The organism is Actinophytocola xinjiangensis, assembly GCF_001921215.1.
GTDB classification, from domain to species: domain Bacteria; phylum Actinomycetota; class Actinomycetes; order Mycobacteriales; family Pseudonocardiaceae; genus Actinophytocola; species Actinophytocola xinjiangensis.
This window is the reverse complement of the sequence record NZ_MSIF01000015.1, coordinates 113,067-169,156: the sequence shown is the minus strand read 5'-3', so window position 1 is coordinate 169,156 and position 56,090 is coordinate 113,067. Positions and strand designations below refer to the sequence as shown.

Sequence of the window (56,090 nt, the reverse complement as noted above, 5' to 3'; positions counted from 1 at the left end):
CGTGAAGTACTCGCCTCGGAACGGCACGATCCGCGCCGTGGGCGTCAGCCCGGCCAGCCGGGCGACCCGGTCGCTGTGCAGGCCCGCGCAGTTCACCAGCGCGTCCGCCCGGACGACGTCAGTGCCGGTGCCGGTGCCGGTGGCGAGTTCGACCCCGCCGCCGGCGGTGGAGCGGATCGCACGCACCGGGGTGCCCAGACGCAGGTCCGCGCCGGCGGCCGTCAGGTCGCGGACCAGCGCCGCGCAGATCGCCGGGAAGTCGATGATCGCGGTCGACTCGACGCGCAGGGCGGCGACGCAGGCGACCTCGGGCTCGTACTCGTGGGCCTGCGCCGGCTGGATCAGCTTCGCCGGCACGCCGTTGGCCTCCGCGCGCGCCGCCAAGGCGTGCAGGCCAGGCAGCTCCGCCTCGCTGGTCGCGACGACCAGCTTGCCGCACACCGAGAACGGGACGTCGTTCGCCCGCGCGTAGTCCACAATGGACTTGTTGCCGGCCACGGACATCCTGGCCTTGAACGACCCCGGCTCGTAGTACAGGCCGGCGTGCACGACGTTCGAGTTGTGCCCGGTCTGGTGGGCGGCCCACCGGTTCTCCTTCTCCAACACGGTCACCCGCTCGCCCCGGGTCGTCAGCTCGCGCGCCACCGCGAGCCCGAGAATGCCGCCGCCCACCACCGCCACATGTCGCACGATCAGTGAGGCTACTGCCGGCGCAGGCCCAGCGTGCTGCTCGTCGGCAGCATTCCCGTCCCGACCACCGCCATCGTGATCGGCATCGCCAGTTGGGCCAGGCGGCCGACGGCCGGCGCGCCGACCGCGCGGTACGGGCCGGCGGCCAACTCGTCGGTGAGGCGTTCGACCTCGTCCCGCCCGGCGCGGCCGGCGTCGGTCGCCGTGCCGTCCCGGTCCAGCCAGCCCCGTTCGGCCAGGCGCTCCTCGGCCGCCGACCACGCCGACGCCGACCAGCCCCGGCTGGCGAACACCGCCACCGGCGCGGCCCCGACGGCGGCGAAGGACACCAGCGACTCGACCGGGTCGAGGCCCGAGGTCAGCAGCGCGGCGACGTGGCCGTCGCCCCGGTGTTCGCGCAGCACGGTCGCGGCGTGCCACAGCACCAGGTGCGGCTCGTCGGGCCAGGGAAGGTCGGCGTTGGCGGCGGCGAGCGGCCGGCCGGCGGTGGTGGCGGCCTCGGCGAGCCGGCGGGCGATCGTCGCGGCCTCCGCCAGGTCCGGGGAGTCGACGCGGTCGCCGAGGATGGCGCGCAGTGCCTGGTCGACGCCGTGCCGGCGGGCGTCGAGCACCTTCTCCGGCGCGGCGACCCGCCAGGCGGCCGGGACGTTCGCCCGGACCATGTCGGGCGCGAAACTGTAGAACGTCGAGGTCACCAGCTCGGGGCCGGCGGGGCCGAGGGGGGCGGCGCGCCAGGCGAAGTAGCTCGGCCACCTCGGCTCGGTCGCATACCCGAGGCCGGCGGCGCGCTCGAACACCTCCGGCGCGTAGTAGAGCGTGGCGTGGATCGGTTCGAGCAGTTGCCACAGCTGGCGTACGAGACCCAGTTCCATCGGTACCTCCCGCAACTCATCTTGTCACCGACAAGTTAGCGGGTCCGCGATGATTTAGCCAGTGACAAGATATGCTGGTCAGGTGACGAGGACCACGTACCACCACGGCGACCTGCACCGGGTACTGATCGACGCCGCACTGGAGCTGATCGCCGAACGCGGGCCGAACGCGGTCAGCCTGCGCGACCTGGCACGAGCCGCCGGGGTGTCGCACGCCGCGCCGGCACACCACTTCGGCGACAAGGCCGGCCTGTTCACCGCGATCGCGACCCAGGGTCAGCTGCTGCTCGCCGACCGGCTCGCCGCCGACCTCGCCGACGGCCGCGACCTGCGACGACTCGGCGCGAGCTACGTCCGGTTCGCCGCCGACCACCCGTCGCACTTCGAGGTCATGTACCGCCCGGACCTGTACCACCAGGACGACCCCGACCTGGCCGCCGCTCGAACCCGCGCCGGCGACCTGCTGCGCTCGGCCATCCCCGGCGACGGCCGGGTGGCCGACCGCCGGATGCTCGCCGCGTGGTCCATCGCGCACGGGTTCGCCACCCTGCGCCGCACCGGCAACCTCGACCGTCTGCTCGCCGGCAGTGACCCGGACACCGAGTTCGCCGAGATGGCGGGCCTGCTGGACCTCACACCCTGACGGAGGTCGCGTACACGATCGGTTGACATGTGCGCTGAGTGGTCGATTTGTGTGCGAAGAGTCACCAATATGGGGTGCGGATCCGGTGGGTCGCACCCAAGGGGCGCCGCCCGACCGGGTCCTTCGTGTCGATCATGAGAGATCAGGGAGCGCGGATGGCTGTGTACGAGACGGAGATCCACACCGGTGGCGGCGGCTGGCAGGCCGACGAGCCGCTGTCGGTGACCATCAGCAACCGGGCAGACGTCGTCGCGCAGGACGCCCCGCCGCCGACCGGAACCGCGGTGACATGGAGCAGCCCCGCGGCCGGCAACGGCAGCGTGACCTTCTTCGACGACGGGTCCCGCTTCGAGGGCACCGCCCAGTTCCCCAATGAGGGGCCGGTCGGCTACCGAGGCCAACTCCAGGGCTGACCCGACGCCACCTGGGCCGGGCTGGTTGAGCTGGAACCGGTGTGGACCAGTGCTCGCCGGGCTGCAGCCGGTGGGCCGGGGCTGCCAGGCCGGAGCCGACCGGACCCGAGTCCGGTGGTCGGGGCTGGCCGAACCGAGGTTGAACCGGGGTCTGCTGACCGAGCACCTCCGGTTCACCGATGCGGTGGGCTCGCCGTTTGTCCTCGGTGGGGCAGAGACCGCCCGAACCCGTGCTGGCCGGGTTCGGGCGGACCGAGGTCGGCTGGTCTGGGTTCGGGCGGGCTGGGGTTGGCTGGGCTGGGACCGGTTGGGCCGGGGTTGGCCGGGTCTGGGTGCGGTTGGGCCGGGTTGGCTGGTCTGGGGTTCGGGTCAGGCCGGAGTTGGCTGGGCCTGGGTGCGGTTGGACTGGGGGGTTGGTTGGGCAGGCCTGGGTTCGGTTGAGCTGGGGTTGGCTGGGCCGAGTTCGGTTGGGCTGAATTCGTTGGGCCGGAGGATGTGGGGGCGAGGCGGCCGGGCCGGAGTGCTCGCGTCAGGGGCGCCACTGGCTCCCTGGCGCGGGGTCGGGTTCGGGGTTCTCTACCGTTGGCGCGTGGTTAGCCTGCGACAGCGGTTCGGGCCGGCGCTCTACATGGGTGGAGGGCTGGCGCTCGTTGGTGCCGCCGGGTTCGGGTTCGTGTCGTTGGCCGGGCACACGTTGCCGGCGGTCGAGTTCGCCGCGATCACGAACTTCTACCTGATGGTCAACATCATCGGGCCGGGGTTGTTCTCCGCGTTGGAGCAGGAGACCAGCCGGTCCGTCTCGGCGGGGCTGGCCGGGGGGAGGGCGCTCGGGCCGATCGTCGGGCACGCCTGGAAGTTGGCGGCGGGGCTCCTGGCGGCGGTACTCGTCGTCCTGCTCGCGGTGTCCGGGCCGTTGACCGACGCGGCGTTGGCAGGGACCTGGGGACTGGTCTTCGCGGTGTTGCTGAGCGTGGCCACCTCGGCTGCCGTGTACCTCGTGCGGGGTGTTCTTGGCGGGACCCAGCGGTTCAACGGCTACGCGGCCACGCTGGGTGCCGAGGGTCTCGCGCGGATCCTGCCCTGTGTGGTGATCGCCCTGTCGGGAGTTCCGAACGCGGTCGGCTACGCACTGTTCTTCGCGGCCGGCTCCGGGGTGGGTGCACTCGCCGGCCTGCTGTGGCTGCGCCGCCCGTCCGCCACCAGCGGGCCGTCCGCCACGAAACCGACGGGCACGGCAGCGGCGACAACGGAAACAACGCCGGACGTACCGGAGGCGTTGCCGGGGGCCGGGCGGGAGATGGCCCGGGGCTTCGCCTTCCTCGTCGGTGGCACCGTCCTGATGCTGGTCGTGATGAACGTGGCGCCGATCGTCATCACGCCCCGGTTGGGTGGTGACGCGGCGACCGCCGCCGCGTTCGGGTCGGCGTTCGTGCTCGCGCGGATTCCGTTGTTCCTCTTCGCCCCGGTGCAGGCGATGTTGCTGCCGGCCCTGACCAGGGCGGCGACCCGGGGCGAGTACGGCGAGGTCCGCGCCACCCTGCGCAAGATCCTGGTGGCCGTCGCGGCCATCGGGATCCCGGGGGTGGCGGCCTCCTTCCTGGTCGGCCCCTGGGCGGTGCAGGTGGTGTTCGGCGCGGACGTCCGGCTCTCCGGGACCGTGGTGGGGCTGTTGGGGCTGAGCACCATCGGGTTGATGGTGGGGCAGGTGTTGCAGCCGGGGCTGATCGCGCTGGGGCGGCACCGGTCGGTCACCGGCGCCTGGTTGCTCAGCGCGGTCGTGCTCGTCGGGTTGCTCGCCCTGCCGGGGGACCCGATCCGGGCCGGTGTGACCGCCCAGCTCGCCGGGGCGGCGTTGGTCGTGGTCATCATGCTGGTGACCCTGTCGCGCGCGCTGGGTAACCGGCCGGCCCCGACCGGGACGTCGGCTGGCGTCGCTGCCGTCTAGTCTTGGGAGCCGTGTCAAGCAACGCGTCCGCTGTACGCGCGCTCATCGTGGTTCCCGCCTGGAACGAACAGCTGACGGTGGGTGAGACCGTCCGGGAGATCCGCGACGCCACCCCGGACCTCCAGGTCCTGGTCGTCAGCGACGGCTCCACCGACCACACCGCGCTGGTGGCCCGTGACGCCGGCGCGCTCGTGCTCGAGCTCCCGTTCAACCTCGGCGTCGGCGGCGCCATGCGCGCCGGCTTCCGCTACGCGGTGCGCCACGGCTACGACGCCGTCGTGCAGGTCGACGCGGACGGGCAGCACGACCCGTCGGAGGTGCCGGCGCTGCTCGCCAAGCTCGGCGAGGCGGACGTCGTCATCGGGGCGCGGTTCTCCGACCGGTCCGACGAGTACCGGGTTCGGGGCCCTCGGCGGTGGGCCATGGTGGTGCTCTCCAAGGTGCTGTCGATGCTGGCCAAGACCAAGCTCACCGACGCCACCTCCGGGTTCAAGGCGACCGGCGGCCGGGCCCTGCCCGTGTTCGCCGAGCATTACCCGGTCGAGTATTTGGGTGACACGATCGAGTCGTTGGTGATCGCGTTGCGTGCGGGGTGCACGGTGACGCAGGTGCCGGCGCGGATGCGGCCCCGGCGGGGTGGCAACCCGTCGCACCGGCCGATCAAGTCGGCGATCTACCTCTTCCGCGCCGGCTTCGCCCTGCTGCTGGCGCTGATCCGCCGGTGGGACCTGCCGCCGGCGACCCTGCCGGCGCCGGTCGAGGCACCGATCAAGGAAGGCAGCTCCCGTGAATAGCACCACCTACATCGTCGGGCTGGTCGCCACGATCCTCATCCTCGCGGGCATCGTGGAGCTGCTGCGCCGCCGCCAGCTTGGCGAGAAGTACGCCGTGCTGTGGCTGGTGGTCGGGGTCGTCCTGCTGATCTTCTCGATCTTCCCGAACCTGCTGCCCTCGCTGGCCGACGGGCTGGGCGTGCAGCTGCCGTCGAACCTGATGTTCTTCGTGGCGATCGTGTTCCTCGTCGGGGTCGTGCTGCACCTGTCGTGGGAGGTCTCCCGGCTGGAGAACGAGACCCGCAAGCTCGCCGAGGACCTCGCGATCCTGCAGCTGGAGGTCGCGCAGCAGAAACGGGAGAACGTGCGCGAATGACCACGCTGGACATCATGATCCCGTTCTACGGCGACGTCGCGCTGCTGCGTGAGGCCGTGGGCAGTGTCCTGGAGCAGGACGACCCGCGCTGGCGGCTGACGGTCGTCGACGACACCGACGACCCGGCCGTGCCGGAGTACTTCGCGGGCCTGGACGACGACCGCATCCGCTACCGGCACAACCCCACGAACCTCGGCATCACCGGCAATTTCAACCGCTGCCTGGAACTTGTCGAACACAAACTGTGCACGCTCATGGGTTGTGACGACCGGATGCTGCCCAACTACGTCGGCAGCGTGCTCGCCGTCTGGGCCGACCACCCCGACGCCGGCCTGATCCAGCCCGGCGTGCGGATCATCGGCAGCGACGGCCGGCCGAGAAAGACCCTGGTCGACGAGGCCAAGCGGCGCGTCTACGCGCCCAAGGTCGAGGGCCGCCTTGAGCTGTCCGGCGAGGACCTCGCGGTGAGCCTGCTGCGCGGTGACTGGTTGTACTTCCCGTCGCTGGTCTGGCGCACCGAACTGCTCGCCGGTCTGCGTTTCCAGGACGACCTGCGGGTCATCCAGGACCTGGCGCTGCTGGTGGACCTGGTGGTGGCCGGCGCGACGCTGGTCGTCGACGAGACCCTGGCCTTCGAGTACCGCCGCCACGAGGCCAGCGAGTCCTCGGCCTCCGCGTTCGACGGCTCCCGGTTCACCGAGGCCGGCACGTTCTTCACCGAGACCGCCGACCGGATGGCCGCGCACGGCTGGCCCCGGGCCGCCCGGGTGGCCCGCCGGCACCTGTCCTCGCGGCTGTTCGCGCTGACGATGCTGCCCCAGGCCCTGCGTCAGCGGGCCGGCGTCGGCCAGCTCACCCGGCACGTGTTCGGGTCCGGCCGGGCCTGAGGGACCAGGCTCAGCCGGCGTCCTGCTGGGACGCTGTGCCGCACGCGGTCAGCCGGTACAGCTTGTTGCCGCCCTGCTCGTCGACCAGCTCGAAACCGGTGCCGAAGCGCGGGTCGTTGACGCCCGAGTAGTACTTCCACTTGCCGTCCGACGGCCGGAACTCCGCCTCGCCGACCAGCAGGTAGTCGACGCCGAGGTCGGTCGCCGCCTGGCAGACCAGCGGGTCGGTCGCCGCGTTCTCCATGTTGTTGGCCAGGTACTCCTGCTCGGGGCTGTGCTCGCCCCGGAAATGCGGGAACAGCACCTCCCGGTCACCGAGCGCCCACAGCATGGCGCTGCCGTTGAACGGGTTGCCGGCGATCAGCGCGTCCTCGGGGACCTCGTCGGCCACCCGTTCGAAGAACTCCCGCATGTCCGGGGTGGTCAGCACGCCCGCCGGACGTGGGTTGTAGCCGGCGGAGATCCGCTCCTGGCGGTCCGACGGGTAGAGCCCGCCGGTGGCCGCGACCAGCACCACGGCCAGCGCCACGGCGATCCCCGCCGAGCCGGCGGCGGCGACCCGGGAGCGCCAGCCGGCGCGCTCCTCGGTGGCCGAGAGGACCTTGGCGGTCAGCAGCAGGATTCCGCCGACGGCCAGCGGCACGGCGGTGATCGGGATCATCGCGGCCAGCCGGTGCGAGTCGTTGTACCAGTAGCCGGTGAACTTCTGGGTGTCCGGCCGGTTGATCGCGGCGGTCAGCACGTAGAGGAACGTGGTGGCCAGGTGGCCGGCGACGATCAGCCGCAGGTTCGGGTAGCGGCGCGCGGCGAAGAACCCGACGATCACCAGCGCCGAGAGCAGCCACAGCGCTTCCTTGTTGTGCGTGGCGTTGAGCGCGACCTCACCGACGGCGTTGGCCGGGGTCTCGAACGGCGGCCAGAACTGCTTGCGGGTCGCGGCGAAGGCCGGGGTGGTCGCCGCCCAGTACCAGCCGCCGGCGGCGACCGCGACGAACAGCACGGACTCGATCGCGCCGCGTGCGGTCCGCCCGGCGCGGTGCAGTTCCCAGGCGCGGACGAAGATCCGCGCGGCGATCGGGAAGATCGAGAGCACGGCCACCGAGAACAGCACGTTGGGGTGGGCGAACCCGGCGGCGACCAGCGCGACCACGAACATGATCCACGCCCGGCCGACGCCGATCGCGTCGTCGCGGGTCCAGCGGGTCAGGGTGAACACGACGGCCAGCGCGGCCGGCGCGAACGACATGCCGAGCAGGTTGGGCCACAGCACGCCGAAGCCGAGCAGGTCCCACGGGAACGCGGTGAACCCGACGCTGACCACGCCGGTGACGGCCAGCGCCGCCAGATTGCGGCCGAACAGCTGGCGGACCAGCAGCAGGCAGGCCAGCGGCCAGACGACGATCGCGCCGACGAAGGTCACCAGGTTGGCGGCCACCGGGATGCTGGTGCCGGTCGTCATCATCACCAGCGAGGCGACGTCGTGCCAGCCGGCCGGGTAGAACGCCGGCGGGACCTCGGGGTTGCCCAGCGTGCTGAGGGTGAGCGAGGACGCCTGGTGGGAGTCGGCGATGTAGGCCAGCGCGTTGTAGTGGAACAGCGCGTCGTAGGTCTGGGACAGCGCGTCCGGGGAGCTGACGGCCCCGCCGATGGTGATCGCGCCCAGGACCAGGCCGGGAACCCAGCCGGCGAGCGCGGCGAGCGAGAGCCGGCGCGGGTCGGGGTCGGCGGTGAACAGCGCGCGGCGGCGCAGCGGGAACGCGACGGCTCCGGCGACGGCGACGGTGGCGGCGCTGGCGACCAGCGCGATCCACACCGACCAGTCGATGCCGAGTTTCTCGGCGACGACCGCGGTCGAGGCGATGATCGCGATGCTGGTGATGGGGGCCAGGCCGAAGGCGGCGATGCCGCGCAGGCCGATGGCGTAGCTGACCGCGAGCCCGGGAAGGAGCAGCCAGGCGATGGTGACCAACGCGATCGGGACGGCGTCCAACCAGTTCATCGAAGGAATGACCTCTTAATTCCATCGGCCGTGGGAAACACGGCGCGGACCTCGGCGGGATTCTATGAGGTCAGCTGGTCACCGGCGCGGTGGTACCACCTAGGCTGCCGCCAGCGCCACGTCCGCGCAGGCAGCGGTGGGTGACCCGGTGAAACGACTTCACTTGATCGTGCGATGAGGACCGAGGGCGCTACTGCGCGTTCAACTACGAATCTCGGTGGGGGCTCGGCGATGGCGGTTACCCGGCGACGGGCTGTGCTCACGCTGGTCGGGGCGGTGGCGGGCGCGCTGCTGGTGGCGTTGCCGGGCCAGGTGGCGTCGGCGGCGCCGGTGCTGGCGCCGGACTTCGTGCTGCGTGACGTGCCCACCGGTCTGCGTGCGCCCAACGGCGCCGACCCCGGTGACATGCTCACCGACTTCGCCTACCTGCCGGACGAGAGTCTGCTGGTGACCGGCAAGTACGGCCGGGTCATGTGGGTGCCCCGGTCGGGCGCGCCGCGCGAGGTCGCCGTGGTGGCCACCAACGGTGCCGGTGACCTGGGGCTCAACGGCCTGGCGGTCGCGCCGGACTACGCGACGTCGCACACGGTGTACACGGCCCGTGCGGTGACCGCGACCGGTGACGGCGCCGGCGCGAACGGGTTACTTCGGGTGAGTGCCTGGACGGTCACCCTGGGCGGTGACGGCGCGCCGGCGGGTCTGACGGGGGAGCGGGTCCTCCTGCAGATGTCGGCCGACAGCTACATCCACGGCATCTCCGGGCTGGTCGCCGCCGACGACGGCACGGTGTGGGTGTCGGTGGGCGACAGCGCCGACTACCGGACGACCGACCCGCTCGCGTTACGCGCGCTGGACCCCGACGACCCGCACGGCAAGCTGCTGCGGATCAACCCGGACGGTTCCGGGGTGGCGACCAACCCGTACTACGACGCGGCCCGCCCGCGCGCGGCCCGTTCGCTGGTCTACGCCAGCGGGTTCCGCAGCCCGTTCCGGTTCAGTCTGGAGCCCGGCACCGGCCGGCCGATCCTCGGTGACGTCGGCAACGGCCGGCACGAGGAGATCGACCTGGTGGCGCGGGGCAACAACTACGGTTGGCCGTGCTGGGAGGGCCTGACCCGCACGCCGGGGTTCCGTGACCTGCCGGAGTGCGCGGGGGTGGCGACCGCGAGCCCGCTGTACAGCTATCCGCACGTGGGTGGCAGCAGCGTGACCGGCGGCGTGGTCTACACCGGGACGAGCTATCCCGAGAAGTACCGGGGGCGGTACTTCTTCGGGGACTACACCGACAAGATCGTCTGGTCGCTGGGTTACGACGAGCGCGGCCAGGTCACCGCCCCGCCGGAGACCGCCGGGTTCGGCACCGGCCTCGGCGCCCCGGTCAAGTTCGCCAGCGTGCCGACCGGCGGCGACATCATCTACGCCGACATCGCGTCGGCCACGCTGCGCCGGATCGTCTACTCGCCGGGCAACGCCCCACCGGTCCCCGTCATCAAGTCCACTGTGGACGCTGACGCCCGCACGGTCGCCCTCGACGCCACCGGCTCGACCGACCCCAACGGCGACCAGCTCACCTACACCTGGGACTTCGGCGACGGCCAGACCGGCGAGGGCGCCACCGTCAGCCACACCTACCCCGCCGGCCGCGACAGCGCCGAGATCACCCTCACCGCCCGCGACCCGGGCGGCCTGACCGCCACCACCACCGCCACCGTGCACCCCGGCAACCATCCACCGGCGCTGACCCTGCGCGCCCCCGACCCGGCCAGGACCTTCGCCGTCGGGGACGTGGTGGCCGCGTCGGCCACCGCCACCGACCCCGAGGACGGCCGCGTCCCGGTGAGCTGGTCGACGATGGTCGTGCACTGCGCGGCGGTCGCCGACTGCCACCTGCACCCCGGCGAGCAGCAGCAGGGCCCGGACTACCGGCTGACGTTCGAGGGCCACCCCGGCGACAGCCGCATCGAGGTCACCGCGATCGCCACCGACGCCACCGGCGCGACCGCGACCGAGACGTTCACCGTGCGGCCCAAGCAGCGGCGGGTCACGGTGGACTCGACCGTGCCGGCGGCGTTCACCATCGGCGACGAGGAAACCTCCTCCGGCCTGTTCACCGTCGGCACCCCGCTGACGGTGATCGCGCCGGAACGCGCCCTGGACGGCGTGGCGACGTTCGAACGCTGGGCCGACGGCGACACCTCGCGGGTGCGCCAACTGACCCTGCCCGACGCCGACCAGACCATCGCCGTCGAGTACCTGACCCCGATCGACCGCCGCTACGCCACCGACGAGGCGCTGCGCACCGGGCTGGGCGCGCCGACCGACGTGGAGCAGGGCGACCCGACGGTCCGCTGGCGCCCGTACGCGCACGGCCGGCTGTACTGGTCGCCGGAGACCGGTGTGCACGCGCTCAACGGCGCGATCCTCGCCAAGTACCTCACGCTCGGCGGTCACCTGTCGCTCGGCCTGCCGACCACCGACGAGACCGCCGGCCGCGACGGCACCGGCCGGTTCAACCTGTTGAGCCGCAACCAGGGCATCTACTACCACCCGCAGACCGGCGCGCACTTCGTCGTCGGCGCGATCCACACCCGCTACCGGCAGATGGGCGCCGAGGCGTCGGTGCTGCGCTACCCGACCACCGACGAGGGCGGCGCGGCCACCGGCCGGTTCAACCACTTCCAGTCGGGGTCGATCTACTACACGCCGACCCACGGCGCGCACGAGATCTTCGGCGCGATCCTGTCCCGCTGGAACGCGCTCGGCGGCGCGCCGGGCCTGGGCTTCCCGATCTCCAACGAATTACGAACCGCCGACGGCCAGGGAACCTACGAGAACTTCCAGTACGGTGCGATCTACTGGTCGGCGGGCACCGGGGCGTGGGAGGTCGTCGGCGCGATCCGTAGCCGGTGGAACGCGCTGGGCCGGGAGCAGTCGTATCTGGGCTACCCGACCAGCGGCGAGTTCGCCGTCGCGGGCGGCCGGCGGTCGAACTTCCAACACGGCTACATCACCTACGACGCCGCGACGGGTCGGGCCACCGACCGGCGGTACTGACTCCGCCCGGAGGTCTCGTTGAGGTCCCTGCTGTCCCCGGCGCTGTCCACGGCGACCGTGCTCGCCCTCGCGGCGAGCCTGGTCGTCCCGGCGTCCTTACCGGCGGCGGCCGCCGCTCCCGCCCCTGCTGCTGCCGCCGCCTCCGCTGACGAGTCGACGTACACGCCGCTGACGCCCGTGCGGGTCCTGGACACCCGCGAGGGCGCGGGCCTGGTCGGCCCCGGCCGCACGGTCGCCGTCGACCTGGCGTCGAAGGTCCCCACCGGCACGACGGCGGTGGTGCTGAACGTGACCGGCGTGTCCCCGACGGCCGAGACGTACGTGACGGCCTACCCGTCGGGTGAGGCCCGCCCGCTGGCGTCGAGCCTGAACCTGGCCAGGGGCGAGATCCGGGCGAACCTGGTGACGGTGCGGGTCACCGACGCCCGCGCGGTCACCCTCTACAACCACCTGGGCAGCACCCACCTGGTCGCCGACCTCGCCGGCTACTACTCGACCGGCGATGGCTCCCGCTTCAGCCCGGTGGTCTACACGCTGCGCGACTCCCTGGAGTTGGGGCCACGGCAGACCGCGACCCTCGGCTTCGGGCACGAGGTGCCGGAGTCGGCGACCGCCGTGGTGCTGAACCTGACGGGCGTGTCGCCGACGGCGGCCACCTTCCTGACCATGTGGCCGACCGGCGCCGCGCGCCCGGTCGCGTCGAACGTGAACCTCGCGGCCGGGGCGGTCAACCCGAACCTGGTCACGGTCGCGCTCGGCGACGACCACATTGTCAGCCTCTACAACAACGCCGGGACCATCACCGTCCACGCGGATCTCGCCGGTTTCTACACCCCCGAGTATGGCGCGGTGTTCGCGCCGCGCTCGCCGGTGCGGGTGTTCGACACGCGAACCGGGGTCGGCCAGCAGGGTGGCGTCGTCGCGCCGATCCGGGCTGGGCAGTCGGCTCCTTTCGTTGCCGGCAACCACGTTCCGGACGAGGCCGTGGCGGCCGTGCTGAACCTGACCGGGGTCGCCCCGACCACCGGGACGTTCGTGTCGGCCTGGCAGGGCGGAGCGGTGCCCCAGCACTCGAACCTGAACCTCGCCGCCCGGCAGACGGCGGCGAACCTGGCGGTGGTGCGGTTGGAGCGGGCCAACCCGGACCCGAGGGCGTTCTTCTACAACCGCAACGGATCGGTGAACCTCGTCGCCGACCTGGCCGGCTACTTCTGGACCCCGACCGGCGGGTGTGTGGCCGACTGCGCGTACTCCTGGGGCCAGAACGTCGACGGCGGGCTCGGCACCGGAACCTCGGTGGGCCACTCGTTCACCCCGACCCAACTGGCCGACGTGTCCGGGGTGGTGCAGGTCGCCGACCCGTACGCGCTGCTGGCGGACGGCACGGTCCGGGCGTGGGGTCGCAACTGGTCGGGCGAGCTGGGCATCGGCGTGGTCGGCGACTTCTCGGCCGTCCCGGTGCGGGTGCTGGACCTGACCGGGGTCGTGGCGGTGACCTCCACCATGGAGACGGGTTTCGCGCTGCGGTCGGACGGGACGGTGTGGGGCTGGGGTTCGGCGAAGGGCAACCTGCTGGGGACCGACGACTACGAACCGCGGCCGGTGCCGGTCCAGGTGCCGGGGTTGGCGAACATCACCGCCATCGCGGGCGGTCACCTGACGGCCTACGCGCTGGACGCCGACGGCGTGGTGTGGGCGTGGGGCGACAACACCAACGGCGAGTACGGCAACGGAACCGACCAGCCCTCGGCCAGGCCGGTGCGGGTGTCGGGCCTGACCGGCGTGACCTCGATCGGCGCCAGCATGTTCACCGCGTTCGCGGTCATGGGCGACGGCACCGTACGGGCGTGGGGGCTCAACAACGGTGGCCAGGCCGGTGAGGGCTCCGACGAGACCGTTGTGCCGACCCCGGTCGAGGTGCCGGGGGCGACCGGCGTGACCAGGGTGGTCACCGACATCTACCACGTCTACGCGCTGCGCACGGACGGGACGGTGCTGGGCTGGGGCGACAACGACAGGGGTGTGCTCGGTATCGGCGTCGACTGCCCGTGGGGCGGGGACTGTGTGGTTCGGGTGCCGACTCCGCTGCCGGTGACCGGGGTGGTGGACATCGCCGCCAACAGCGCCGGCGGCTATGCGCTCGACGGGACCGGCACGGTGTGGGCCTGGGGCGGTAACACCTTTGGCGAACTGGGGCACGGGCGCCTCACGGAGAAGGCCGTCAGCCCGGTGGTGGTGCCGAACCTGCCGCCGGTGGACGCGCTCGGGTTCTCCCGGTCCGGCGGTCGGGTGCTGGTGGGCGCGCCGTGATCCGGGCGGGGATCGTCGCCGTCGGCGGTGACCTGGGGACCGGCGGCTACTCGACGGTCCCGGTGAGCGGGATCGGCGCGGCGAACGAGTTCGGGGGCGGCGGCGCCCTGGTGGAGGTGGCGGGTGCGTAGCAGGATCATCGTGACGGTCGGGGTGCTGGCGCTGGTGGCCGGCCTGGCCGCCGGGGCGCAGCGCCCGGTGGTGCCCGAGCCGGTGCCGGTGGCGGTGGAGTCCGGGTCGGCGTTCACGCCGCTGAGCCCGGTGCGGGTGCTGGACACCCGCGCGTCCGGCCCGGTCGGCGCCGGGCGGTCGGTGACGCTGAACCTGTCCTCGCGGGTGCCGGCGACGGCGACGGCGGTGGTGCTGAACCTGACCGGCACGGCCGCCACCCGCGAGACGTTCGTGACCGCCTACCCGACCGGCACGGCCCGCCCGGACGCGTCGAACCTGAACATCGTCGCCGGGGACACCCGCCCGGTGCTGGCGACCGTCGCGCTGGGCACCAACCGTGGCGTGGACCTGTACAACCGCAACGGGACGGTGCACGTGCTGGCCGACCTGGCCGGCTACTACGCGCCGGGGACGGGGTCGCGGTACACGCCGTTGTCGGCGACCAGGGTGCTCGACACCCGCTCCGACCCGCCGCCCGCGCTCGGTCCTGGCGCCAGCCAGGTCGTGGACCTGACCGGCAAGGTGCCGAGGTCGGCGACCGCCGTGACGATCAACCTGACCGGTGTCGGCGCGAGCGCGGCGACGTTCGTCACCGCCTGGCCGACCGGTCAGGCCCGGCCGACGGTGTCGAACCTGAACCTCAACGCCCGCTCCACCCGGCCCAACCTGGCGACCGTCGCGCTGGGCGCGGACCGCACGATCAGCCTGTACAACCTGGCCGGCACGGTCGACGTGATGGTCGACCTGACCGGTTTCTACACCCCCGAGTACGGCGCGACGTTCGTGCCGCGCGCCCCCGTGCGGGTGTTCGACACGCGTTCGGGCTCCGGCGCGCTTGGCCCGGCGGCCCGGCAGGCGATGAACCTGGACGACACCTGGATCACGCCGAACGTCACCGCCGCCCTGCTCAACGTCACCGGCGTGTCGCCGACGGCGGCGACCTACGTCGCGGTGTGGGCCGCCGACGGCCGCCCGGACGGCTCGGTGTCGACGTTGAACCTGGTGCCCGGTGAGACCGCGGCGAACCTGGCGGCGGTGGCGGTGTCGACGATGGAGCCGATCAGCGCCTACAACTTCCGTGGCCAGACGCACGTGATCGCCGATCTCGCCGGGGTGTTCGTCACCCCCGACACCCAGTGCGCGGTGGACTGCGCCTACACGTGGGGCAGCAACGAGTCCTGGGCGCTGGGCACCGGCCGGCGCGCGCCGGGCGCGGACGTCGTCCCCAACCGGGTGGTCGGCCTGGCCGGGGTCGTCGACCTGGCCGGCGGTCGCGGCCCGGTGCGCTACGCGCGCCTCACCGACGGGTCGCTGTGGTCGTGGGGTCAGGCGCCGCTGGGTCAGCTCGGCGGCGGCTGGAGCGCGGTGGGCTGGTCGGCGGTGCCGACCCCGGTCTCCGGGCTGACCGACGTGACCTCGGTGGCCGCCGGCCGTTTCCACGCGGTCGCCAGCCGCTCCGACGGCACCGCGTGGACCTGGGGGATGACCGGGCAGAGCCGGTCGGACGCGCCGGTCGGGGTGCCGGGGCTGACCGGGGTCGTGTCGGTCGCGGCCGGCGACGCCACCAGCTACGCGCTGCGCGGCGACGGCACGGTCTGGGCCTGGGGCGACAACCTCGACGGCGCCCTGGGCAACGGGTCGACCGCCGGCTCGTCGGCGACCCCGGTCCGGGTCTCCGGCCTGACCTCGATCTCCGCCGTCGCGGCGGCCGACGGCGCCGGCTACGCGCTGCGCTCCGACGGCACGGTGTGGTCGTGGGGCGCGAACTGGTCGGGCCAGCTGGGCAACGGCGCGCCGTGCGTCCCGGCGACCGGGCAGGGCTGCCGCTCGCGCGTGCCGGTCCCGGTGTCGGGTCTGACCGAGGTGGCCGACCTGGCCGGCGGCGGCGTCAACGGCTACGCGCTGCGCACCGACGGCACCGCCTGGAGCTGGGGCGGCAACAAGCGGGGCACGCTCGGCGACGGTGCCTCCTGCCCGGCGGACGCGCCGTGCGTGTCGGTCGTGCCGGTGCGGGTCTCGGGGCTCGCCGGGGCGGTCGACGTCGCCGCCGGCTGGGGCGCCGGGTACGCGCTGCTCTCCGACGGCACCGCGTGGTCCTGGGGCGAGAACGGCGACGGCCAGCTCGGGACCGGGTCGAGCGCCGAGTTGTCCACCGTGCCGGTGCGGATCACCGGTTTGCCGTCCGCGCGGGCCGTCACCTCGGGCGGCGCGCTGGTGACCAACCCGAACCCGTAAACCGAAAGGAGCACCGTGCTGCTTCGCAGATCGGTCGTCCTCGTCGCCACCGCGGCGATGGCCATGACCGGGGCCATGACCGGGATGACGGCCACCGCCGCCCCGCCGGGGGTGGTGGAGCTGGACCAGGCGCCCCCGCGCGCGCAGGGCGTGAGCAAGGTCGACGCCCTGCGCGCCGCCACCGACGTGCGGGCCAGAACCGCCGCCACCGCGGACCGGGAGCGACCGCGCCGCCAGCTGGGGACCACCGGCGAGGCGAAGGCCGCCGCGACCTCGGCCGGCTCGTCGTTCACGCCGCTGACCCCGGTGCGGGTGCTCGACACCCGGGGCGGCATCGGTGTGCCGGCCGGCCCGCTGGGCGCCCGCCAGGAGGCCCGCTTCGAGCTGGGCTCGCACGTCCCGGCCAACGCCACGGCGGTGGTGCTCAACGTCACCGGCGTGACGCCGAGCGGGGCGACGTTCCTGACCGTGTGGCCGGGCGACCAGGCCCGGCCCAACGCCTCCAACATCAACCTGCGGACCGGGGAGATCCGGGCGAACGCGGTGACCGTGCCGCTCGACGGCCCGCTGGCGGTCTACAACAACTTCGGCGAGACGCACGTCATCGCCGACCTGGCCGGCTACTACGCCCCGGACACCGGCTCGCGGTTCACCTCGCTGGCCCCGACGCGCGTGCTGGACACCCGCTCGGTGGGCGGCGCGCTGCCGCCCGGGGGCACCCGCGTGGTCAACCTGTCGAGCCGGGTGCCGGAGACCGCCACCGCGGTCACCTTCAACCTGACGGGTCTTGGCGCCACCGCCGCCACCTACGTCACCGCCTGGCCGACCGGTCAGGCCCGGCCGAACGCGTCGACGCTGAACCTGGCGCGCGACACGATCACGCCGAACCTGGTGACCGTCGCGTTGGGCACCAACCGCAGCGTGACCCTGTACAACAACTCCGGCAACACCCACCTGATCGCCGACCTGGCCGGCTACTACGCCACCGACCGTGGCCACGCCTACTACCAGATGACGACCAAGCGGGTGATCGACACCAGGCAGGGTGACCCGCTGCCCGGCGGCTGGATCGGCACGGTGGACCTGTCGCCGGAGCTGCCGGCCGGGGCCAGCACGGTGGTGTTCAACCTGACCGGCACCAACGCGCCGGCCGCCGGTACCTACCTGACCGCGTTCCCCACCGGCGCGACCGTGCCGACCGCGTCGAACCTGAACCTGGTCGCCAACCAGACCGCGGCGAACCTGGTGACCGTGGCGCTGGGCGCCGGCCGGCAGGTCGACGTGTTCAACCAGGCCGGCAACGTGCACTTCCTGATGGATCTGGCCGGTTACTTCGCGCCGCCGCCGACGGCCTGTGCCTCGGCCTGCCTGCGCAGCTGGGGTGACAACGAGTGGGGCCTGCTGGGCGTGGGCACCACCGGTGGCCGCTCCTACGAGCCGGGCCGGATCGACGGCCACACCGGCATCACCTCGGTGACCGGCGGCTACTACAACGCCTACGCGCTGCGCGCCGACGGCCGGGTGCTGTCCTGGGGTCTGGACGACTTCGCTGGCCTGGGCACCGGCCGCCCCTACGGCCTGTCGACCGTTCCGGTGCAGGTCAGCGCGCTGTCCGGGGTCACCCAGATCTCGGCGGGCTACACCACCAACCTCGCCCTGGACGGTCAGGGCCGGGTCTGGTCGTGGGGCGACAACTTCAACGGCGCCCTGGGCGACGGCACGATGACCGAGCGGCGCTCACCGGTGCAGGTCACCGGCCTGCCGACGGGGATCACGCAGGTCGCGGCCGGTAACCACACCGGCTACGCGCTGCGGGAGGACGGCACGGTCTGGGTGTGGGGCACCAACGGCGGCTCGTTCGGCGACGGGACCTACGGCACGGGCTGTGAGCAGGCGCCGGCGGGACCGGGCTGCCGGTCGCTGTCGGCCAAGCAGATCCCGAACCTGACCGACGTGGTGTCGGTCACCGCGACCTGGTCGGCGACGTTCGTGGTGAAGTCCGACGGCTCGGTGTGGGGGTGGGGCTACAACAGCGTCGGCCAGCTGGGTCTTGGCACGACCGGCGGCACGGGCTGTGACCTGCAGGACCCGGACTGCCTCGTGCTCACGCCCACGCAGCTGCCGGGCGTGACCGGCGTGAAGGAGGTGGTCGGCGGGACCGCGTCGAGCACCTACGCGCTGACCTCGGACGGCACGGTCCTGTCGTGGGGCTTCAACGGCGCGGGCCAGCTGGGCAACGGCTCGGTGGGCAGCGACTGCGACACCCCCGAGGCGGTGAACTGCGCGCGGCCGACGCCGGCCCCGGTGGCCGGGATGACCGACGTGGTCGACGTGGCCGGCGGCACCAACCACGGCCTGGCGGTGAAGTCGGACGGCACGGTGTGGGCGTGGGGCCACAACGGCTACGGCCAGCTCGGTGGCGGCGCCACCCCGCCGGACTGGCTGGCGACCCCGGCCCAGTTGCCGGAGCTGTCCGGCGCGAGCATCGTCGGCTCGTCGGGCTGGACGTCGTTCGCCGTGTCGTAGCGCGGCCGTACTAGCAGATGACCGGGTCGCGTGGCAGGTCACCGGCCCGGTCATCGCTCGTTGGCGGGATCATCGTGACCTAACGGTAATCACGCCCACGCGCGCGGGTACTCTCGCTTTCCAGAAGTGTCTATTGGGCCGCCCCTTGGAGGACTGAACTCGAATGCTCGGCAGTACCCCGATCTCGAGCGACGCGGCTCCCGCCGAGCCGGCGACCGCACCGGACGCCCGGCTCGTGGAGCACGCCCCCAACGGCCGCCTGGTGGCCCAGCGGGGGCTGTTCAACGGGCCCGACCCGGTCTGCCCGGAGGACCTGTACGCGAAGGTCGTCCACGGCGCGGCGGTCCGCGAACGGCAGCGGCTCGTGGTGCGGGCCGGCTCCGAGGTCACCCTGGACACCTACTTCGGGCGCTTCCCGGCCAGCTACTGGCAGCGCTGGACCGTGGTGGACACGGTGGACATCGAGGTCACCGCGACCGGTTCCGGCCGGCTGGCGGTGATCGCCTCGGACATCGAGGGCGAGACCCGCACGGTCGCCGCCCAGGACCTGACCGGCCTGACCGGTGAGCAGGTCACGGTGACCGCCGAACTCGACAAGTTCGTCGACGGCGGCTTCCTGTGGGTGCAGTTCACCACCACCGACTCCGAGCTGGTCGTGGACCGGCTGCGCTGGACGGTCGACCCGCCGAAGCGGCTGCGGCCAACGGCGGTGGTCATCTGCACCTACAACCGCGCCGACGACTGCACCAAGACCCTCCAGTCGCTGGGCGGCGACCAGGAGTCGCTGGACGTGCTGGACGCCATCTACGTGGTCGACCAGGGCAGCGACACGGTCGAGTCGCGCCCGCAGTTCCCCGAGATCCAGCAGGCGCTGGCCGGGCGGCTGCGCTACCTGCGCCAGCCCAACCTCGGCGGTGCCGGCGGCTTCGGCCGCGGCATGTACGAGGTGACCGGCCAGGGCGGCGCCGAGCACGCCAACCTGCTGTTCATGGACGACGACGTGCTGTGCGAGCCGGAGATCGCGATCCGGCTGACCGCGTTCGCCAACCGCACCCCGTCGCCGACGATCGTCGGTGGCCAGATGCTGAGGCTGCTGCACCCGACCCGGCTGCTGGCCGGCGCGGAGTACGCCGACTTCGCCCAGCTCATCCCGGGCAAGGTCGTCAAGAACGCGCTCGACGACGTCGACCTGCTCGCCGAGGAGGCCGACGAGGACGGCGCCGGCAAGGCCTCGGGCAAGGGCGCCGGCAAGGTCGTGCGCGGTGACCTGCGGGTCGACGCCGACTACAACGCGTGGTGGTCGTGCCTGATCCCGGCCGAGGTGGTGGCCGCGATCGGCCTGCCGATGCCGCTGTTCTTCCAGTGGGACGACGTGGAGTACGGCTACCGCGCGCGGGCCAAGGGCTTCCCGACCGTCACCCTTCCCGGAGCCGGCCTGTGGCACGCCGACTTCGACTGGAAGGACCTGGACAAGTGGAACGAGTACTTCGCGGTCCGCAACGCGATGATCGTCTCCACGCTGCACGCCGAGATCGACCCGAAGCAGACCGCGCGGGTGCTGACCTCGCGGATCTCCCGCTACCTGCTCGCCATGCAGTACGGGCTGGCGGCCACGTTGATCAAGGCGACCGAGGACTTCCTGGAGGGCCCGGACTTCCTCAACGACGGCGGGGCCAGCGCCGCGAAGTCGGTGCACGCGCTGCGCGCCGACTACCCGGACACGATCATGCACAAGGCGTCCGACGTGCCGGGTCTGAGCGTCGGCGAGATCAAGCAGATCCAGGCCGGCCCCAAGCCGAGCAGCAACCGCCTGACGCTGCTCAAGCGGGTCGCCTACCTGGCGATGGGCCGCTCGGTGCACCCGATCGGCGCGGTGTCCAAGCCGGACGCCACCTGGTGGCACGTCTCCCAGTTCGAGACGGCCGTGGTCACCGACGGCTCGCAGGGCGGGGTGCGGGTGCGCCGCCGGGACCGCGAGCTGACCATCAAGCTGGCCAAGCAGGCGGCCAGGGCCGTGCGCCGGCTGGTGGCCGAGATGCCGAGGCTGCGTGAGGAGTACCGGGCCGCCGCCCCGCGCCTGACCAGCCGCGAGAACTGGCGCCGGCTCTACGACAAGAACGACTGAGCCCGCACACGACGACGGCGCCGCCCCCTCGGGGACGGCGCCGTCGTCGTTGGTGTGGGGGCTATCTGTCGTCGCGGGAGCGGACGATCAGGTCGGCCAGCAGCGCCATCGAGCCGATGATCAGCGCGGTGACGATCGCCAGCATCGCGTTGCTGGTGACCCGGAAGTCGTAGCGGATGATGTCGGTGACGCCCTTGACCGCGCCGAGCACGAACAGCGTCAGCGCCAGCGGCATCAGGACCTTGATCGGGTTGAAGTACATCACCATCCGCAGCACCTGCAGGATGTAGCGGTAGGCGTCCTTCACGAAGTGGAACTTCGACACCCCGGCCCGCTTGGCGTAGTCGATCGCCAGGTAGTCCACCGGGTGCTGGTTGGACAGGAACGACATGGTGATGGTCGTGACGCAGGAGAACCCGGGCGGCAGCAGCCGCAGGTAGGGCAGCGACACCTCGCGCCGGAACGCCCGCAGTCCGGAGTTCAGGTCGGGGATCTTCGTGCCGGCCAGCACCTCGGCGATCTTGCGGATGATCCACTTCGCCGGGACCCGCAGGAACTTGTGGGTGCCCTGCTCGGAGGTCCGCGCGCCGACGACCTGGTCGACGTCCGGGTTGTCGCGCAGGTACTGGATGAACTCGGGGATGCGCTCGTTCGGGTAGGTCATGTCGGCGTCGGTCCACACCACGACCCGCCCGTAGGCCTCGCGGGTGCCGATGCGCCGCGCGGTGCCGGACCCGCCGTTGCGCCGGAAGGGCATCAGCCGCATCTTCGGGAACTGCGGCAGCGCCTCCTCCAGCACCGTGAGCGTGTCGTCGGTCGACTTGTCGTCGATGACCAGCAGCTCGTAGGACATGCCGCTGGCGTCCATCGCGCCGGAAATGCGCTTGATCTCGTCCAGCACGTGCTCCTGCTCGTTGTAGCAGGGGAGCACGATGGTGGCGTCCAGCGTGTTCTCGCCGCCGCCGCCGGGTGGGGTCGCACCAAAACTCGTGTACTGGCCTGCGTTCACGGCAGATACTCCAGAAGCAGTCATCGCATGCTGTCTTTGGGTTATCGGACTGTAGCGCAGCACCTGGCGACGCTCCCCACGTCCACGGCGACAGACCTGCCGTTACCATGCCGACATACTGTGCGGCCTCTGTTGACGCGGCCGGCTCCCAATTCGATCGGCGAGGACCAAGAGCATGGCTTCCCTGGAATCGACCGAGGGCGAGGAGTACACCGACCGGCTCAAGCGGTTGGAGATGCCGCTGTGGAAGCGGGTGCTCGACGTCCAGGCGCCCTATCGGTGGAACCTGCGTCGCCTGTTCGGTGACCGCGAGGTGCTGGAGGTCGGCTGCGGGATCGGGCGCTGCCTGGCGCACCTGCAGCCGCGCGGGGTCGGCGTCGACCACAACCCGCACTCGATCGTCACCGCCCGTGAACGCGGCCTGACGGCGTTCACCACCGAGGAGTTCGGCGAGAGCGACTACGCCACGCCCGGCCGCTTCGGCGGGCTGCTGGCCGCGCACCTGGTCGAGCACATGCCCCGCGCCCAGGCCGTGGACATCCTGGCCGGCTACCTGGAGTACCTGGCCGACGACGCCCGGATGGTGCTGATCTGCCCGCAGGAACGCGGCTACGCCAGCGACAGCACCCACGTGGAGTTCACCGACTTCGACGCGCTGGCCGACGTCGCCGGACAGCTGGGCTTCGCCAGGGTCCGCAACCAGTCCTTCCCGTTGCCTCGTCCGGCCGGCAGGTTCTTCACCTACAACGAGTTCGTCCTCATCGCTGACCGCACCGCCGGCCGCCCGGCGTAGACCAGCCCACGAGCAGCCAACCCCATCCACCGAGGAGTACGACAGTGGCCGAGCAGGCGAGCAGCAAACCCGGCAGTACCGACGCCGACCGCGTGCTGCAGCGGGTGATCCTGCCCAGGGACCGCGACCCGCTCGACGTCCGGCCGCTGTACCTGGACGAGCCGGAGAACGTGCACAGCCACGTCACCTCCCGCCGCGAGGTCGAGGTGCCGCCCTCGGCCAGGGTGTCCTTCGCCTCCTACTTCAACGCGTTCCCGGCCAGCTACTGGAAGCGCTGGACCCGCGTCGACCACGTCACGCTGCGCCTGACCGTCCGCGGCGCCGGCCGGGTCGAGGTGTACCGCTCCAAGCCCAACGGCGACGTCGTGCACCTGCAGGGCGCCCCGGTGCACGCCGAGAAGAAGGCCGCGACCCTGGAGTTCCGCCTGACGCTCGCGCCGTTCGAGGACGGCGGCTGGCTGTGGTTCGACGTGTTCACCGAGAACCAGTCGCTGCTGGTCACCGACGCGGTGTGGCTGGCCGACGAGCCGCTGCCGGTGCAGAAGATCGCCGTGGGCATCACCACCTTCAACCGCCTCGACGACTGTGTGGCGTCGCTGCTCGCGCTGGGTGAGGAGCAGGCGGTCCTGGACGTGGTCAGCAAGGTCTTCGTGGCCGACCAGGGCAACCGCAAGATCCGCGAGCACGAGCGGTTCGCCGAGGCGAAGAAGGTGCTCGGCGAGCGCCTGGAGGTCATCGAGCAGGGCAACCTCGGCGGCTCGGGCGGGTTCACCCGCGCGCTCTACGAGTCGATCGAGAACACCTCGCCGGGCACCGTCGACCAGATCCTGCTGCTCGACGACGACATCGCCCTGGAGCCGGACTCGATCCTGCGGTCGAACATGTTCGCCAGGGCGTCGGCCAAGCCGGTGATCGTCGGCAGCCAGATGCTCAACCTGCAGGCCAAGTCGCGGCTGCACTCGATGGGCGAGATCGTCGACCTGGCGACCATCATGTGGCGCCGCGCGCCGGGCGCTGTGGTCAACCACGACTTCGGCGAGCACTCGCTGCGCGAGACCCGCGCGCTGCACAAGCGCATCGACTCCACCTACAACGGCTGGTGGATGTGCCTGTTCCCGCGTTCGGTGGTGGAGAAGGTCGGCCTGCCGCTGCCGCTGTTCATCAAGTGCGACGACGCGGAGTACTCGCTGCGCGCGCTGGCCCACGACGTCCCCACGGTCACCCTGCCCGGCTCGGCGGTCTGGCACGAGCCGTGGACCGACAAGAACGACACCAAGGACTGGACGGTCTACTTCCACGTCCGCAACCGCCTCATCATGGGCGCGCTGCACAGCCCCTACGACATGCGCAAGACGCTGCTCGCGCAGGGCGCGCGGTCGGCGTTCAAGCGGCTGATGTCGATGGAGTACTCGACGCTGGCGATCGAGCTCAAGGCGCTGGAGGACTTCATGGCCGGCCCGGAGCGGCTGTTCGACAAGCTCGCGACGGCCCTGCCGGACGTCCAGGAGGTGCGCAAGCAGTACACCGACGCCCAGTTCCTGCCCTCGGCCAGGGAGTTCCCGCCGCCCACGTTCGACATGGTGCGGGCCGAGCAGATGCTGCGCCCGCCGGTGCACCCGGCGAAGATCGCCGCCCGCGCCGGCAAGGCGATCCTGCACAACCTGCGCGCCCCGGACCCGGCGTCGGCCGACCGTCCGCAGGTCAACATCCCGGCGAACGCGTCGCTGTGGTTCATGCTCGGCAACCTGGACAGCGCGACGGTGTCCAACGCCGACGGCAGCGGGGTGGCGTTCCGCCGGCGCGACCCGAAGGTGTTCCGTGAGCTGGCGACCAGGGCCGCGCACGACTACCGGCGGCTGTCCCAGGAGTGGCCGAGGCTGGTCGAGCAGTACAAGGCCGCGTTGCCGGAGCTGACCTCGGTGGAGTCCTGGCGCAAGGTGTTCGACTAGACACACGAAGAGGGCCACCCGGGTCGATGACCCTGGGTGGCCCTCCTACGTCAAGCGGGTGGCGCGAGATCAGACGGCGCGGACGCCGGTGGCCTGCGGGCCCTTCTGGCCCTGGCCGATCTCGAACTCCACGCGCTGGTTCTCGTCCAGGCTGCGGAAGCCGTTGCCCTGAATCTCCGAGTAGTGGACGAAGACGTCAGCGCTGCCGTCGTCCGGCGCGATGAAGCCAAAGCCCTTCTCCGAGTTGAACCACTTCACAGTTCCCTGTGCCACTACGTTCTCCTGAACAGCGATATTGCCGGCCGCCGCGGTTGCGACGACCTTGGCCGGTTCCAGACGGCGACTCAACCTGGAGCTAACCCGCGCGCCCGCAACATCCTCCTGCGAGCGTGATCTATCACGAACTCAAGAAATCACGACCAAGGCACAGTCAACCACACGAAGCACACTGAGCGCAGCAGAAGGGTTGCGAGTAAACACGTGCTGGTGGACGCTCGTAAGGGTGAGCGAGCTCGCTAGTGAACAGCCCCGATCAATCGCACTCAACCTCGACGACGCTGGGGTGTCTGTCGACCTTCCCCGGCCCTCTCACCAGGAGGATCAGGTCTACGGCGTCCCCTACCGCCCGGTCGAGTTCCGCGACGACGACCTGCCCACGGCCCTGGAGCGTTCGGCGGCATGGCTACGCCGAACGCAGGAATGGCTGGGTGAACCGGTCGACGTGATCGCCATCCACCTCGACTACGACGACGGCGGTGACGCGCCGTACTACGACGTCAAGCTGATGTGCAACGAGGAGGATCTCGCCGGTGCGCCGATCGCGCTGCGCGCCGCGAAGGACCCGTCCTGAACCGTATTGCACCGCACGTGTCCTTCCACGTGTAACCCTGCGTGTCACCCCCGGGGCGTGGCCTGGGTGACCAGTTCGGCACCGCGTGCCCACACATCCGCCCAGGTCCCGCCCCAGCTCAGCACCACGACGCCGGAGGTCTTGAGCTCCACCGGCTGCCCGGTCACCGTCCGTACGAGTTCGGACGACCCGGGGTTGTGCCCGACCAGCGCCGCCGTGGCGACGTCGTCGGAGATCTCGTCGAGCACCGACATCAGCGTGCCCGGCTCGGCGGCGTAGACCCGCTGCTCGTGGCGCACCGGCGGCGCCGGGTCCAGCGCGGGCGCGGCCAGCCGCCAGGTCTGGCGCGCGCGGGCGGCGGTCGAGCAGACGACCAGCCCGATGCCGGTGAGATTCTCCGCCAGCCAGCGGCCGAGCGCGACCGCGTCCCGCCGGCCGCGTTCGTTGAGCGGGCGCTCGTGGTCGGGCCCGGCGGTGTCCCAGTCCGACTTGGCGTGCCGCAGCACGACCAGCGTGCGTTCCATGGCCATCACCCTCCCACCGCCGGCAGGGTCAGAACCAGCGTTCGAGCACCTGGGCGACGCCGTCCTCACCGTTGGTGGCGGTGACCTCGTCGGCCACGGCCAGCACCTCGGCGTTGGCGTTGGCCATGGCCACGCCGTGCCCGGCCCAGTCCAGCATCGGCAGGTCGTTGGGCATGTCACCGAAGGCGACGACCCGGTCGCGGTCCACCCCGAGCAGCGCGCACACCTCGGCCAGCCCGCTGGCCTTGGTGACCCCGGCGGGGGCGATCTCGATGAGCCCCTGGTTGGTGGAGAAGGTGATCTCCACGGCGGCCCCGGCGAGAACGTCGTGCGCGGCGGCGGCGAGTTCGCGGCTGGTGAGGTCGTGCTGGCGGACCATGAGCTTGGTCGCGGCGTGCCCGATGACCTCGGCCAGCGGGACGTCGTTGACCTCGCCGTCGAGTTCGCCGTTCGGCACGCCCCACGGGTTGCGGAAGCCGGCCTGGGTGACGAACGGGACCAGGTCCGGCGCGACCCGCTCGGTGGCGAGCCTGGCGTCGGGCAGCGCGGCGCTCAGGGCCTTGGCGGTGTCGCGCAGCAGGATCGGGTCGATGTCCTGGGAGGAGACGACCCGGTCGGCGGCGATGTCGTAGACGACCCCGCCGTTGCTGCACACCGCGTACCCGGTGAGCCCGGCGGCCTGGGCGACGTTCGGTATCCAGCGCGGTGGGCGCCCGCTGACCAGGATGAACGGCGTGTTCGACCTGGTCACCCGGGAGACGGCGTCGAACGTGCGCCGCGTGATCCGCTCCAGCGGGTCGAGCAGCGTGCCGTCCACGTCCGAGGCAATCAGTTCGGGTCTGTCCACGGACCCATCATTCCTGTCCGTGACCGGCGATGGCGCACTACCGTTCCCCAGGTGAGCTATCCACCACAGTACGGCCACTACCCGCAACAGCCTGGGTACCCACCGTATGGGCCCTACCGGCCGGCGGGACCGACGAACGCGCTGGCCTACGCGGCGGCCGGCCTGTTCCTCGTCGCCGGGGTGCTGGCACTGGTCATCGCGATCGTCGGCTGGAACGGCACCTCGGACAACGTGGACATGCTGGTGGCGTTGGTCGGGGCGGCGTTCTCCGAGGAGTTCACCGGCAACCTGGACTTCGCCATCTCGGTGACGATGTCGGTGGCCTGCTCGTCGCTGTCGCTGGGCCTGGTGCTGCTGGCGAGGGTGGATGTCGTGCGCTGGCTGCTGGCCTTCGTCGGCGCGCTGACCAGCGTGTACTACCTGTACGCGGTGATCAAGCTGCTGGCCGACGGCGGCGGGGAGTACATCGCGATGGTGCTGGTGTCGCTGTTGCTGTGGATCGCGGCGACCGTGGTGGTGGTGCTGCCGGGCACCGGCCGGGCGATGCGCGGCTACCAGCGCCGCCTCGCCCAGTACGGTCAACCCCCAGGTTATCCACAGGGTTATCCACAGGGCGGGTATCGGCCGTACTGATCGGCTAGCGTTGACGGACGTGGGAACCGGTATGCGCGTCGGCATCGTGATCCTTCCCGAGTACCGCTGGCTGCTCGCCGAGCCGAGATGGCGGGCGGCCGAGACCTACGGCTTCGACAGCGCCTGGACCTACGACCACCTCGGCTGGCGCACCCTGGTCGACGGACCGTGGTTCGACGCGGTGCCCACGCTGACGGCGGCGGCGATGGTGACCCGCCGGATCCGCCTGGGCACGATGGTCGCCTCGCCGAACTTCCGCCAGCCGGTGCCCTTCGCCCGCAGCCTGCTGACCCTGGACGACGTGTCCAACGGCCGGATCACCCTGGGCATCGGCGCGGGCGTTGGCCAGGGCTACGACACCGAGGTGCTGGGCCACGAGCCGCTGCCCCCGCGCGCCCAGGCCGACCGGTTCACCGAGTTCGTCGAGCAGCTCGACGCCCTGCTGACCAACGAACGCACCACCGCGCGCGGCGAGTACTTCTCGGCCGTCGAGGCCCGCACGGCGCCCGGCTGCGTGCAGCACCCCCGGCTGCCGTTCGTGATCGCCGCGAACGGCCCGCGCACGATGCGCCTGGCCGCGCGTCACGGCCAGGGCTGGGTGACCTACTGCGCGGCCGACACCGTCGACCAGTGGTGGGCGGCGGTCGCCGAGCGGGTCCGCCGCTTCGACGACGTCCTGGCCGAAACGGCGCCGGGACGCACGGTCGACCGTCACCTGTCCCTGGACTCGGCCCCCACGTTCTCCCTGACCAGCGTCGAGTACTTCCGCGACGCCCTGGGCCGCGCCGCCGAACTGGGGTTCACCGACGTGACCACCCACTGGCCCCGCGAGGACGGCGTCTACGCGGGCCGCCTGTCGGTCCTGGAGCGGGTCGCGGCGGACGTTCTGCCCTACCGGTGAGTAAGTGATGTGGCGCACGGAACGGGGATGGAACACCGCGCGTCTCTGTTGACGAGGCGCAAGCCGGAGGGAAGAAAAAGGGGATCACTGGGGGACAACAGGGGTAGGGGTGCGAGAACCCCCGCGTTGGGGAGCGCGGGGGTTCTCCCATGTCCGGGGCGGGTACGCCGCCCCCATGGCCACCCAGAAACGACTCGTCAGCACGCTGCTCGACCGGTGCGGCCGGACCTACGCCGCCGAGGCCGGGATCACCCTGGCCGACAAGCCGTCCCCGCTGTACCGCCTGCTGGTGCTCAGCGTGCTGCTCTCGACCAGGATCTCCTCGGGGATCGCCGTCGACGCCGCGCGCGAGCTGTCCAGGGCCGGCTACCGCACCCCGAGGGCCATGCGCGAGTCCACCTGGCGTCAGCGCGTCGACGCGCTGCGCCGGGCGCACTACGTCCGCTACGACGAGTCGACCGCGACCGCGCTCGGCGACGGCGCCGCGCTGCTGCTGGACCGCTACCGGGGTGACCTGCGCCGGCTGCGCGGCGACGGGCTGACCGCGCGACTGCGGGAAATTCCCCGACTCGGGCCGGTCGGGGTGGACATCTTCTGCCGGGAGGCGCAGCAGGTGTGGCCGGAACTGCGGCCCCACCTCGACGGCAAGACCCTCGACGGTGCGCGCTCGGTCGGCCTGCCGACCGACTCCGACGGGCTCGCCGGGCTCGTGCCCAGCGGTGATCTCGCCAGGTTGTCGGCGGCGTTGGTGCGCGTCAGCCTTGACCGCAAGCTCGCTGACGGGGTAGTGGAAGCCGCCTAGTACCCTCGGTCGGCGTGAGTGCGCCTGCAGACGAAACAGACAACTATGCCGGCTACGACCTGGTGGTCGTCGGCTCCGGTTTCTTCGGGTTGACCATCGCCGAGCGGGTGGCCACCCAGCTCGACAAGCGGGTGCTGGTGTTGGAACGCCGGTCGCACCTGGGCGGCAACGCCTACTCGGAGCCGGACCCGGAGACCGGGATCGAGGTGCACCGCTACGGCGCGCACCTGTTCCACACGTCGAACAAGCGGGTGTGGGACTACGTCAACCAGTTCACCAGCTTCACCGGTTACCAGCACCGGGTGTTCGCCAGGGTGAAGGACCAGGTGTACGCGTTCCCGATGAACCTGGGGCTGATCAACCAGTTCTTCGGTCGCTCGTTCACCCCGGACCAGGCGCGTGCGCTGATCGCCGAGCAGTCGGCGGAGTTCGAGACGGCGAACGCGCAGAACCTGGAGGAGAAGGCGATCTCGCTGATCGGCCGCCCCCTCTACGAGGCGTTCATCCGGGGCTACACGATCAAGCAGTGGCAGACGGATCCGACCGAGCTGGGCGAGAACATCATCACCCGCCTGCCGGTCCGGTACACGTTCGACAACCGGTACTTCAACGACACCTACGAGGGCCTGCCGGTCGACGGCTACACCGCGTGGCTGACGAAGATGGCCGACCACCCGAACATCGAGGTGCGGTGCGACGTCGACTACTTCGACGTGCGTGACCGGATCCCGGCCGGCGTCCCGACCGTCTACACAGGACCGCTGGACCGGTACTTTGACTACTCGGCCGGCCGCTTCACCTGGCGCACGGTCGATTTCGAGTCCGAGGTCGTTCCGACCGGTGACTTCCAGGGCACGTCGGTGGTGAACTACAACGACGAGGAGGTGCCCTACACCCGGATCATCGAGTTCCGGCACTTCCACCCCGAGCGCAAGCACTACCCGACCGACAAGACGGTCGTGTTCCGCGAGTTCTCCCGCTTCGCGGAGGAGAAGGACGAGCCGTACTACCCGATCAACACCCCGGAGAACCGCGCCAAGCTGGAGCGCTACCGGGAGCTGGCCAAGATCGAGGCCAAGGACCGGAACCTGATCTTCGGCGGCCGTCTTGGCACCTACAAGTACCTGGACATGCACATGGCGATCGGGTCGGCGTTGTCGGTGTTCGACAACAAGGTGGCGCCGCACCTGACCGACGGCGCGCCGCTCGACGGTTCCCTGGACGCCTGATGACCGCCGCCGCGCCGAGGGTGCTGCGCGTGGTCGAATCGCCGGCACCCCCGGCGCGGGCGGACAGGTCGTTCGAGGTCACCGCGCTCGCCGGGGTGCAGCGCGCGATCGGCCGGCCGCCGGTGGTGGCCGCCGCGCGCGGGCTGTCGCTGTTCGGCGAGCACGCCGCCGGCTGGTTCGCCGCCGGCCTGCTCGGCGCGGCGATCGACCGTGACCGCCGGCGCGACTGGCTGACCGGTGCGGTCGGCGTCGTCGCCGCACACGCCGCGTCGATCGCCGTCAAGCGCGTGGTGCGCCGCCAGCGCCCGGACGACGAGTCGGTCGCGGTGCTGGTGTCCACGCCGAGCCGGCTGTCGTTCCCGTCCTCGCACGCGACGTCGACCACGGCCGCCGCCGTGGTCTACTCCGGCCTGACCGGCCGGAACCTGGTCCCCGCCCTGGTCGCGCCGATGCTGGTCTCCCGACTGGTGCTCGGCGTGCACTATCCGACCGATGTCCTCGCCGGTTCGGCGCTGGGCGCGGCCGTCGGCGGCCTGGTCCGCCGGCGGTTGGGGAACAGGAGACGCACGAGGTGAGTGACACCGCCGAGGTGAGCGTGGCGCCGCAGGGCCTGATGCGGGGCGTGGTGCGGACCGCGCGCCCGCGCCAGTGGGTGAAGAACGTGCTGGTGCTGGCGGCGCCGTTCGCGGCGTACGCGGCCGACCCGGTGTTCCACCCGGAGGTCGTGTTCGACGCGCTGGTGGCGTTCGTCGCGTTCTGCCTGGTGTCCTCGGCGGTCTACCTGGTCAACGACGCGATCGACGTCGAGGCCGACCGCGCGCACCCGACCAAGCGCAACCGTCCGATCGCCGCCGGTGTGGTGCCGGTGCGCACGGCGTACGTGATCGCCGGGGTGCTGTTCCTGGGTTCGTTCGCGGTGTCGATGGTGTCGGGCTGGCGGCTGCTGGTGGTGATCGGCGTGTACGCGGCCGTGCAGTTGGGTTACTGCTTCGGCCTCAAGCACCAGCCGGTGATCGACCTGTGCATCGTCGCGTCCGGGTTCCTGCTGCGCGCGATCGCCGGTGGCGCGGCGGCGGAGTTGCCGCTGTCACAGTGGTTCCTGCTGGTCACGGCGTTCGGGTCGCTGTTCATGGTGGCGGGCAAGCGGTACGCGGAGATCGTGTTGTACGAGCGGACCGGGGCCGAGATCAGGTCGTCGCTGGCGAAGTACTCGTCGAGCTACCTGAGGTTCGTCTGGGCCACGTCCGCCGCGATCATGATCATGGCGTATGCCCTGTGGGCGTTCGAGATCCGGACGGGAACGGGCACGGACTCGGTGTGGTCGGTGATCTCGATCGTCCCGTTCGTCGTCGCGGTACTGAGGTACGCGGTCGACGTCGACGGCGGCAACGCCGGTGAGCCGGAGGAGATCGCGTTCCGGGACAGGGTGTTGCAGGTCCTCGGCGTCGCGTGGGTGGGCTGCGTGGCCCTGTCGTCCTTCGTGTGACCGCTTCGCGCGGCCCTCTTTCCCAGCAGCTATCCCGATTTCCCGTGTTTTGCCTGGTCAGGCCACGGGGATCCCCCCGTTTTCCAGTCTATCGCGCAGCACCGACGGTTTCGAGAGTGCCGAGTGGGGCCTGTGGACAACTCGGCGAGGGGTCCCGGTGGGGACCCCTCGCCGATCGGTCAGCGGGTGCTGCTGGTCAGGAACGTGGTCCAGCCGGTCACCGGGAACGCGAGTGCGGGTCCCTCGGTGTTCTTCGAGTCCCGCACAGCGACAGCCGGTCCAGTGAACCCGACCTCAACACAGTTGGCGTTGTCGGTGCTGTGGCTGCTCTTGCGCCACGCGTTGGCCACCTCGACGCAGTCCGCGTTCGCCGAGCTGTGACTGCTCTTGTGCCACTGCCCAACGTGCGCGATCTCAACGCAGTTGGCGTTCGCGCTGCTGCGGCTGCTCTTGCGCCACCGTGCCTCGCGCAGGTCCAGCGCGTACATGGCGCCTCCCATTAGTCGTTTCCGTCAGCCAACGCAGACATCAGCTCTGCTGACTCGGCCGGTTCCAGTGCCGAGTTCAGGATATTGCCCAACGCCAGGCGGTAGGCCGCAATGTCTTCCTTCTCATCGAGGAACATGCCGACGTGGTGGTTCTCGATATAGGTGAGGCTGGGCTCCTCGAAGAAGTCTAGGACTGCGAACGGACCCTGCATCCCGGCGTGTTGCCCGACGCGCAAGGGAACGACACGAACCGTGACGTTCGGTCGTTCGCCAGAGTCCACCAGATGGCGTAGTTGACGGCGCATGATGCCACTCTCCGTCATTGGACGGCGCAAGGCGCCTTCGTCGACCACGGCTAGGAACTGGAGTTCCCGGCGGTTGAGCACTGCCTGCCGGGCGCGCCGGGAGGCGACCAGGTTGGTCAGCTCCGCCTTGCTCAGGGTCTTGTTGATACTGCGAATAATCGCCTCGGTGTATTCGTCTGTTTGCAGAAGCCCGGGGATGAAAAGTGCTTCGTAGTTCTGGATTCGGGTGGCGCGGGACTCGAAGTTGATCAGTGCCTGCCAGAGTTCCGGCAGGCCAAGGCCCTGGCTCTCCCACCAGCCGCGTTCTCCGGATTTCCTTACCTGGTCCAGGATCTGGGCCCGCTGCGACTCGGGTACCTTGTAGTGGCCGAGCAGCGCGGCGACATCGTCCACGCTCAGCCCGCGCGCCCCGGTCTCGATCCGACTGATCTTGCTGGGCGACATGCCCAGCGCCTTCGCGACCGCCGCTCCGCTGAGTCCACGATCCTCGCGCAACCCGCGAAGCTGAATGGAGACCTGCCGGGACCGAACGCTGGGGTTGGGGTTTTCCGTCATGACGGGGATATCGACCCCCCAACCGTGAAACTCAATCACTCGATCAGGCACATTGCTGTCGCCGCCTGCAACGTGCCAGCGTTAACGGCATGAAAAACGCGGCTCCTTCACCAGCGGAACTCGACCCCAACGTCCGCCGTCTTCAGATAGCGGAGTTGGCCGTCACCCGTCGTCCCCGCCTGTTCGCCCTTCACGGCATCGACGCCGTGACCGAGCGCGAGATCCTGGGCTGGGGCATGGACTTCGCCCCGTCCCGCAAGGCACTGCTCTACCTCCCCAACGACTCGGTCACCTACTACTCCGACTCCGCCGAACGAGCCGCCCACCGCTACGCCATGACCGGCGACATCGAACTGACCTGGCTCTGACGCTCCGGTCCCCACCGCCGCCCATCGTGACCCCGTCCAGCCGGACGATCTTCTGGCAGAATGCCCGGGATGTCGCTGATCAACTGGATCGTCATCGGTGTGTTGGCGTTACTGGCCGGCGTCATGGCGAACTGGGTCCCTCGTCCACAGTGGCTCAGGAATATTCATCTGTTCATCGCTCTGGGTGTCCTGGTGGCAGCGACGGCGGTCATGAACTTCGTGTTCCAGTCCGAGCCTGACGAGAACACGACTGCGATCGGGACGCGAGAACTGGACGAGGAGCCGCGTCCCGCCATCGCGACCGACACCTACGTGCTACGGGTCTCCCGCATGGTCGACACGAACGACGAGGACAAGATAGATCTCGACACCGGCTGTCCTGGTTGGGGCGACATGTGGCCCCGAGTCGGTCCTCCCCGCTGCGGGGAGCTTGGAGATGTCGTGGTGGACGAGGAGGGAATCCACACAGGCGACGACAAGCCGCGCCTGCTCCTCCTTGGTCGAGAATCAGCTGGCGGCCATACGTCCTGTCTCGCCGGGCTGACCGATGAATCAGCCCGGCGCGTGGGGAAACTCCCGCTCGCATCCCTTGGTGTCGGCAGCGAGATCTGCGTCAAAACCGACTTCGAGAACACCGGACTTGTCCGGATCAAGGACATCGCCACTGATCAGAACGGTGAACTCCGCGAACTGACCATCAGTTATCAGGTCTGGACGAAGCGCTAGATGGGCAGGCGGCGGAAGATCACGCGCGGCACGTGTCGCAGCACCGACATCACCACGCGCCACGCCGCCGGGGCCCACACCAGGTCCTTGCGCTTGTGCACCGCGTCCACGACCACCTCGGCGACGGCGTCGGCCGTGGTCGCCAGGGGGGCGGGTTTGAGGCCCTCGGTCATCTTGGTGTGCACGAAACCCGGGCGCACGACCGTGACGGTGATGCCCTCGGGGCGCAGGGCCTCACCGAGACCCAGGTAGAACCCGTCCATGCCGGCCTTGGTGGAGCCGTAGACGAAGTTGGAGCGGCGGACGCGTTCGCCGGCCACCGACGACAGGACGACGACCCGGCCATGTCCCTGGCGCCGCAGGCGTTCCGCGAGCGCCACGCCGACCGACACGGGGGCGGTGTAGTTCACCTGGGCCAGTTCGACGGCCCGCGCGTGGTCCTGCCACAGCTGTTCGGCGTCGCCGAGCAGGCCGAAGGCGACCACCGTGACGTCGATGTCGCCGTCGGCGAAGGCCTTGTCCAGGACCGCCGGGTGGGACGCCAGGTCCGTCGCCTCGAAGTCTACTGTGGACACTGTGGCGCCGGCTTCGCGCAGGCGCGCGGCGGCGTCGTCCAGGCGCGGTGACGGGCGGGCCGCCAGGACCACCCGCAGGGCGCGGCGCCGCGCGTACCGCAGCGCCACCGCGAGGCCGATCTCCGACGTGCCGCCCAGCAGCAGCAGGGACTGGGGATTTCCGACCGCGTCAATCACAGGCTCAACCTTCTCGACATGTCCGAAGCGAAAACACCGTGGGGGTCGACGGCCGCGCGCACCTTGCGCCACTCGTCGATCCGTGGATAGCCGCGCTGCACGACCTCGGCGCTCGCGCGGGACTCCTTGGCCAGGTAGTGCCGGCCGCCGGCGTCGAGGACCAGGCGGTCCAACTCCTCGCACAGCTCGTGCAGGCCGGCGCGGATCGGCAGGTCGACGCACAGCGTCCAGCCGGGCATGGGGAACGACAGCGGCGCGGGGTTCGCGGCCCCGAAACGCTTGAGCACGTTGAGCACCGACACGTGCCCGGCCTCGGTGATCAGCTCGACGGTCCGGCGGATCACGTGCTCGGCCGCGAACGGCACCACGAACTGGTACTGCAGGAACCCGTGCGGGCCGTAGCCCCGGTTCCACTCGCCGATGATGTCCAGCGGGTGCAGGAACTGGGTGATGTTCTGCACCGACCCGTGCCGCGTCGGCGACTTGCGGTACCACGCCTCGCTGAAGATCTTCGCGGTGAGCTTGTTGAGCATGCCGGGGGGGAACACGTTCGGCACGGTCAGCAGCTGCGGGGCGTCGAACTTCAACGGGGTGGCGCGGCGGCGTTTGGGCAGCTGGTCGACGCGCGCGTGGTTGGCCCTGGTGAGGATTCCCCGGCCAAGGTGCTCGCCGGTGGTCACCGCGTCGAACCAGCTCACGGACTCCACATAGGACTCGTCGTCGACCGACTGGCGGGCCATCAGCTCGTCCAGGCCGCCGATCTGGTCGGTGTCGACGAGGAAGTACGCGGTCTCCACGCGGTTGAGGTCCAGCGTCGCGCGCAGCACGATGCCGGTCAGGCCCATGCCGCCGACCGTCGCCCAGAACAGGTCGGGGTCGGGGCCCTCGGGGGTCAGGGTGGTGACCTCGCCGTCGGCGGTGAGCAGGTCCAGCGACCGCACGTGGTCGCCGAAGCTGCCCTCGACGTGGTGGGCCTTGCCGTGGATGTCGCAGCCGATGGCGCCGCCGACGGTGACCTGGCGGGTGCCGGGCAGTACCGGCAGCCACAGGCCGAAGGGCAGCAGTGTGCGCATCAGCGTGTCCAGCGAGACCCCGGCGTCGACCTCGACCACGGCGGCGTCCGCGTCGACCCGGTGGATCCGGTCCAGCGCGGTCATGTCGACCACGACCCCGCCGGCGTTCTGCGACGGGTCGCCGTAGCTGCGGCCCAGCCCCCTGGCGATGACCCCTCGGTCACCGGCCTTCCGGACGACCGTGGCGATGGCCTCGATGTCGCTCGTCGCGACCACGTGAGCGGTGGTCGCCGCGGTACGTCCCCAACCGGTGAGCCTGGCCAGCTCGTCATGTCCTGGCTTCACCGCACCGAGGGTACGGGGCGGGGCGTTGGTCTCTAGAATCGCGTCGTGGTCACGGACGTGCCGAAGATCGGGCTGGTCAACCAGCTCACCCGGTTCGTGCTGATCGGCGGGTTCTGCGCGGTGGTCGACTTCGGTGTCTACCAGGGGTTGCTGGCCCTGGACCTGTGGGTGCACCTGGCGAAGGCGTTGAGTTTCGTCGCCGGGACCACGACCGCGTTCTTCCTCAACCGGCGGTTCACCTTCGCCGCCGGGCGCACCGGCGGCGCCGGTCAGCTGGGCGGGTTCGTGGCGCTGTACACGGTGACGTTCTTCGTGAACGTGGGGACCAACGCGCTGCTGCTGGCGCTGCTGCCGCCCGGCCGTTGGCAGATCCCGCTGGCCTGGGTGGTCGCCCAGGGCACCGCCACGGTGATCAACTTCGTGATGCTGCGGACCGTGGTCTTCCGGGTCCGCTCCTGAGCCAGCGAACACCTCACCGTGCTGGAGGCCGCCAACCTGGTCACCACTGCTGGAGACCGGCGAGCCGTTGCCTCAGGCCGTGTCCTGACCGGTCCGGTGGTCGGCGACGATGCGGTCCACCGCGGCCGTCACCAGCTGTTCGCGCTCGACCTCGGTGAACACGTCCGGGAGCGTGAGTTGTTCGACGATCAGCCAGTTCAGGGTCAGGATCAGCAGCTTGACGGCCGTGGCGTCGCCGGGGAGACCGGAGGCCTCGTGGTAGGTGACGTTGGCCTCGACGTCGGCGCGGACGCGTTCGGTGAGGACCCTGCGTAGTTCGGGGCGGCGGGTGGCTTCCAGGCGCAGTTCCAGCAGTGCCAGGTAGCCGGTGCGGAAGGCGGCGACGCGGCCGACGAGTTCGCGCATCAGGACCGCGTAGGTCTCGCGGTCGCGGCTGGCGGTCCGCTGGCGGGCGATGGTGGCCTCGTCGGGCTGGAGGCGTTCGTACACCCGCGCGCCGGCCTGGGTGAACAGGTCGTCGCGGTTGGCGAAGTAGTTCGAGGCGGTGCCGGCGGGCACGGCGGCCTCGGCGTCCACGGCCCGGAAGGTCAGGCCACGGGCTCCTTCCCTGGCCAGTACCTCGATCGCCGCGTCGACGAGAGCCGCGCGTCGCTGGTCGTTCCGCCGCGCCATTTGACACCACTCCACGTGTAGTACTACGTTCAAATCACTACAAACAGAGTACTACACATGAGGAACTTGATGCGCAAGCTCGTGTACTACGTCGGCCTCTCCCTCGACGGCCGCATCGCCGGCCCCGGCGGCGAGTTCGACTTCTTCCCCCAGGGCGACGACCAGCGGGCCGCCGCCTACTCCGCCTGGATGACCGCGCTGTACCCGGAGACGATCCCCACCGCGTTCCGGGCGGCCGTCGGCGTCACCGACACCCCCAACCGCCGGTTCGACACCGTCCTCATGGGCCTGGGCAGCTACCGCCCGGGCCTGGACAGCGGCGTCCCCAGCCCCTACGCCCACCTGCGCCAGTACGTCGTGTCCAGCACCCTGTCACCGGACATCGACCCGGCCGTCACCGTCGTGCCGGGCGACCCGCTCGGCCTCGTCCGCGACCTCAAGAGCGAGGACGGCGACCTGGACATCTGGCTGTGCGGCGGCGGCCGGCTCGCCGGCGCCCTGCTGCCCGAGATCGACGAGCTGATGATCAAGACCTATCCGGTCATCGCCGGCAGCGGGGTCGCGGTGGTCGACGGCGCGTTCGACCCCACCGTGTTCGACGTGGCCGAGCGCACCGCCTTCCCCAACGGGGTCACCTTCACCCACCTCACCCGCCGCTGACCGGCCCGGCCCGGCCCCTCAGGTCGCGAAGCCGTGGCGCTTGGGCTGGCCGCTGCCGTACACCCTCGCCAGCGGCGGCAACTCGTCAAGATGTGCGGTGGCCACGTGGGCGAAGTTCACCGCGACGGTCGAACCGTCGGCCAGGGCGGGGGCGTAGACCTTCCCCTCGGCGAGCAGGTCGGTCAGTTTCGTGTCGAGGTCGCTCGCGCCCTGCTCGGACAGGGCGAACACGAGCGGCTCGCCGCCGGTGGACACGTGCAGGACCAGAGCGCGCTTGGAGTCAGCCATACCTCGACCCCACACCCGTACGGCCGCGCCGGCAAGGCGAGTTCACCGACGGCGGATCCGCTCAGAGCGCAGACCGTCGCCGGCGCACGAACAACACCGACACGATGCCGGCGCCGACCAGCACCGACCCGAGCAGCACCGGCGCCAGGACCGACGCCCCCGTCTCGGCCAGACCGGAGTCGCTTCGGCCCTGGGCCGCCGGGGACACGTCGTCCCAGTTGGCCTGGGCGGAGGCGGTCAGGTCACTCTCGCTGGCCTGGGCGACGATCAGCGACTGGGTGGGCGCCCGGTCGTAGTCCTCACCGACGAACAGGCGCCCCGTTTCCACCACCGCCGTCGCTGCCAGGGTCACCGTGGCCCGGCCGGCGGGGGCGTCAGCGGGGATGTCCAGGAACAGGTCGGTGCCGTCGCGGGCCTCGGTCACCGGCCGGCCGTCGGCGTCGGTGACCCGCGCACCCGTCGCGGTCACCGCGACCGTGGCGGCCGTGGTGGACACCGTGAGCGGGCCGAGGCGGGTGCCGGCGTCACCGGTCACGGTCCGCGGATCGACGGCCAGGGACGCGGTGGGCTCCTCGGCCAGGCCGACGTTCGCCCTGCCGGTCAGGTGGTCGTAGAGGGCCAGGACGTCGTTGGCGTTACCGGCGGGGGAGCCGGGCAGCGGGTTGTCCCGGTCCAGGTCGACGCCGTCGCTGAAGTGCCAGATCGCCGCCTGGGTGGCGGTCACGGCCTCACGTTCGTCGATCGCGTCGGTCAGCGCCGCGCCAGCGCCGGTCAGCGCGGTCGTCAGCGCGGCCGGGGAACGGACCGGGAAACCGTTGTGCAGCACCCAGTTGACCTTCGCGTGGTTCTCGGTGAACGGCGAACCGGCCCACGGCCGCTCGACCATCGGCTCCCGCTCGTCGATCTCGGTGTCGATCTCCACGCAGTACGTGCCGAGCACGGTGTCGGCGCCCAGCCGCAGGCCGATCAGCCGGGTGTCCAGGGCGGCGAACACGCCATCGCCGACGTCGACGGTGAACCCCGGCCGGTCACCGGCCGGGTCGACGGTCCCGGTCGTGGTGTCGGCGGCGGCCACTCCCGCGACCGCTCCCAGCGACAACCCGAGTGCTACCGCGCACGCGCGCGCGAACAAGGCCATGACTGTTCTCCTTGCCATGCCCTGACCAGTGCTCTGCGCGCACACCCGTCGGGTGAGAAATGTGTTGGGGCGCAATGTAATCCGGGCGCCCCAAGGTCACAAGGGGCCGGTCTGGTTGCTCACAGCGTTGAACCGTCCGGCGCCCGGAACCGTAGCGCTCAGAGGCGGAAGAAACGTTCCTTGCGGCCCTGCCGGCACAGCTTGAGCCACTGCACGAACGCCTTCGGGTCCCGCTTGGTGCCGATGAAGTACAGCCCGAACCGGATGACCTCGAGCATGCCGATCTTGCGCAGCCCCGGCTGGGACAGCAGGTAACCCCGGTTGCGGTAGGTGTAGTACCGCTTGATCTCGTTCTCCGGGTCCTGCGCGTGCAGCCGCCCGCCCAGCATCGGCTTGAACTCCTCCGAGCCGTCCGGGTGCAGGTAGGCCGCGCGCAGGCTCGTGCCGAACGGCAGGCCGGACCGCACCAGCCGCCGGTGGATCTCCACCTCGTCGCCCCGGAAGAACAACCGGTAGTCCGGCACCCCGATCACGTCGAGGGTGGACGCGCGGAACAGCGCCCCGTTGAACAGCGACGCGATCCCGGGCAGGAAGTCCTCACCCAACTCGTCGGTGCCGCGCTTCCAGGTCAGGCCCTGGCGCAGCGGGAACGCTAGCTTGGCCGGCGTCTCGATGTTGGTCACCACCGGCGAGACCTGCGCCAGGTTGCGTGAGCGGGCCTCGCCGAGCAGCGTCTCCAGCACGGTCTCGTCGGCCGGGCGGCCGTCGTCGTCGGCGCACCACACCCACTCCGCGCCCAGGGCAAGGGCGTGCAGCATGCCCAGGGCGAACCCACCGGCGCCACCCAGGTTGCGCCGCGACGGCAGATACGTCGTGGGCACCTGGGAGGACTCGACGATGTCGCGCACCGGCTCGTCCGGGCCGTTGTCCACCACGATCAGGTGGTCCGGCGGCCGGGACTGGGTGGCGATCATCTTCAGCGAGTGGGCGAGCAGTTCCCGGCGGTGGCGCGTGACGACCACCGCCACCACCGCGTCCGCCGGCAACTGCTCGGAAAGGTTCATCAGATCTCGCCGCTCTTGGTGGTCAGCACGGGCGACTCACCGAGCCGCTCCAACGTGTCCTTGTCGAGGTGAGCGTAGGGGTCCCGGCCCTTGTACGCGGTGATCACCTCGCGCAGGGAGCCTTGCATCTTCACGTGCCCCTCGTCCATCCAGATCGCCGAGTTGCACAGTTCGAACAGCAGATCGTCCTGGTGGGAGGCGAAGACCAGCATGCCGGAGCGCTTCACCAGGTCGACCATCCGCGAGCGCGCCTTGTTCAGGAACGCCGCGTCGACCGCGCCGATGCCCTCGTCGAGCAGCAGGATCTCCGGGTCGATCGAGGTGACCACGCCCAGCGCCAGGCGCACCCGCATACCGGTGGAGTAGGTGCGCAGCGGCATCTGCAGGTAGTCGCCGAGCTCGGTGAACTCGGCGATGTCCTCGACCCGCTTCTCCATCTGCTTGCGGGTCATGCCGAGGAACAGTCCCCGGATCATGATGTTCTCCAGGCCGGAGATCTCCGGGTCCATGCCCACGCCGAGGTCGAACACCGGCGCGATCTTCCCGACGATCCGCGACGAGCCCCGCGTCGGCTCGTAGATGCCGGCAAGCAGGCGCAGCAGCGTGGACTTGCCGGCGCCGTTGTGGCCGACCAGGCCCACCCGGTCACCGGTCTTGAGGTTCAGCGAGATGTCGTGCAGCGCCTCGATGATCGGCACCTTCTGCTCGGTGCCGATCTTTCCGCCGACCTTGCCGAGAACGGCCTTCTTCAGCGACCTCGTCTTCGCGTCGAAGATCGGGAAGTCGACGGAGGCGTTCCAGACGTCGATGCTCACCATGTCGTTATCGCCTCACTCAGACCCAGTAGGAGACCCGGGCACGGTAGTTGCGCATGGCCACGAGAGCCAGGCCCCACCCCACCACGGTAAACGCTAGGACGACCACCCAGTGGTGCCAGCTCTGCTCGTTACCGATCAGTGGCGCCCGCAGTAGCTGGATGTAGTGGTAGAGCGGGTTCAGCTCGGCCACCCAGATCCGCCAGCCCGCGCTGTCCTCACCGAAGCGCGCGGCCAGGATGTCGGTCGACCACACGATCGGCGTCATGAAGAACAGCAGCTGGGTGATGCTCATGATGACCTGGGGGATGTCCCGGTACCGGGTCGAGATGATGCCGAACAGGATCGCCACCCAGCCGCCGTTGACCGCCAGCAGCACGAACGCCGGGATGGCCAGCAGGGCCGCCCAGCTCAGGCCCGGCTGCGGGACGCCGTCCTTGGTGATCGTGTAGCCGACCTTGGACAGCGGGCCCCAGAAGATCGCCAGGACCACGAAGTACACGAGCAGGTTGTGCGCGAACATCAGCGTGAGCCGCCACACCGTGCGCAGCGCGTACACCGTCAGCGGTGCCGGCAGGTGCTTGATCAGACCCTCGTTGCGGATGAACGTCTCGGTGCCCTCGGTGAGGCAGCCGTTGATGAAGTTCCACACGATGAAGCCGACCGTGAGGTACGGCAGGAAGGTCCCGATCTGGGCCTGGAACAGCTGGGAGTACAGCAGCCCGAGACCGACCGCGGTGATGGCCATGGACAGCGTGATCCACAGCGGACCGATGACTGATCGTCGGTAGCGCTGTTTGATGTCCTGCCATCCGAGGTGGCCCCACAGCTGACGCTGACGGAAACCCTCGACGATGTCCGACCACGCCTTCGCCCAGCTCCGGGACGACGGTTGGCGTGGTGGGCTGGCCTGCTCCTGCTCGGCCGTGCTGGTTGCTGGCACGGTTGTCGAGAGTACCGCCGTGCGCGCGGGGCTCCACAGGGGCCGCGAGTGTCCGGAATTGTCCTCGTTGCAGGGAACTTCTGGCGAAGTCCACCCGTTCGGGCGCCCCGAGTGCTGGTAACTTCTCGCGTCATGGTCGAGGTCGCCCCGCAGCCGAGCCTGCTGCGTTCGCTGCTCGACGTCTACGCCGAGTGCCCCGCGCCACGCAGCGTCGCCGTCGTGGGAAACCAGCCGCTCGAACCGGACGAGCGGCGGGCCAAGATCGTTGACGCCGCCGACCTGGTGATCCGGGTCAACGGCTTCCGCGTCGACGAGCCGGGCGCGCCGCCGACGGTCGGGCACCGGACCCACGTCGTGGTGTTCAACCGGGCACTGCGCGCGACGAAATGGGTGTTCGAGAACTACCGTCGGCGCCTGTACCTGATGGTCGAGCCGGGCCGGCTGCACTGGGAGCCCGACGACATCCCCGGCTGGTGGCCGGCCGACCTGGGCTTCGTCCCGGTGTCCAACCGTGAGGTGACGCTGCCGCTGTCGGACGCGCTGGGTCTGCCGACCAGGCAGCAGGGCACCTGGGCGACGACCGGCACGATGGCCGCCTGGATCGCCCGCACCAGCTACCCGGAGGCGGAGCTGACCCTCACCGGGTTCTCCTTCGTCGACGACCCGAACCAGACGTCGTGGATGCACGCGGCCGGCGATTCGTGCATCGTCGGCCCGGAGCACCAGATCGCCGCCGAGGGGCGGCTGCTGCACTCGTGGACGCAGACCAGCGCGACCACACTGCTTCGCTGAACTCTTTCTGAACGATCCTTGAAGGAAATGTGAATATGGCAGACAACCGTCCGTCCGGTGCGCCCATGAGAGCGGTGCTCGGGCTGCGCAAGAAGGTCGCCGAGCGGTTGGGCCGGATGATCGACTGGCGGATCACCCACCCGCTGGAGGGCAGCCGGTTGTACCGCCTCTACGGGTCGGTCGACGAGCACGAGCGGCAGGTCCGTGACCTGCGCGAATCGCGCGACGACCTGGCCAGGCGGCTGGCCGACCTCGAACGACGGTTCGGCGACGTGGCGAAGTCGCAGCGGTGGTCGGCGGTGGAGCTGGAGCGGATCATCCCGCAGATCGCCGGGCAGGAGTCCCAGCTGGAGTCGCTGCGGGAGAAGCTGGTGGCGGTGCCGGCGGCGGAGCGACCGGAGATCGAGGAGTCGCGCTCGCTGATCGAGGAGATCCGGCGTGAGCACAGCCAGATCCGGGTGCGCCTGACGGCCGTCGCGCAGTACGAGGACCGGCTGCGCAAGCTCGAAGATCGCGGTGCGTAGCGGTGGACCGCTGTATACGACGCTCCGTTACCCTTGTTAACAGTTTACCGGTCAACTGTTAATAGTTGACCGAAATTGTCTACGACTCAACGGGTTCAACCGGCCACGCCGTGGGGGACCCTGGGCTCACACAGGCTGTAAGGGGTCCGGGGCATGGTCGACGTACAGTGGTGGTTATCGGGTTACGACAACCGGGTGCACGCGTTCGGCAACGAGGAGGCCGACCGCGACTTCGGAGAGGCACTGTGCGAGCACAGCGTGCCCAACTCGAAAATTACGTGCACGGATCTGGGGCAGCGCTGTGTGGCCTGCCTGTTGATCTTCGGTGACATGCTCGCCGACGTGCACGGCGAAGGAGTCTGGCGCGCGTCGTAGCGTACTTTCGTCGCCATGCGCGAGGTTCGGATCGGCAAGCACACCATCGGGCCGGACCACCGGCCGTTCGTCATCGCCGAGATGTCCGGCAACCACAACGGTGACCTCGAACGAGCGCTGTCCATCGTCGACGCGGTGGCGGCCAGCGGCGCGCAGGCCCTCAAACTCCAGACCTACCGCCCCGACACCATCACCATCGACGTGGACCTCCCGGCGTTCCGGATCTCCGCCGACCACGACCTGTGGGGCGACCAGAACCTGTACCAGCTCTACGAACAGGCCCACACCCCGTGGGAGTGGCACGAGCCCCTCTTCCGCCGGGCCGCCGACCAGGGCCTGGTGGTGTTCTCCAGCCCGTTCGACCCCACCGCCGTCGACCTGCTGGAATCCCTCGACGCCCCCGCGTACAAGATCGCCTCGGCCGAGATCGTCGACCTGCCCCTGGTCGAACTCTGCGCCCGAACCGGCAAACCACTGATCATCTCCACCGGCATGGCCGACATCGCCGAGATCCACGCCGCCGTGTCCACCGCCCGCGCCGCCGGCAACGACCAGCTGATCGTCCTGGGCTGCACGTCGGCCTACCCCGCGTCCCCCGCCGACAGCAACCTGCGCGGCCTGCCGCTGCTGGCCGACACGTTCGACGTCGTCGCGGGCCTGTCGGACCACACGCCGGGGATCGGCGTTCCCGTCGCGTCCGTGGCGTTCGGCGCGTGCGTGATCGAGAAGCACGTGACCCTCGCCCGGTCCGACGGCGGGGTCGACAGCGAGTTCTCCCTCGAACCGGCCGAACTGGCGGCGCTGGTCACCGAGACCGAGCGCGCGTGGCAGGCGCTGGGCGTGGCCAGGATCGGCCCACGCGCGGCGGAACAGGAAGTCCGGCGCATGCGCCGGTCGCTCTACGTGGTCGAGGACGTGGCGGAAGGCGACGAGGTCACGCGGGCGAACGTCCGGTCCATCCGCCCGGCTGGCGGGCTGGCACCGGTCGAGCTGCCGAAGGTGCTCGGCCGGACCTTCCGCGCGTCGGCGCCCAAAGGCACGCCGTTGACCTGGGACCTCGTCTGACCTGCCGCTGTCCCCGCCGTTGTCCCCGCTGCTGTTCCCGCTGCTGTCCCCGCCGCCCGGGCCTCGGCGTCCGGTTCCGGGGCCGCTCACCGTGGGGAACGGACAACAGCGGCACGGCGTTGGTCTTGCGCGGCACGGTCCAGTCGCCGTCCAGGACCTTCGCCCCCACCTCGCTGACCTGGGCGATCGTGTCCACCGGGATCAGCTCGCGACCCTGGGTGAGGGTGGCGGTGGTCAACCGCACCAGGGTGGACCGGGACCGCCGCTGCCCGGCATCGGTGATCGCGGTCCTGGGCGCCGTGGGGGCGGCAACCGGGATCGCGTGGCGTGTGTGACTCGCCGCCAGTCCTCGACCGTCGCCCAGGCGTGGGGCAGCGTGTCCGGCGTCAACGTCGTCGTCGACCAGGCCCAGGTCCCCACCCGTATCGCCGCCGAGATCCAGGCCGGCGACGTCTCCAGGACAAGGTCCCCGGGTCCCCGCCGATCGTCCCGCCCAACGGCTGCCAACCACCGTCCCGTGACCCCGTTCCCGCTGGTAGGACCACGTGTGCCCCACCCGGGCACCTGTGGACAACTCGCCCGCACGCCCTGGGCCCGTCGGAGGTTGCGACTACCCTTACGACAAGGGATCCCCTTTCCCGCGCGGCGGAGGAGTGGGGTGGGAATTCGCTTTCGCAACTGTCTGGAAATGTCGGTCAGCTGACGTGGACCCGGTCGTAGGTGGCCAGTACCCGGCCGCTGTCCAGCGCGACGTCCAGGCCGATGCTGGTGCCGTCGGCCGTGACGCCGAGCACGGTGACGCCGTCGAAGGCCGTGGTTGAGCCGCCGCCTCGCAGGTCGATGAGCTCTAGGCCGTGGCCGGGGCGGCCGGGGACCGCCGCGAAGCCGCCGATGAGGGCGGCGCGGTCCAGGGCGGTGACGCGGTTCTCGATCCGCCACAGTTCCTGGCCGCTGTACAGGTCGCGGCCGACGAGGACGGCGAACGCGCCGCGCGTCGGGTGCGACTCGGAGGTGATCACGACGTCGGCGAGCAGCGTCGCCTGCTCGTAGTACTTCGCCGGGCTGTCGGGCAGGGCGGTGGCCCAGCGTTGCTCGCCGCTGTGGGCGTCCAGGGCGATCAGGTGGTTGCGCAGCACCGCGCCGTCGAGCCGGGTCGCGCGGACCACGACGACCTCCGGGAACGTGCCGACGACCTGGCTCACGTGGTTGTCGTGCGCGTAGTCCCACAGCGGCTCGCCGTGGGTGGTGTCGAACGCGTACACGCGCCGGTCGGCCGGGGTGACGGTGTCACGCTGGTCGGTCACCAGCTCCCACGCGCCGGTCGGGCCGGTGCCGGCCGCGTCGAACACCAGCACGTCGCCGGCGGCCTGACCGTGGACGACCGACGCCGGCAGGTCGGCCTCGACGGTCCGTTCGGCCCGCCGGTCCGCCGGGTCGACCAGCGACAGCCAGCTGGCGTCCTCGGCTCGGCGCAGCAACGCCACGGTGTGCTCGGCGACAGCCACCGCCGTGCCGCTGCCCGCCGGCGGGGCGTCCTCGACGACGACGCAGGCCCGCACCTCACCGTTGTCCACCCCCACGTCGGCGACCGTCAACGGCTCACCCGCCTCCTGCTGGGCGAGGGCCAGCCGCCCACCGACCCGCACCGCGCCGTAGCCGGTGCCCTGCTGCCGCACCGCCCACCGCCGCTCGCCGGTCCGCGCGTCGACCCCACCGACCACCCCACCCGGCGACTGCTGAACGACGACCCCGCCCAGCGTGAGCCGGGCCGCCAGCGGTTCCGGCACCGCCACCCTCGGCTCCCCGAACGGCACGGCCGTCGCCGAGAGCACCGCGAGTTCCTCCGGCGAGGCGACCTCGTCGAGCGCGGTACCGGCCGGCAACTCGGTGGTCGGGCTGATCGCGCCCCCGCACGGCTCGCCGGCGCTCGCCCACGGCCGCCACACCAGCAGGCCCGCCACCAGAACGACCGCGACCCCGGCGGCGGTGTACACCCAGCGCTTCACGTGAAGCAAGCTAGCCGGCGGGGATACCTCGCGCCGCCAGTTGGTCGAATCCACGGGCACGCCACCACCCGACGGGGTCAGCGCCGACGAGCCCCCAACGACCACGAGCCAACCGGCGAGAACACCCCACACGGCCGGTCGACCAGCGTCGGCGGGCCAGCCTTCACCGCCGGCGATCACCAGATCGAGTGAATTCCCAGCGACTTCGCCCTGGGGGTCCCCCGTTTTCAACGCTACCGGTCGCCACCGACAGTTCTTCGCCTCGGCAAGTCAGGGAGGCGGTGTTGGTCGGCCCGTGGGGGGGACCTGGGAGCTGGCCGGCGGCAAGGACGGTGAGCAAGCCAGGGGGCCTGCCGGGCGAACGAGTCGGGTGGTGGGGCCGGTGAGCAAGTCAGGGCTGTGGGACTGGGCCGGGGGGAGTCAGCCGGCGGGAATGCCGTGGGCGTTGAGTTCGGCCAACCGCCCCCGCGCGTACTCCGGTTCACGGGTCCACCCGGCCGCCGCCTCCCACGCGTCGATCGCGGCTCTCGCCGTGCGGTTGCGCGCCTGGGGCAGGGCCGGGACCGGCAGGTCGGCCAGGTCGAGATCCGGATGATCGACCCGCGCCTCGTCCCAGTCGAGCAGCCCGACGCCCCGGTCGGTGATCCGCACGTTCGGCGCGCCCGGGTCGCCGTGCACCACCGTGTGCCGGCCCGCCAACCCGGCCCACGCCGCTCGCACGGCGCGTACCGCGTCGGCGGGCATCGTCGTCAGGTCGACGTCGCCGCCGTGGTCGGCGGTCAGCAGGTCGCGGGTGGCGGCGAAGCCGGGGCGTTGCGGCCAGTCGCCGGTCAGGGCGTGCAGGCGGTGCAGGACGTCGGTGACCGCCGGCCAGTCGTAGGTCGTGGGTTCCCGGCCGCCGAGCCAGCGTTGGACGACGACACCGTCGGCCGACCGGCGGCCGTCGTCGGTGGGGATCACCGTCGGCACGATGAAGTCGTGGGTGGACAGGAACTCCAGCAGGTCCAGTTCCCAGTCGAGGGCCGGGCCGGTGCGCCGGCTGACCCGGGCGACCAGGCGTTCGCCGTGCCGGCGGAGTTCGAACACCTCGTTGCGGTGGCCGCCGGTGAGCCGGCCGACGACCGCCGCCCCGGACCAGGGTGACAGGGGGATCATGCGAAGAAGCCTCGGATCTCGTCGATGACCCGGTCGACGTCGGTGTCGCGCAGGTCCGGCCACAGGGGCAGCGACAGCTCCTGGGCGTAGAACGTCTCGGCGCCGGGGCACAGGCCCCGCCGGTACCCGAGGTCGGCGAACACCGGGTGCCAGTACACCGGCACGTAGTTGACCTGGACGCCGATGCCGCGTTCGCGCAGGTGCTCGTAGAGGGCCCGGCGGCGGCCGTCGCGGACCCGCAGCGCGTACAGGTGCCAGGCCGGTTGCGCGCCGGGCAGTGTCACCGGGGTCGCCACGCCGTCCACATCGGACAGCCCGGCGTCGTACCTGGCGTGCAGGGCCCGGCGGCGGGCCACGAAGCTGTCCAAACGGGACAGTTGGCTGGAACCCAACGCGCACAACACGTCCGGCAGCCGGTAGTTCAGGCCGAACGCGTGCACCTCCTGGTGCCAGCCGCCCTCGTCAGGGAACCGCTGGAGGTCCCGGTCGCGGACCAGGCCGTGGTTGCGGAAACCGCGTGCCCGCGCCAGCAACTCCGGGTCCACACAGGACACCGCGCCGCCCTCGGCGGTGGTCAGGTTCTTGGTGGGGAAGAACGAGAACGTCGTCAGGTCCGCCAGCGCGCCCACCGGCCGGCCGCGCCACGTGCCGCCGACCGAGTGCGCCGCGTCCTCCAGCAGCAGCGCCCCCGCGTCGTGCGCCACCTGCGCCAGCTCGTCCAGCGCCGCCGGGTGCCCGGCGAAGTCGACGGCCGCCACCACCTTCGTCCGTGGCGTGATCGCCGCGCGGACCGCCGGCACCTCGACGTTGCCGGTCTCCGGTGACACGTCGGCGAACACCACCGTCGCACCGTGCAGGGCGGCCGCGGCGGCCGTCGCGACGAACGTCATCGGCGTGCAGACGACCTCGTCGCCGGGGCCCACGCCCGCGGCCGCGTACGCCACGTGCAGCGCCGCGGTCCCCGAGGTGACCGCCACGGCCGGCGTGCCGCCGGTGACCGCCGCCAGGTCCGCCTCGAACCGCTCGACCGCCGGGCCGGTGGTCAGCCAGTCGCCGCGCAGCACCTCGGCCACCGCCGCCACGTCGGCGTCCACGATGGACTGGCGGCCGTAGGGCAGGAACTCAGCCATCCTGTTCGGCCAGGGCGCGCAGCTCGTCGTCGGTCAGCCACAGGTCGTTGGTGTCCGAGCGGTAGGCGAAACCCTCCGGCACCGGCGTCCCGTCGGCCGGCGGCTGGTAGCCCCAGCCGGCGATGTGCGGCATGACGACGTACCGGTCGTCGAGCAGCAACGTCCGCCGCGAGTCGTCGGGGGAGATCATCTCCTCGTGCAGCTTCTCGCCCGGCCGGATGCCGACCTCGCGCAGCTCGCAGCCCGGCGCGATGGCCCGCGCCAGGTCGGTCAGCCGCATGCTCGGGATCCTCGGCACGTACAGCTCGCCGCCGTGCATCTGGTCGAACGAGTCGACCACGAACCGCACCGCCTGCGGCAGCGTGATCCAGAACCGGGTCATCCGCAGGTCGGTGATCGGCAGCGCCTCGCCGCGTTCGGCCAGCGACCGGAAGTAGGGGATGACCGAGCCGCGAGAGCCGAGCACGTTGCCGTAGCGCACCACCGAGAACCGGGTCGGATGGCCGGCCGCGTAGTGGTTGCCGCTGATGAACAGCCGGTCCGCGCACAGTTTCGTGGCGCCGTAGAGGTTGATCGGGCTGGACGCCTTGTCCGTGGACAGCGCGACGACCTTGCGCACACCGCAGTCGATCGCCGCCTCGATCACGTTCTGCGAACCGGTGACGTTGGTCTGCACGAACTCGAACGGGTTGTACTCGGCGGTGTCGACCTGCTTGAGGGCCGCCGCGTGCACCACGTACTCGACGTCGTACATGGCGCGTTCCAGCCGCCGCCGGTCCCGCACGTCGCCGATGAACCAGCGCAGCCGGGGGTCGTCGCCGAACAGCTGGCGCGCCTCGTACTGCTTGAGCTCGTCGCGGGAGAGCACCACCAGCCGGCGCGGGTTGAGGTGCTTGAGGGCGTGGGCGATGAACGCCTTGCCGAAGGACCCGGTTCCGCCGGTCAGCAGGATGCCGGCCCCGTCAAGCAGCGCCATCGTTACCTCCGTGGGACAGGCCGTGGGATAGGCGGCGTGGGATCACCCTGGCAGTGCGCCATCATGGCACCCGTGCGAGTCAACGCGGTCATCCAGGCACGGTTGTCCTCCACCAGGCTGCCCGGCAAGGTCCTGCGCTCGCTCGGCACGCGCAGCGTGCTGAGCTGGGTCGTTCGGGCCGCGCGGCAGGTGCCGGCGTTCGGCGAGGTCATCGTCGCCACCTCCGAGGCCGACGACGACGACCTGGTCGCCAACGAGGCCACCAGAGCCGGCGCCACGGTCGTGCGTGGCCCGCTCGACGACGTGCTCAGCCGCTTCGAGCTGGCCGCCCAGCGCCACCCGTGTGACGCGGTGGTGCGGCTGACCGCCGACTGCCCGCTGCACGACCCGGCGCTGCTCGCCCAGGTCGTTGGCCTGTGGCAGGCCGACCCCGACCTGCACTACGTGTCCAACACGCTGGTCCGCCGGCTGCCCCGGGGTCTGGACGCCGAGCTGATCCGCCGGGACGTGCTGGCCGAGCAGTACCGGGTCGCCACCGGGCCGCACCGCGAGCACGTCACCTCGGCCGTCTACACCCGGCCCGAGCTGTACCGCTGCGCCGGGGTGGTGACCGGCGAGGACCACTCCGACCTGCGGGTCACCCTGGACACCGCCGAGGACGCCGCCCTGCTGGAGGCCGTGGTCGGTGAGCTCGGCGACGGGCTGCCGAGGTGGCGGGAGGTGGTGACGTTGCTGCGCGCCCGCCCCGACCTGGTCGCGCTCAACGCCGCCGTCGAACAGAAAACCGCGCTGTGACGTCGTTGCTGCTGCGCGCCGACGGCGGGCCGTCGATCGGGGTCGGTCACCTGGCCCGCGCCCTGGCCTTCGCCGAGGTGGCCGTCGAGCGGGGGTGGGACACGGCGCTGGCCGGTGATCTCGGCGGCGCCGACTGGCTGGCCAGCCGCTTCGCCGGCCTCGGTGTGCCGGTCCGTCCGCCGGGGCCCGAGTTGGCGGCCGACGTCGTGCTGGTCGACCACTACGGCCTCGGTGAGCTGCCCGGCGTCCAGGGGCGGCTGGTGTCCCTGGAGGACGGTCACTGGGGTCGCCGCGCCGCAGACGTGGTCGTCGACCCGAGCCTGGCGCCGGAGGGGCGCCCGGCCGACGGGTCGCCGGTGGTGCTGGCCGGCGCCCGGTTCGCCCCGGTCCGCGGCGACGTCCGCGCGGCCCGCGCCGCCCGCGAACCCGCCCGCGAGCCAGGCGACGTGCCCCGGGTGGTGGTCGTGATGGGGGGCGGTGCGGCGGCCGGCACGGTCACCGCCGCGCTCACCGCGCTGCGCGACACCGGTCTGCCGCTGGCCGTGCGGGCGGTCGCGGCCGGCGAGGTCACCCTGCCCGACCCGGCCGCCGGCCAGCGGTTCACCGCCGGCCCGCCCACCCCGGAGCTGCCGGCGCTGCTCGCCGGCGCCGACCTCGCGGTCAGCGCCGCCGGGGTGACCCTCACCGAGCTGTGCTGCATCGGCGTGCCGGCCGCGGTGGTCCAGCTGGTCGACAACCAGGCCGCCGGCTACCGGGCCGCGCTCGACCAGGGTCTGGCCGCCGGCCTGGGCACCCCCGCCGACCTGCCGGACGCCGCCGCGACCCTGCGCGCCCTGCTCACCGACCCCGAGCGGCGGGCCGCGCTCGCCGGGGCGGGCAGCGCCGCCGTCGACGGCCGGGGCCCGGCCAGGGTCCTCGACGCCGCCACCCTGCGCGTGCGCGCCGCCACCCCCGCCGACGCCGACACCCTGCTGACCTGGCGCAACGATCCCGTCACGCTGGCCTGGTCGCGCGGCCACCAGCCGGTCGCGCCGCCGGTGCACCAGGCCTGGCTGGCCGCCTCGCTCACCAGCCCCGACCGGCTGCTGCTGGTCGTCGAACAGGACGGTCACCCGGTCGGCACCGTGCGGTTCGACCGCGAGGGGGACACCTGGGAGGTGAGCATCACGGTCGCGCCCGACCGGCGCGGCCGGGGCCTGGCCGCCGGGATGCTCACCGTCGCCGAGGGCGCGCTGCGGGCACACGCCGGGGCGGTGACCGTGCTGGCCACCGTGCACCGGGACAACGCCGCCTCGCTGGCCCTGTTCCGCGCCGCCGGCTACCGCGACACCGGCCACGAGCGGGGCCCGTACACCCGGCTCACCCGTTCCTGAGGTTGGAGCCAACTCACACCGGTACACCTCCGGTTACGTGCGACGATGCCGTCATGTCAGCTCGGTTCAAGGACCTGGTCATCGACGCGGCCGACCACCACAAGCTCGCCGACTGGTGGTGCGCCGCGATGGGTTACGTCCGCCGCGACGAGCACCAGCCGCCCGCCGACGGTTGGCTGCGCCCGCTGGACTGGCCGGTGCCGATCATGGACCCGGACGGCGCCGGGCCGGCGATCTGGATCGTGCCGGTGCCCGAGGGCAAGTCGACGAAGAACCGCCTGCACCTGGACGTGTGGGGAGACGTCGACGAACTGGTCGGCCTGGGCGCGACCGTGCTGCGCGCCCGCGACGCCGAGATCGACTGGGACGTGCTGGCCGACCCCGAGGGCAACGAGTTCTGCGTGTTCACGCCGGTGCTCAGCCAGACGGCGTGACCCCGCTCGACGCCGGCATCATCGGTTCGGTCGGGGTGGTCGCCGGTGCGATGAACACCGTCGTGGGCTCCGGCACCCTGCTGACCTTCCCGGTGCTGCTCGCGCTGGGCTACCCGCCGGTCGTGGCGAACATCTCCAACGGGCTGGGCCTGGTGCCCGGCTCGGTCACCGGCGCCATCGGCTACCGCCGCGAGCTGACCGGCCAGCGTGCCCGGCTGTGGCGCCTGGGCGCGGTGACCGCGGTCGGCGCGGTCGGCGGCGCGTTGCTGCTGCTGGTGCTGCCGGCCGACGCGTTCGAGGCGGTCGTGCCGGTGCTGATCCTGGTGGCGCTGGTGCTGGTGGTGCTCCAGCCGTGGCTGGCGCGCCGGCTGGCCCTGCGTGAGCGACGCCACGAACACGGCGGTCCGGTGCTGGCGGCCGGCGTGTTCGGCGTCGGGATCTACGGCGGCTACTTCGGCGCGTCGCAGGGCGTGCTGAACCTGGCGCTGATGGGGATCATGCTCGACGAGGACCTGCACCGGCTCAACGCGGCCAAGAACGTGCTGACCGCGACCGCGAACCTGGTCTCCGGCCTGGTGTTCGTGTTCGTCGCGGACATCGACTGGGCGGTGGTGGCGCTGCTGGCCGTCGGGTCGATCGTCGGTGGGCTGTTCGGGGGGTTGGCCGGGCGGCGGCTGCGGCCGGTGTGGCTGCGGGCGCTGATCGTCGTGGTGGGTCTGGTGGCCGTCGTGCAGTTGTTGACGTCGTGATTACTCCATTCGGCTGGAACCGTTCCCTCTCGTTCACCTTTCCATGGTTGGGTATCGAGATGTCTGCTACCGCAACCCGCACCGAACCGGTTCGACTGGCCGACGGGCGCGCGCTCCGGATGACGATCGCCGAGCCTCCGGCGGTCATCAGAGGCGGGCTGGTCGTGCTCCACGAGGAGCGGGACACCGACGCCGTTCGCGCGCTCATCGACGCGCTCGCCGCCGAGGGCTGGCTGGTCGTCGCGCCGCACGTGGACGTCTCCTCGGCGCTGGCCGACGTCGACATCGCGTTCGGTTTCCTGGCCCAGCACGGGATCGGCGCGGACATGATCGGTGTCGTCGGCTTCGAGCTCGGTGGCGCGGTGGCGATGGTGGTCGCCGCCAGACGGGGAATCGGCGCGGCGGTGTCGGTGTCGGCCGGCGGGGCGCTGGCGCCGAGGGCACCGGGGCTGCCGGCGATGGTCGAGGTGGCCGGCGAGTTGCGCTGCCCGTGGCTGGGGCTCTACGGCGACACGCACGCCGAGGAGGTCGAGCGGCTGCGGTGGGCGGCGGCGCGGTCGGTGACCGCGACCGACGTGGTCGTCTTCCCGGCCACCGACCACCGTTTCGACCTGCACCCGGACGCGGCTTTCGAGGCGTGGCAACGCATGCTGAACTGGTTCGACGCGCACCTGCGCTGAGTTCCCCGCCGGAATGCCCTGATCCGCCACGCGTTCCCGGCTTCGGTCGGTACTGTGACAGTCACCGCCCGACAGTCACCTTCGCAGTAGTCAGGATGAGGGGTATTCCCGATGGTCGAGCCAACGCCGCCGCCGGAACCGTTTCCCGCGGCGGCCGCGCGTACTCTCGCCCCGGTCGCCGGGCAGGTCGAGCAGGTCAAACAGCAGGCGGCGGCCGGCGACCTGCGGATCGACCTCGGCGCGGCCGAGAGCCTGCTTCGCCAGGTCCAGCAGGTGCGGCTGCGGGCCGCCGACCTGGTCACCGGTTCGTCTACTTTGGACACACCGCTTCAGTTCGGGGACAACTGGGTCGGCCGGATCATCTCCGAGCGGCTGCGCACGGTCGCCGTCGACGAGAACGGCGGCGTCACCCCCGTCCTGCGGATGTTCCACGACGTGCTCGACTCGGTGGAGGCCGTCATCCGGCTCGCCGCCGGCCTCTACCGCACCACCGACGAGCAGGTCGAGCAGGACCTGCGCCTGGCCGCGAGCCGCATCGGCGAGCACCTCGGCCTGATCGGAGGCAAGCCGTGAACCCCCTCGCCCCCGGCGGGTGCCACCCGCCGCACTGGCCCGCCCCCGACATGTGCTGGCCGCCCTACCCGCCGCCACCCGAGCCCGACCCGCAGACCCTGGACTCGGTCGTCGACTGGCTCACCTACCCCCACCCGGACCTGTACCGGATGGTCCACCAGGGCCTGGACCTGACCGGCGCCATGGAGGTCTCCGCGCAGTGGGCGCGCCTGGGCGAGGACCTCGCCGACATCGGCACCACCCTGTCCCGGATCGTCACCGACTCCTCGGCGGCCTGGGAGGGCCCGGCCGCCGACCTCGCCCGCCAGACCCTCGCCGCGCTCGCCCACTGGGCCGAGGACACCGGCACCCAGGCCACCAAGGTGTCCGCGTGCGTCACCATCGAGGTCGACAACGCCACCAACGCCCGCGACGAGATGCCGGCGCCGCGCCAGCCGGTGATCGAACTGCCGACCCCGGTGCCCACCCCGCCGATCCTCCAACCCATCGAGGCGTTCACCCAGAACGACTGGGCCACGGCCGCCGCCATCACCGCCGACCCGGCCGGCCCGCTCGCCGCCGACAAGGCACTGCACGAGCAGGCCGCCCGCACCCTGGACCGCTTCCAGACCGCCACCCGCGAGGTCTACGAGACGGTGCCCTCGTTCAGCCCGCCGCAGCTGGGCAACCCGCTGCGGACCCTGCCCGACGAACCCCCGCCGCCGCCGACTCCGCAGCCGCCCCAGCCGACCACCCCGCAGACCGGCCCGCCGCCGGTCACCGCGCCCGTGCCCGGCCCGGGCGGCGCGGGCGCCCCCGGCACGACCGGTGTCCCCGCCCGGCCCCCGGCC

58 protein-coding genes (2 of these 58 cut by a window edge) are annotated in these 56,090 nt (G+C 71.3%); 37 read left to right on the top strand and 21 right to left on the bottom strand.

Translation table 11 applies throughout. From position 1 onward, the window contains the following. Nucleotides 1–690: the 5' portion of an L-2-hydroxyglutarate oxidase gene (lhgO, locus tag BLA60_RS27245; protein ID WP_075135849.1), read on the bottom strand. It extends 501 nt beyond the left edge of the window; 690 of the gene's 1,191 nt are visible here — the first part of the coding sequence; its start codon is at nt 688–690; its stop codon lies off the left edge, out of view. An 11-nt stretch (nt 691–701) separates the two neighbouring features. Next, nucleotides 702–1,562, bottom strand: coding sequence for an SCO6745 family protein (locus tag BLA60_RS27240; protein ID WP_075135848.1), 861 nt, complete (start codon nt 1,560–1,562; stop codon nt 702–704). An 82-nt stretch (nt 1,563–1,644) separates the two neighbouring features. On the opposite strand from BLA60_RS27240, the gene BLA60_RS27235 reads away from it, so the two are divergent. The 6 genes from BLA60_RS27235 to BLA60_RS27210 all read left to right on the top strand — a co-directional run bounded on the left by BLA60_RS27235 (nt 1,645) and on the right by BLA60_RS27210 (nt 6,599). After that, a complete protein-coding gene (locus BLA60_RS27235; RefSeq protein ID WP_075135847.1) occupies nt 1,645–2,205 on the top strand; it encodes a TetR/AcrR family transcriptional regulator in 561 nt (186 codons plus the stop codon). Nucleotides 2,206–2,360: 155 nt separating this feature from the next. Continuing rightward, complete coding sequence (locus BLA60_RS27230; RefSeq protein ID WP_075135846.1) at nt 2,361–2,618, top strand: hypothetical protein; 258 nt, start codon at nt 2,361–2,363, stop codon at nt 2,616–2,618. Between the two features lie 589 nt (nt 2,619–3,207). Beyond that, on the top strand, nt 3,208–4,563 hold the full coding sequence (locus BLA60_RS27225) for a lipopolysaccharide biosynthesis protein (RefSeq protein ID WP_154814636.1): 1,356 nt from the start codon (nt 3,208–3,210) through the stop codon (nt 4,561–4,563). Nucleotides 4,564–4,574: 11 nt separating this feature from the next. Next, complete coding sequence (locus tag BLA60_RS27220) at nt 4,575–5,357, top strand: glycosyltransferase family 2 protein (RefSeq protein ID WP_075135844.1); 783 nt, start codon at nt 4,575–4,577, stop codon at nt 5,355–5,357. Beyond that, nucleotides 5,350–5,712 (top strand): DUF2304 domain-containing protein, encoded by a 363-nt coding sequence (locus BLA60_RS27215; protein ID WP_075135843.1) that lies wholly within the window; start codon nt 5,350–5,352, stop codon nt 5,710–5,712. Before BLA60_RS27220 ends, BLA60_RS27215 begins: the two co-directional genes overlap by 8 nt. Beyond that, the gene (locus tag BLA60_RS27210) at nt 5,709–6,599 is read left to right on the top strand and encodes a glycosyltransferase family 2 protein (protein WP_075135842.1); all 891 of its coding nucleotides are present in this window, start codon (nt 5,709–5,711) and stop codon (nt 6,597–6,599) included. The genes BLA60_RS27215 and BLA60_RS27210 overlap by 4 nt, the downstream gene beginning before the upstream one ends. A gap of 10 nt (nt 6,600–6,609) precedes the next feature. Here the strand turns inward: BLA60_RS27210 and BLA60_RS27205 are convergent, their stop codons facing one another. After that, nucleotides 6,610–8,598, bottom strand: a complete 1,989-nt coding sequence (locus BLA60_RS27205) for a DUF6541 family protein (RefSeq protein ID WP_075135841.1) — start codon at nt 8,596–8,598, stop codon at nt 6,610–6,612. 255 nt (nt 8,599–8,853) lie between these two features. Here BLA60_RS27205 and BLA60_RS27200 point away from each other — a divergent pair, with 255 nt between their 5' ends. The 6 genes from BLA60_RS27200 to BLA60_RS27175 all read left to right on the top strand — a co-directional run bounded on the left by BLA60_RS27200 (nt 8,854) and on the right by BLA60_RS27175 (nt 21,019). Further along, entirely contained in the window at nt 8,854–11,652 is a 2,799-nt protein-coding gene (locus tag BLA60_RS27200; protein ID WP_342744779.1) for a PQQ-dependent sugar dehydrogenase, read from the top strand. 18 nt (nt 11,653–11,670) lie between these two features. Next, nucleotides 11,671–13,962 (top strand): RCC1 domain-containing protein, encoded by a 2,292-nt coding sequence (locus tag BLA60_RS27190; RefSeq protein WP_154814635.1) that lies wholly within the window; start codon nt 11,671–11,673, stop codon nt 13,960–13,962. Then, a complete protein-coding gene (locus BLA60_RS46290) occupies nt 13,959–14,093 on the top strand; it encodes a hypothetical protein (protein ID WP_281257481.1) in 135 nt (44 codons plus the stop codon). The genes BLA60_RS27190 and BLA60_RS46290 overlap by 4 nt, the downstream gene beginning before the upstream one ends. Further along, complete coding sequence (locus BLA60_RS27185) at nt 14,086–16,368, top strand: RCC1 domain-containing protein (RefSeq protein ID WP_154814634.1); 2,283 nt, start codon at nt 14,086–14,088, stop codon at nt 16,366–16,368. Before BLA60_RS46290 ends, BLA60_RS27185 begins: the two co-directional genes overlap by 8 nt. Before the next feature lie 15 nt (nt 16,369–16,383). Next, nucleotides 16,384–18,894: an RCC1-like domain-containing protein gene (locus BLA60_RS42400; protein ID WP_084735296.1), complete on the top strand. Its 2,511-nt coding sequence runs from the start codon at nt 16,384–16,386 to the stop codon at nt 18,892–18,894. Between the two features lie 163 nt (nt 18,895–19,057). After that, nucleotides 19,058–21,019, top strand: coding sequence for a glycosyltransferase (locus BLA60_RS27175; RefSeq protein WP_075135836.1), 1,962 nt, complete (start codon nt 19,058–19,060; stop codon nt 21,017–21,019). A 61-nt stretch (nt 21,020–21,080) separates the two neighbouring features. Here the strand turns inward: BLA60_RS27175 and BLA60_RS27170 are convergent, their stop codons facing one another. Further along, complete coding sequence (locus BLA60_RS27170) at nt 21,081–22,028, bottom strand: glycosyltransferase family 2 protein (RefSeq protein ID WP_211288855.1); 948 nt, start codon at nt 22,026–22,028, stop codon at nt 21,081–21,083. Between the two features lie 175 nt (nt 22,029–22,203). On the opposite strand from BLA60_RS27170, the gene BLA60_RS27165 reads away from it, so the two are divergent. Further along, nucleotides 22,204–22,821: a class I SAM-dependent methyltransferase gene (locus BLA60_RS27165; protein ID WP_075135834.1), complete on the top strand. Its 618-nt coding sequence runs from the start codon at nt 22,204–22,206 to the stop codon at nt 22,819–22,821. Nucleotides 22,822–22,865: 44 nt separating this feature from the next. Then, nucleotides 22,866–24,770: a glycosyltransferase gene (locus tag BLA60_RS27160; protein WP_075135833.1), complete on the top strand. Its 1,905-nt coding sequence runs from the start codon at nt 22,866–22,868 to the stop codon at nt 24,768–24,770. A gap of 69 nt (nt 24,771–24,839) precedes the next feature. Here BLA60_RS27160 and cspE read toward each other — a convergent pair whose 3' ends face one another. Beyond that, a complete protein-coding gene (cspE, locus tag BLA60_RS27155) occupies nt 24,840–25,043 on the bottom strand; it encodes a transcription antiterminator/RNA stability regulator CspE (RefSeq protein ID WP_075126052.1) in 204 nt (67 codons plus the stop codon). 289 nt (nt 25,044–25,332) lie between these two features. On the opposite strand from cspE, the gene BLA60_RS27150 reads away from it, so the two are divergent. Further along, nucleotides 25,333–25,620, top strand: a complete 288-nt coding sequence (locus BLA60_RS27150) for a hypothetical protein (RefSeq protein ID WP_245812168.1) — start codon at nt 25,333–25,335, stop codon at nt 25,618–25,620. A gap of 44 nt (nt 25,621–25,664) precedes the next feature. Here the strand turns inward: BLA60_RS27150 and BLA60_RS27145 are convergent, their stop codons facing one another. Further along, nucleotides 25,665–26,144 carry a SixA phosphatase family protein gene (locus BLA60_RS27145; protein WP_075135890.1) on the bottom strand — a complete coding sequence of 160 codons (480 nt, stop codon included), beginning with the start codon at nt 26,142–26,144 and terminating at the stop codon, nt 25,665–25,667. Nucleotides 26,145–26,172: 28 nt separating this feature from the next. After that, nucleotides 26,173–26,991: an HAD family hydrolase gene (locus BLA60_RS27140; RefSeq protein WP_075135831.1), complete on the bottom strand. Its 819-nt coding sequence runs from the start codon at nt 26,989–26,991 to the stop codon at nt 26,173–26,175. Nucleotides 26,992–27,042: 51 nt separating this feature from the next. On the opposite strand from BLA60_RS27140, the gene BLA60_RS27135 reads away from it, so the two are divergent. The 6 genes from BLA60_RS27135 to BLA60_RS27110 all read left to right on the top strand — a co-directional run bounded on the left by BLA60_RS27135 (nt 27,043) and on the right by BLA60_RS27110 (nt 32,042). After that, complete coding sequence (locus BLA60_RS27135; protein ID WP_154814632.1) at nt 27,043–27,624, top strand: hypothetical protein; 582 nt, start codon at nt 27,043–27,045, stop codon at nt 27,622–27,624. Between the two features lie 31 nt (nt 27,625–27,655). Then, complete coding sequence (locus BLA60_RS27130) at nt 27,656–28,525, top strand: LLM class flavin-dependent oxidoreductase (RefSeq protein WP_075135830.1); 870 nt, start codon at nt 27,656–27,658, stop codon at nt 28,523–28,525. Between the two features lie 175 nt (nt 28,526–28,700). Beyond that, nucleotides 28,701–29,327 (top strand): endonuclease, encoded by a 627-nt coding sequence (locus BLA60_RS27125; protein ID WP_075135829.1) that lies wholly within the window; start codon nt 28,701–28,703, stop codon nt 29,325–29,327. A gap of 14 nt (nt 29,328–29,341) precedes the next feature. Beyond that, nucleotides 29,342–30,556, top strand: coding sequence for a UDP-galactopyranose mutase (gene glf / locus BLA60_RS27120; protein WP_075135828.1), 1,215 nt, complete (start codon nt 29,342–29,344; stop codon nt 30,554–30,556). Next, the gene (locus BLA60_RS27115; protein WP_084735295.1) at nt 30,556–31,131 is read left to right on the top strand and encodes a phosphatase PAP2 family protein; all 576 of its coding nucleotides are present in this window, start codon (nt 30,556–30,558) and stop codon (nt 31,129–31,131) included. Before glf ends, BLA60_RS27115 begins: the two co-directional genes overlap by 1 nt. 38 nt (nt 31,132–31,169) lie before the next feature. Then, the gene (locus tag BLA60_RS27110) at nt 31,170–32,042 is read left to right on the top strand and encodes a decaprenyl-phosphate phosphoribosyltransferase (protein ID WP_245812173.1); all 873 of its coding nucleotides are present in this window, start codon (nt 31,170–31,172) and stop codon (nt 32,040–32,042) included. 179 nt (nt 32,043–32,221) lie between these two features. Here the strand turns inward: BLA60_RS27110 and BLA60_RS27105 are convergent, their stop codons facing one another. After that, nucleotides 32,222–32,530 carry a DUF397 domain-containing protein gene (locus tag BLA60_RS27105; RefSeq protein ID WP_075135826.1) on the bottom strand — a complete coding sequence of 103 codons (309 nt, stop codon included), beginning with the start codon at nt 32,528–32,530 and terminating at the stop codon, nt 32,222–32,224. Between the two features lie 11 nt (nt 32,531–32,541). Then, entirely contained in the window at nt 32,542–33,429 is an 888-nt protein-coding gene (locus BLA60_RS27100; protein ID WP_245812167.1) for a helix-turn-helix domain-containing protein, read from the bottom strand. Between the two features lie 50 nt (nt 33,430–33,479). On the opposite strand from BLA60_RS27100, the gene BLA60_RS27095 reads away from it, so the two are divergent. Continuing rightward, nucleotides 33,480–33,758 carry a hypothetical protein gene (locus BLA60_RS27095; protein WP_154814631.1) on the top strand — a complete coding sequence of 93 codons (279 nt, stop codon included), beginning with the start codon at nt 33,480–33,482 and terminating at the stop codon, nt 33,756–33,758. Between the two features lie 69 nt (nt 33,759–33,827). After that, nucleotides 33,828–34,484, top strand: coding sequence for a hypothetical protein (locus BLA60_RS27090; protein WP_154814630.1), 657 nt, complete (start codon nt 33,828–33,830; stop codon nt 34,482–34,484). Here BLA60_RS27090 and dprE2 read toward each other — a convergent pair. Together dprE2 and dprE1 are read right to left on the bottom strand one after the other, a co-directional pair. Then, a complete protein-coding gene (gene dprE2, locus BLA60_RS27085; RefSeq protein ID WP_075135823.1) occupies nt 34,481–35,236 on the bottom strand; it encodes a decaprenylphospho-beta-D-erythro-pentofuranosid-2-ulose 2-reductase in 756 nt (251 codons plus the stop codon). The genes BLA60_RS27090 and dprE2 overlap by 4 nt on opposite strands. Further along, nucleotides 35,233–36,594, bottom strand: a complete 1,362-nt coding sequence (gene dprE1 / locus BLA60_RS27080; RefSeq protein ID WP_075135822.1) for a decaprenylphosphoryl-beta-D-ribose oxidase — start codon at nt 36,592–36,594, stop codon at nt 35,233–35,235. The genes dprE2 and dprE1 overlap by 4 nt, the downstream gene beginning before the upstream one ends. A gap of 45 nt (nt 36,595–36,639) precedes the next feature. Here dprE1 and BLA60_RS27075 point away from each other — a divergent pair, with 45 nt between their 5' ends. After that, nucleotides 36,640–37,053 (top strand): GtrA family protein, encoded by a 414-nt coding sequence (locus tag BLA60_RS27075; RefSeq protein WP_075135821.1) that lies wholly within the window; start codon nt 36,640–36,642, stop codon nt 37,051–37,053. 72 nt (nt 37,054–37,125) lie between these two features. Here BLA60_RS27075 and BLA60_RS27070 read toward each other — a convergent pair whose 3' ends face one another. Next, nucleotides 37,126–37,725 carry a TetR/AcrR family transcriptional regulator gene (locus BLA60_RS27070; RefSeq protein WP_075135820.1) on the bottom strand — a complete coding sequence of 200 codons (600 nt, stop codon included), beginning with the start codon at nt 37,723–37,725 and terminating at the stop codon, nt 37,126–37,128. A 57-nt stretch (nt 37,726–37,782) separates the two neighbouring features. On the opposite strand from BLA60_RS27070, the gene BLA60_RS27065 reads away from it, so the two are divergent. After that, the gene (locus BLA60_RS27065) at nt 37,783–38,385 is read left to right on the top strand and encodes a dihydrofolate reductase family protein (RefSeq protein ID WP_425427094.1); all 603 of its coding nucleotides are present in this window, start codon (nt 37,783–37,785) and stop codon (nt 38,383–38,385) included. 18 nt (nt 38,386–38,403) lie between these two features. On the opposite strand, the gene BLA60_RS27060 is transcribed toward BLA60_RS27065, so the two are convergent. The 5 genes from BLA60_RS27060 to wzm form a co-directional block, all read right to left on the bottom strand. Then, nucleotides 38,404–38,673: a hypothetical protein gene (locus tag BLA60_RS27060; RefSeq protein ID WP_075135818.1), complete on the bottom strand. Its 270-nt coding sequence runs from the start codon at nt 38,671–38,673 to the stop codon at nt 38,404–38,406. Between the two features lie 61 nt (nt 38,674–38,734). Next, a complete protein-coding gene (locus BLA60_RS27055; RefSeq protein WP_162293015.1) occupies nt 38,735–39,811 on the bottom strand; it encodes a thioester domain-containing protein in 1,077 nt (358 codons plus the stop codon). Between the two features lie 158 nt (nt 39,812–39,969). Further along, complete coding sequence (glfT1, locus tag BLA60_RS27050) at nt 39,970–40,875, bottom strand: galactofuranosyltransferase GlfT1 (protein WP_211288854.1); 906 nt, start codon at nt 40,873–40,875, stop codon at nt 39,970–39,972. After that, nucleotides 40,875–41,693: a galactan export ABC transporter ATP-binding subunit Wzt/RfbE gene (gene wzt, locus BLA60_RS27045; RefSeq protein ID WP_075135815.1), complete on the bottom strand. Its 819-nt coding sequence runs from the start codon at nt 41,691–41,693 to the stop codon at nt 40,875–40,877. The genes glfT1 and wzt overlap by 1 nt, the downstream gene beginning before the upstream one ends. Before the next feature lie 16 nt (nt 41,694–41,709). Next, nucleotides 41,710–42,633 carry a galactan export ABC transporter permease subunit Wzm/RfbD gene (wzm, locus tag BLA60_RS27040; RefSeq protein ID WP_075135814.1) on the bottom strand — a complete coding sequence of 308 codons (924 nt, stop codon included), beginning with the start codon at nt 42,631–42,633 and terminating at the stop codon, nt 41,710–41,712. Between the two features lie 162 nt (nt 42,634–42,795). On the opposite strand from wzm, the gene BLA60_RS27035 reads away from it, so the two are divergent. The 5 genes from BLA60_RS27035 (at nt 42,796) to BLA60_RS27015 (ending at nt 45,724) form a co-directional block, all read left to right on the top strand. Further along, entirely contained in the window at nt 42,796–43,425 is a 630-nt protein-coding gene (locus BLA60_RS27035; protein WP_075135886.1) for a glycosyltransferase family 29 protein, read from the top strand. A gap of 65 nt (nt 43,426–43,490) precedes the next feature. Further along, nucleotides 43,491–43,949 (top strand): hypothetical protein, encoded by a 459-nt coding sequence (locus tag BLA60_RS27030; RefSeq protein WP_075135813.1) that lies wholly within the window; start codon nt 43,491–43,493, stop codon nt 43,947–43,949. A gap of 153 nt (nt 43,950–44,102) precedes the next feature. Continuing rightward, entirely contained in the window at nt 44,103–44,324 is a 222-nt protein-coding gene (locus BLA60_RS27025; RefSeq protein ID WP_075135812.1) for a hypothetical protein, read from the top strand. 15 nt (nt 44,325–44,339) lie between these two features. After that, the gene (pseI, locus tag BLA60_RS27020) at nt 44,340–45,389 is read left to right on the top strand and encodes a pseudaminic acid synthase (RefSeq protein ID WP_075135811.1); all 1,050 of its coding nucleotides are present in this window, start codon (nt 44,340–44,342) and stop codon (nt 45,387–45,389) included. A 125-nt stretch (nt 45,390–45,514) separates the two neighbouring features. Beyond that, on the top strand, nt 45,515–45,724 hold the full coding sequence (locus BLA60_RS27015) for a hypothetical protein (RefSeq protein ID WP_154814629.1): 210 nt from the start codon (nt 45,515–45,517) through the stop codon (nt 45,722–45,724). A gap of 360 nt (nt 45,725–46,084) precedes the next feature. Here BLA60_RS27015 and BLA60_RS27010 read toward each other — a convergent pair whose 3' ends face one another. The 4 genes from BLA60_RS27010 to pseB form a co-directional block, all read right to left on the bottom strand. Beyond that, nucleotides 46,085–47,395, bottom strand: a complete 1,311-nt coding sequence (locus BLA60_RS27010) for an outer membrane protein assembly factor BamB family protein (protein ID WP_075135809.1) — start codon at nt 47,393–47,395, stop codon at nt 46,085–46,087. A 420-nt stretch (nt 47,396–47,815) separates the two neighbouring features. Beyond that, on the bottom strand, nt 47,816–48,550 hold the full coding sequence (locus BLA60_RS27005; protein ID WP_075135808.1) for a phosphotransferase: 735 nt from the start codon (nt 48,548–48,550) through the stop codon (nt 47,816–47,818). After that, a complete protein-coding gene (locus tag BLA60_RS27000) occupies nt 48,547–49,680 on the bottom strand; it encodes a DegT/DnrJ/EryC1/StrS family aminotransferase (protein WP_075135807.1) in 1,134 nt (377 codons plus the stop codon). Before BLA60_RS27000 ends, BLA60_RS27005 begins: the two co-directional genes overlap by 4 nt. Next, a complete protein-coding gene (gene pseB / locus BLA60_RS26995; RefSeq protein WP_075135806.1) occupies nt 49,673–50,656 on the bottom strand; it encodes a UDP-N-acetylglucosamine 4,6-dehydratase (inverting) in 984 nt (327 codons plus the stop codon). The genes BLA60_RS27000 and pseB overlap by 8 nt, the downstream gene beginning before the upstream one ends. 63 nt (nt 50,657–50,719) lie before the next feature. On the opposite strand from pseB, the gene BLA60_RS26990 reads away from it, so the two are divergent. The 7 genes from BLA60_RS26990 to BLA60_RS26960 form a co-directional block, all read left to right on the top strand. After that, on the top strand, nt 50,720–51,451 hold the full coding sequence (locus BLA60_RS26990) for a cytidylyltransferase domain-containing protein (RefSeq protein ID WP_075135805.1): 732 nt from the start codon (nt 50,720–50,722) through the stop codon (nt 51,449–51,451). Beyond that, the gene (locus tag BLA60_RS26985) at nt 51,448–52,824 is read left to right on the top strand and encodes a bifunctional UDP-2,4-diacetamido-2,4,6-trideoxy-beta-L-altropyranose hydrolase/GNAT family N-acetyltransferase (protein WP_075135804.1); all 1,377 of its coding nucleotides are present in this window, start codon (nt 51,448–51,450) and stop codon (nt 52,822–52,824) included. The genes BLA60_RS26990 and BLA60_RS26985 overlap by 4 nt, the downstream gene beginning before the upstream one ends. A 53-nt stretch (nt 52,825–52,877) precedes the next feature. Continuing rightward, a complete protein-coding gene (locus tag BLA60_RS26980; protein WP_075135803.1) occupies nt 52,878–53,258 on the top strand; it encodes a VOC family protein in 381 nt (126 codons plus the stop codon). Beyond that, on the top strand, nt 53,255–54,007 hold the full coding sequence (locus BLA60_RS26975) for a sulfite exporter TauE/SafE family protein (RefSeq protein WP_075135802.1): 753 nt from the start codon (nt 53,255–53,257) through the stop codon (nt 54,005–54,007). Before BLA60_RS26980 ends, BLA60_RS26975 begins: the two co-directional genes overlap by 4 nt. 59 nt (nt 54,008–54,066) lie before the next feature. Continuing rightward, nucleotides 54,067–54,687 (top strand): dienelactone hydrolase family protein, encoded by a 621-nt coding sequence (locus BLA60_RS26970; RefSeq protein ID WP_075135801.1) that lies wholly within the window; start codon nt 54,067–54,069, stop codon nt 54,685–54,687. Between the two features lie 111 nt (nt 54,688–54,798). Further along, a complete protein-coding gene (locus BLA60_RS44305) occupies nt 54,799–55,260 on the top strand; it encodes a hypothetical protein (RefSeq protein WP_075135800.1) in 462 nt (153 codons plus the stop codon). Then, nucleotides 55,257–56,090: the 5' portion of a PPE domain-containing protein gene (locus tag BLA60_RS26960; protein WP_162293014.1), read on the top strand. The gene runs 264 nt beyond the window's last position; 834 of the gene's 1,098 nt are visible here — the first part of the coding sequence; it begins with the start codon at nt 55,257–55,259; the stop codon falls past the right edge of the window. Before BLA60_RS44305 ends, BLA60_RS26960 begins: the two co-directional genes overlap by 4 nt.

Excerpts from the sequence above, each read along its gene's own strand:
- BLA60_RS27105 (WP_075135826.1), bottom strand. The coding sequence starts at position 32,530 with ATGTACGCGCTGGACCTGCGCGAGGCACGGTGGCGCAAGAGCAGCCGC.
- BLA60_RS27110 (WP_245812173.1), top strand. The coding sequence starts at position 31,170 with ATGCGGGGCGTGGTGCGGACCGCGCGCCCGCGCCAGTGGGTGAAGAAC.
- BLA60_RS27095 (WP_154814631.1), top strand. The coding sequence starts at position 33,480 with ATGAAAAACGCGGCTCCTTCACCAGCGGAACTCGACCCCAACGTCCGC.
- BLA60_RS26980 (WP_075135803.1), top strand. The coding sequence starts at position 52,878 with ATGTCAGCTCGGTTCAAGGACCTGGTCATCGACGCGGCCGACCACCAC.
- BLA60_RS27165 (WP_075135834.1), top strand. The coding sequence starts at position 22,204 with ATGGCTTCCCTGGAATCGACCGAGGGCGAGGAGTACACCGACCGGCTC.
- pseB (WP_075135806.1), bottom strand. The coding sequence starts at position 50,656 with ATGGCGCTGCTTGACGGGGCCGGCATCCTGCTGACCGGCGGAACCGGG.
- BLA60_RS27205 (WP_075135841.1), bottom strand. The coding sequence starts at position 8,598 with ATGAACTGGTTGGACGCCGTCCCGATCGCGTTGGTCACCATCGCCTGG.
- BLA60_RS26990 (WP_075135805.1), top strand. The coding sequence starts at position 50,720 with ATGGCACCCGTGCGAGTCAACGCGGTCATCCAGGCACGGTTGTCCTCC.
- BLA60_RS27130 (WP_075135830.1), top strand. The coding sequence starts at position 27,656 with ATGCGCGTCGGCATCGTGATCCTTCCCGAGTACCGCTGGCTGCTCGCC.
- BLA60_RS27065 (WP_425427094.1), top strand. The coding sequence starts at position 37,783 with ATGAGGAACTTGATGCGCAAGCTCGTGTACTACGTCGGCCTCTCCCTC.
- BLA60_RS26970 (WP_075135801.1), top strand. The coding sequence starts at position 54,067 with ATGTCTGCTACCGCAACCCGCACCGAACCGGTTCGACTGGCCGACGGG.
- BLA60_RS44305 (WP_075135800.1), top strand. The coding sequence starts at position 54,799 with ATGGTCGAGCCAACGCCGCCGCCGGAACCGTTTCCCGCGGCGGCCGCG.
- BLA60_RS27115 (WP_084735295.1), top strand. The coding sequence starts at position 30,556 with ATGACCGCCGCCGCGCCGAGGGTGCTGCGCGTGGTCGAATCGCCGGCA.
- BLA60_RS27175 (WP_075135836.1), top strand. The coding sequence starts at position 19,058 with ATGCTCGGCAGTACCCCGATCTCGAGCGACGCGGCTCCCGCCGAGCCG.
- pseI (WP_075135811.1), top strand. The coding sequence starts at position 44,340 with ATGCGCGAGGTTCGGATCGGCAAGCACACCATCGGGCCGGACCACCGG.
- BLA60_RS27125 (WP_075135829.1), top strand. The coding sequence starts at position 28,701 with ATGGCCACCCAGAAACGACTCGTCAGCACGCTGCTCGACCGGTGCGGC.
- BLA60_RS27005 (WP_075135808.1), bottom strand. The coding sequence starts at position 48,550 with ATGATCCCCCTGTCACCCTGGTCCGGGGCGGCGGTCGTCGGCCGGCTC.
- BLA60_RS27240 (WP_075135848.1), bottom strand. The coding sequence starts at position 1,562 with ATGGAACTGGGTCTCGTACGCCAGCTGTGGCAACTGCTCGAACCGATC.
- BLA60_RS27055 (WP_162293015.1), bottom strand. The coding sequence starts at position 39,811 with ATGGCCTTGTTCGCGCGCGCGTGCGCGGTAGCACTCGGGTTGTCGCTG.
- BLA60_RS27090 (WP_154814630.1), top strand. The coding sequence starts at position 33,828 with ATGTCGCTGATCAACTGGATCGTCATCGGTGTGTTGGCGTTACTGGCC.
- BLA60_RS27060 (WP_075135818.1), bottom strand. The coding sequence starts at position 38,673 with ATGGCTGACTCCAAGCGCGCTCTGGTCCTGCACGTGTCCACCGGCGGC.
- glfT1 (WP_211288854.1), bottom strand. The coding sequence starts at position 40,875 with ATGAACCTTTCCGAGCAGTTGCCGGCGGACGCGGTGGTGGCGGTGGTC.
- BLA60_RS27030 (WP_075135813.1), top strand. The coding sequence starts at position 43,491 with ATGAGAGCGGTGCTCGGGCTGCGCAAGAAGGTCGCCGAGCGGTTGGGC.
- BLA60_RS27025 (WP_075135812.1), top strand. The coding sequence starts at position 44,103 with ATGGTCGACGTACAGTGGTGGTTATCGGGTTACGACAACCGGGTGCAC.
- BLA60_RS27070 (WP_075135820.1), bottom strand. The coding sequence starts at position 37,725 with ATGGCGCGGCGGAACGACCAGCGACGCGCGGCTCTCGTCGACGCGGCG.
- wzt (WP_075135815.1), bottom strand. The coding sequence starts at position 41,693 with ATGGTGAGCATCGACGTCTGGAACGCCTCCGTCGACTTCCCGATCTTC.
- BLA60_RS27000 (WP_075135807.1), bottom strand. The coding sequence starts at position 49,680 with ATGGCTGAGTTCCTGCCCTACGGCCGCCAGTCCATCGTGGACGCCGAC.
- BLA60_RS27230 (WP_075135846.1), top strand. The coding sequence starts at position 2,361 with ATGGCTGTGTACGAGACGGAGATCCACACCGGTGGCGGCGGCTGGCAG.
- BLA60_RS27210 (WP_075135842.1), top strand. The coding sequence starts at position 5,709 with ATGACCACGCTGGACATCATGATCCCGTTCTACGGCGACGTCGCGCTG.
- BLA60_RS27145 (WP_075135890.1), bottom strand. The coding sequence starts at position 26,144 with ATGGAACGCACGCTGGTCGTGCTGCGGCACGCCAAGTCGGACTGGGAC.